The 57,671-nt window shown below is 41.9% G+C and carries 57 protein-coding genes (2 of these 57 only partly in view); 33 read left to right on the top strand and 24 right to left on the bottom strand.

Annotation, left to right across the window (positions count from 1 at the left end):
• The 10 genes from EZ444_RS06055 to dinB form a co-directional block, all read right to left on the bottom strand.
• Nucleotides 1-902, bottom strand: partial view of a MutS-related protein gene (locus EZ444_RS06055; protein ID WP_131607817.1) — the 5' portion only. It extends 412 nt beyond the left edge of the window; the window shows 902 of its 1,314 coding nt (coding positions 1-902); the start codon lies at nucleotides 900-902; its stop codon lies off the left edge, out of view.
• Nucleotides 899-2,215: a MutS-related protein gene (locus EZ444_RS06050; protein ID WP_131607816.1), complete on the bottom strand. Its 1,317-nt coding sequence runs from the start codon at nucleotides 2,213-2,215 to the stop codon at nucleotides 899-901. The genes EZ444_RS06055 and EZ444_RS06050 overlap by 4 nt, the downstream gene beginning before the upstream one ends.
• Nucleotides 2,216-2,219: 4 nt before the next feature.
• Entirely contained in the window at nucleotides 2,220-4,463 is a 2,244-nt protein-coding gene (locus tag EZ444_RS06045; protein ID WP_131607815.1) for a Gldg family protein, read from the bottom strand.
• The gene (locus tag EZ444_RS06040; RefSeq protein WP_131607814.1) at nucleotides 4,460-5,389 is read right to left on the bottom strand and encodes an ABC transporter ATP-binding protein; all 930 of its coding nucleotides are present in this window, start codon (nucleotides 5,387-5,389) and stop codon (nucleotides 4,460-4,462) included. Before EZ444_RS06040 ends, EZ444_RS06045 begins: the two co-directional genes overlap by 4 nt.
• A gap of 77 nt (nucleotides 5,390-5,466) precedes the next feature.
• Nucleotides 5,467-6,876, bottom strand: coding sequence for a RagB/SusD family nutrient uptake outer membrane protein (locus tag EZ444_RS06035; RefSeq protein ID WP_131607813.1), 1,410 nt, complete (start codon nucleotides 6,874-6,876; stop codon nucleotides 5,467-5,469).
• A 20-nt stretch (nucleotides 6,877-6,896) separates the two neighbouring features.
• Nucleotides 6,897-10,325 (bottom strand): SusC/RagA family TonB-linked outer membrane protein, encoded by a 3,429-nt coding sequence (locus EZ444_RS06030; protein WP_131607812.1) that lies wholly within the window; start codon nucleotides 10,323-10,325, stop codon nucleotides 6,897-6,899.
• Nucleotides 10,326-10,566: 241 nt separating this feature from the next.
• Nucleotides 10,567-11,697 carry a FecR family protein gene (locus EZ444_RS06025; RefSeq protein WP_131607811.1) on the bottom strand — a complete coding sequence of 377 codons (1,131 nt, stop codon included), beginning with the start codon at nucleotides 11,695-11,697 and terminating at the stop codon, nucleotides 10,567-10,569.
• Between the two features lie 160 nt (nucleotides 11,698-11,857).
• Nucleotides 11,858-12,436, bottom strand: coding sequence for an RNA polymerase sigma factor (locus EZ444_RS06020; RefSeq protein WP_131607810.1), 579 nt, complete (start codon nucleotides 12,434-12,436; stop codon nucleotides 11,858-11,860).
• Between the two features lie 302 nt (nucleotides 12,437-12,738).
• The gene (locus EZ444_RS06015; protein ID WP_131607809.1) at nucleotides 12,739-15,690 is read right to left on the bottom strand and encodes a DNA polymerase III subunit alpha; all 2,952 of its coding nucleotides are present in this window, start codon (nucleotides 15,688-15,690) and stop codon (nucleotides 12,739-12,741) included.
• 4 nt (nucleotides 15,691-15,694) lie between these two features.
• Nucleotides 15,695-16,870: a DNA polymerase IV gene (dinB, locus tag EZ444_RS06010; protein WP_317130113.1), complete on the bottom strand. Its 1,176-nt coding sequence runs from the start codon at nucleotides 16,868-16,870 to the stop codon at nucleotides 15,695-15,697.
• A 231-nt stretch (nucleotides 16,871-17,101) separates the two neighbouring features.
• On the opposite strand from dinB, the gene EZ444_RS06005 reads away from it, so the two are divergent.
• Nucleotides 17,102-18,106 (top strand): AlbA family DNA-binding domain-containing protein, encoded by a 1,005-nt coding sequence (locus tag EZ444_RS06005; RefSeq protein ID WP_131607808.1) that lies wholly within the window; start codon nucleotides 17,102-17,104, stop codon nucleotides 18,104-18,106.
• Between the two features lie 12 nt (nucleotides 18,107-18,118).
• Here EZ444_RS06005 and EZ444_RS06000 read toward each other — a convergent pair whose 3' ends face one another.
• Together EZ444_RS06000 and EZ444_RS05995 are read right to left on the bottom strand one after the other, a co-directional pair.
• Complete coding sequence (locus EZ444_RS06000) at nucleotides 18,119-19,867, bottom strand: hypothetical protein (RefSeq protein WP_131607807.1); 1,749 nt, start codon at nucleotides 19,865-19,867, stop codon at nucleotides 18,119-18,121.
• A gap of 22 nt (nucleotides 19,868-19,889) precedes the next feature.
• Nucleotides 19,890-22,154 (bottom strand): nSTAND3 domain-containing NTPase, encoded by a 2,265-nt coding sequence (locus EZ444_RS05995; RefSeq protein ID WP_131607806.1) that lies wholly within the window; start codon nucleotides 22,152-22,154, stop codon nucleotides 19,890-19,892.
• A gap of 235 nt (nucleotides 22,155-22,389) precedes the next feature.
• Between EZ444_RS05995 and EZ444_RS05990 the strand changes: the two genes are divergently transcribed.
• From EZ444_RS05990 to EZ444_RS05975, 4 genes are all read left to right on the top strand, one after another.
• The gene (locus EZ444_RS05990) at nucleotides 22,390-23,583 is read left to right on the top strand and encodes a hypothetical protein (RefSeq protein ID WP_131607805.1); all 1,194 of its coding nucleotides are present in this window, start codon (nucleotides 22,390-22,392) and stop codon (nucleotides 23,581-23,583) included.
• A 25-nt stretch (nucleotides 23,584-23,608) separates the two neighbouring features.
• Nucleotides 23,609-24,193 (top strand): cyclic nucleotide-binding domain-containing protein, encoded by a 585-nt coding sequence (locus tag EZ444_RS05985; RefSeq protein ID WP_131607804.1) that lies wholly within the window; start codon nucleotides 23,609-23,611, stop codon nucleotides 24,191-24,193.
• A gap of 104 nt (nucleotides 24,194-24,297) precedes the next feature.
• Nucleotides 24,298-24,765 (top strand): MauE/DoxX family redox-associated membrane protein, encoded by a 468-nt coding sequence (locus tag EZ444_RS05980; RefSeq protein WP_131607803.1) that lies wholly within the window; start codon nucleotides 24,298-24,300, stop codon nucleotides 24,763-24,765.
• A gap of 86 nt (nucleotides 24,766-24,851) precedes the next feature.
• A complete protein-coding gene (locus EZ444_RS05975) occupies nucleotides 24,852-25,166 on the top strand; it encodes a hypothetical protein (protein WP_131607802.1) in 315 nt (104 codons plus the stop codon).
• A gap of 70 nt (nucleotides 25,167-25,236) precedes the next feature.
• On the opposite strand, the gene EZ444_RS05970 is transcribed toward EZ444_RS05975, so the two are convergent.
• Genes EZ444_RS05970 through EZ444_RS05960 form a run of 3 tightly spaced genes read right to left on the bottom strand, consistent with a single transcriptional unit; the run spans nucleotide 25,237 to nucleotide 31,076 of the window.
• Nucleotides 25,237-26,649 carry a RagB/SusD family nutrient uptake outer membrane protein gene (locus EZ444_RS05970; protein ID WP_131607801.1) on the bottom strand — a complete coding sequence of 471 codons (1,413 nt, stop codon included), beginning with the start codon at nucleotides 26,647-26,649 and terminating at the stop codon, nucleotides 25,237-25,239.
• A gap of 7 nt (nucleotides 26,650-26,656) precedes the next feature.
• Nucleotides 26,657-29,818 (bottom strand): SusC/RagA family TonB-linked outer membrane protein, encoded by a 3,162-nt coding sequence (locus EZ444_RS05965; protein ID WP_131607800.1) that lies wholly within the window; start codon nucleotides 29,816-29,818, stop codon nucleotides 26,657-26,659.
• Nucleotides 29,819-29,834: 16 nt separating this feature from the next.
• Nucleotides 29,835-31,076 (bottom strand): TlpA family protein disulfide reductase, encoded by a 1,242-nt coding sequence (locus tag EZ444_RS05960; RefSeq protein WP_131607799.1) that lies wholly within the window; start codon nucleotides 31,074-31,076, stop codon nucleotides 29,835-29,837.
• A gap of 591 nt (nucleotides 31,077-31,667) precedes the next feature.
• Here EZ444_RS05960 and EZ444_RS05955 point away from each other — a divergent pair.
• Nucleotides 31,668-31,997: a hypothetical protein gene (locus EZ444_RS05955; RefSeq protein WP_131607798.1), complete on the top strand. Its 330-nt coding sequence runs from the start codon at nucleotides 31,668-31,670 to the stop codon at nucleotides 31,995-31,997.
• Nucleotides 31,998-32,097: 100 nt separating this feature from the next.
• Here EZ444_RS05955 and EZ444_RS05950 read toward each other — a convergent pair whose 3' ends face one another.
• From EZ444_RS05950 to EZ444_RS05940, 3 genes are all read right to left on the bottom strand, one after another.
• Nucleotides 32,098-32,589, bottom strand: coding sequence for a hypothetical protein (locus EZ444_RS05950; RefSeq protein ID WP_131607797.1), 492 nt, complete (start codon nucleotides 32,587-32,589; stop codon nucleotides 32,098-32,100).
• A gap of 506 nt (nucleotides 32,590-33,095) precedes the next feature.
• Complete coding sequence (locus EZ444_RS05945) at nucleotides 33,096-33,878, bottom strand: hypothetical protein (RefSeq protein ID WP_131607796.1); 783 nt, start codon at nucleotides 33,876-33,878, stop codon at nucleotides 33,096-33,098.
• 447 nt (nucleotides 33,879-34,325) lie between these two features.
• Nucleotides 34,326-35,360 (bottom strand): hypothetical protein, encoded by a 1,035-nt coding sequence (locus EZ444_RS05940; RefSeq protein ID WP_131607795.1) that lies wholly within the window; start codon nucleotides 35,358-35,360, stop codon nucleotides 34,326-34,328.
• A gap of 168 nt (nucleotides 35,361-35,528) precedes the next feature.
• Here EZ444_RS05940 and EZ444_RS05935 point away from each other — a divergent pair, with 168 nt between their 5' ends.
• The 10 genes from EZ444_RS05935 (at nucleotide 35,529) to EZ444_RS05890 (ending at nucleotide 44,654) form a co-directional block, all read left to right on the top strand.
• Nucleotides 35,529-36,095, top strand: coding sequence for an Ntn hydrolase family protein (locus EZ444_RS05935; RefSeq protein WP_131607794.1), 567 nt, complete (start codon nucleotides 35,529-35,531; stop codon nucleotides 36,093-36,095).
• A 145-nt stretch (nucleotides 36,096-36,240) separates the two neighbouring features.
• Nucleotides 36,241-36,501: a hypothetical protein gene (locus tag EZ444_RS05930; RefSeq protein WP_131607793.1), complete on the top strand. Its 261-nt coding sequence runs from the start codon at nucleotides 36,241-36,243 to the stop codon at nucleotides 36,499-36,501.
• Nucleotides 36,494-36,754, top strand: a complete 261-nt coding sequence (locus tag EZ444_RS05925; RefSeq protein WP_131607792.1) for a hypothetical protein — start codon at nucleotides 36,494-36,496, stop codon at nucleotides 36,752-36,754. Before EZ444_RS05930 ends, EZ444_RS05925 begins: the two co-directional genes overlap by 8 nt.
• Before the next feature lie 315 nt (nucleotides 36,755-37,069).
• Nucleotides 37,070-40,327 carry an AAA family ATPase gene (locus EZ444_RS05920; RefSeq protein ID WP_131607791.1) on the top strand — a complete coding sequence of 1,086 codons (3,258 nt, stop codon included), beginning with the start codon at nucleotides 37,070-37,072 and terminating at the stop codon, nucleotides 40,325-40,327.
• Nucleotides 40,328-40,737: 410 nt separating this feature from the next.
• Nucleotides 40,738-41,160 (top strand): single-stranded DNA-binding protein, encoded by a 423-nt coding sequence (locus tag EZ444_RS05915; protein WP_131607790.1) that lies wholly within the window; start codon nucleotides 40,738-40,740, stop codon nucleotides 41,158-41,160.
• Nucleotides 41,161-41,222: 62 nt separating this feature from the next.
• Entirely contained in the window at nucleotides 41,223-41,747 is a 525-nt protein-coding gene (locus tag EZ444_RS05910; RefSeq protein WP_131607789.1) for a hypothetical protein, read from the top strand.
• Between the two features lie 17 nt (nucleotides 41,748-41,764).
• Nucleotides 41,765-41,983 carry a PRTRC system protein C gene (locus tag EZ444_RS05905; protein ID WP_131607788.1) on the top strand — a complete coding sequence of 73 codons (219 nt, stop codon included), beginning with the start codon at nucleotides 41,765-41,767 and terminating at the stop codon, nucleotides 41,981-41,983.
• Nucleotides 41,984-42,038: 55 nt separating this feature from the next.
• Nucleotides 42,039-43,145, top strand: a complete 1,107-nt coding sequence (locus EZ444_RS05900; protein WP_131607787.1) for a hypothetical protein — start codon at nucleotides 42,039-42,041, stop codon at nucleotides 43,143-43,145.
• Entirely contained in the window at nucleotides 43,138-43,845 is a 708-nt protein-coding gene (locus EZ444_RS05895; protein ID WP_131607786.1) for a PRTRC system protein B, read from the top strand. Before EZ444_RS05900 ends, EZ444_RS05895 begins: the two co-directional genes overlap by 8 nt.
• Nucleotides 43,842-44,654 (top strand): PRTRC system ThiF family protein, encoded by an 813-nt coding sequence (locus EZ444_RS05890; protein WP_131607785.1) that lies wholly within the window; start codon nucleotides 43,842-43,844, stop codon nucleotides 44,652-44,654. Before EZ444_RS05895 ends, EZ444_RS05890 begins: the two co-directional genes overlap by 4 nt.
• Nucleotides 44,655-44,753: 99 nt before the next feature.
• Here the strand turns inward: EZ444_RS05890 and EZ444_RS05885 are convergent, their stop codons facing one another.
• From EZ444_RS05885 to EZ444_RS05875, 3 genes are all read right to left on the bottom strand, one after another.
• Nucleotides 44,754-45,245, bottom strand: a complete 492-nt coding sequence (locus EZ444_RS05885; protein ID WP_131607784.1) for a hypothetical protein — start codon at nucleotides 45,243-45,245, stop codon at nucleotides 44,754-44,756.
• An 82-nt stretch (nucleotides 45,246-45,327) separates the two neighbouring features.
• A complete protein-coding gene (locus tag EZ444_RS05880; protein ID WP_131607783.1) occupies nucleotides 45,328-45,912 on the bottom strand; it encodes a hypothetical protein in 585 nt (194 codons plus the stop codon).
• A gap of 8 nt (nucleotides 45,913-45,920) precedes the next feature.
• Nucleotides 45,921-46,520: a hypothetical protein gene (locus tag EZ444_RS05875; protein WP_131607782.1), complete on the bottom strand. Its 600-nt coding sequence runs from the start codon at nucleotides 46,518-46,520 to the stop codon at nucleotides 45,921-45,923.
• 192 nt (nucleotides 46,521-46,712) lie between these two features.
• On the opposite strand from EZ444_RS05875, the gene EZ444_RS05870 reads away from it, so the two are divergent.
• The 4 genes from EZ444_RS05870 to EZ444_RS05855 all read left to right on the top strand — a co-directional run bounded on the left by EZ444_RS05870 (nucleotide 46,713) and on the right by EZ444_RS05855 (nucleotide 49,808).
• Nucleotides 46,713-47,447 (top strand): hypothetical protein, encoded by a 735-nt coding sequence (locus EZ444_RS05870; RefSeq protein ID WP_131607781.1) that lies wholly within the window; start codon nucleotides 46,713-46,715, stop codon nucleotides 47,445-47,447.
• A 266-nt stretch (nucleotides 47,448-47,713) separates the two neighbouring features.
• Nucleotides 47,714-48,211, top strand: coding sequence for a DUF1281 family ferredoxin-like fold protein (locus EZ444_RS05865; protein ID WP_131607780.1), 498 nt, complete (start codon nucleotides 47,714-47,716; stop codon nucleotides 48,209-48,211).
• A gap of 363 nt (nucleotides 48,212-48,574) precedes the next feature.
• Nucleotides 48,575-49,498: a hypothetical protein gene (locus EZ444_RS05860; RefSeq protein WP_131607779.1), complete on the top strand. Its 924-nt coding sequence runs from the start codon at nucleotides 48,575-48,577 to the stop codon at nucleotides 49,496-49,498.
• Between the two features lie 130 nt (nucleotides 49,499-49,628).
• The gene (locus EZ444_RS05855; RefSeq protein ID WP_131607778.1) at nucleotides 49,629-49,808 is read left to right on the top strand and encodes a histone H1; all 180 of its coding nucleotides are present in this window, start codon (nucleotides 49,629-49,631) and stop codon (nucleotides 49,806-49,808) included.
• A gap of 112 nt (nucleotides 49,809-49,920) precedes the next feature.
• Here EZ444_RS05855 and EZ444_RS27150 read toward each other — a convergent pair whose 3' ends face one another.
• Nucleotides 49,921-50,088 carry a hypothetical protein gene (locus tag EZ444_RS27150; protein WP_165503538.1) on the bottom strand — a complete coding sequence of 56 codons (168 nt, stop codon included), beginning with the start codon at nucleotides 50,086-50,088 and terminating at the stop codon, nucleotides 49,921-49,923.
• Nucleotides 50,089-50,203: 115 nt separating this feature from the next.
• On the opposite strand from EZ444_RS27150, the gene EZ444_RS05850 reads away from it, so the two are divergent.
• Complete coding sequence (locus EZ444_RS05850; RefSeq protein WP_131607777.1) at nucleotides 50,204-50,554, top strand: single-stranded DNA-binding protein; 351 nt, start codon at nucleotides 50,204-50,206, stop codon at nucleotides 50,552-50,554.
• Between the two features lie 119 nt (nucleotides 50,555-50,673).
• Here the strand turns inward: EZ444_RS05850 and EZ444_RS05845 are convergent, their stop codons facing one another.
• Nucleotides 50,674-50,898 (bottom strand): hypothetical protein, encoded by a 225-nt coding sequence (locus EZ444_RS05845; RefSeq protein WP_131607776.1) that lies wholly within the window; start codon nucleotides 50,896-50,898, stop codon nucleotides 50,674-50,676.
• Between the two features lie 123 nt (nucleotides 50,899-51,021).
• On the opposite strand from EZ444_RS05845, the gene EZ444_RS05840 reads away from it, so the two are divergent.
• The 4 genes from EZ444_RS05840 (at nucleotide 51,022) to EZ444_RS05830 (ending at nucleotide 53,612) form a co-directional block, all read left to right on the top strand.
• A complete protein-coding gene (locus EZ444_RS05840) occupies nucleotides 51,022-51,258 on the top strand; it encodes a helix-turn-helix domain-containing protein (protein WP_131607775.1) in 237 nt (78 codons plus the stop codon).
• 298 nt (nucleotides 51,259-51,556) lie between these two features.
• Nucleotides 51,557-51,712 carry a hypothetical protein gene (locus EZ444_RS27145; protein ID WP_165503537.1) on the top strand — a complete coding sequence of 52 codons (156 nt, stop codon included), beginning with the start codon at nucleotides 51,557-51,559 and terminating at the stop codon, nucleotides 51,710-51,712.
• A 299-nt stretch (nucleotides 51,713-52,011) separates the two neighbouring features.
• Nucleotides 52,012-52,980 carry a toprim domain-containing protein gene (locus EZ444_RS05835; protein ID WP_131607774.1) on the top strand — a complete coding sequence of 323 codons (969 nt, stop codon included), beginning with the start codon at nucleotides 52,012-52,014 and terminating at the stop codon, nucleotides 52,978-52,980.
• 221 nt (nucleotides 52,981-53,201) lie between these two features.
• Nucleotides 53,202-53,612: a plasmid mobilization protein gene (locus EZ444_RS05830; protein ID WP_131607773.1), complete on the top strand. Its 411-nt coding sequence runs from the start codon at nucleotides 53,202-53,204 to the stop codon at nucleotides 53,610-53,612.
• Between the two features lie 60 nt (nucleotides 53,613-53,672).
• Here EZ444_RS05830 and EZ444_RS05825 read toward each other — a convergent pair whose 3' ends face one another.
• Complete coding sequence (locus EZ444_RS05825; RefSeq protein ID WP_131607772.1) at nucleotides 53,673-53,969, bottom strand: hypothetical protein; 297 nt, start codon at nucleotides 53,967-53,969, stop codon at nucleotides 53,673-53,675.
• 194 nt (nucleotides 53,970-54,163) lie between these two features.
• On the opposite strand from EZ444_RS05825, the gene EZ444_RS05820 reads away from it, so the two are divergent.
• The 8 genes from EZ444_RS05820 to EZ444_RS05785 form a co-directional block, all read left to right on the top strand.
• The gene (locus EZ444_RS05820) at nucleotides 54,164-55,363 is read left to right on the top strand and encodes a relaxase/mobilization nuclease domain-containing protein (protein ID WP_131607771.1); all 1,200 of its coding nucleotides are present in this window, start codon (nucleotides 54,164-54,166) and stop codon (nucleotides 55,361-55,363) included.
• Between the two features lie 16 nt (nucleotides 55,364-55,379).
• Nucleotides 55,380-56,048 (top strand): ParA family protein, encoded by a 669-nt coding sequence (locus tag EZ444_RS05815; protein WP_131607770.1) that lies wholly within the window; start codon nucleotides 55,380-55,382, stop codon nucleotides 56,046-56,048.
• On the top strand, nucleotides 56,041-56,385 hold the full coding sequence (locus tag EZ444_RS05810) for a hypothetical protein (protein ID WP_131607769.1): 345 nt from the start codon (nucleotides 56,041-56,043) through the stop codon (nucleotides 56,383-56,385). The genes EZ444_RS05815 and EZ444_RS05810 overlap by 8 nt, the downstream gene beginning before the upstream one ends.
• Nucleotides 56,382-56,669 carry a hypothetical protein gene (locus tag EZ444_RS05805; RefSeq protein ID WP_131607768.1) on the top strand — a complete coding sequence of 96 codons (288 nt, stop codon included), beginning with the start codon at nucleotides 56,382-56,384 and terminating at the stop codon, nucleotides 56,667-56,669. The genes EZ444_RS05810 and EZ444_RS05805 overlap by 4 nt, the downstream gene beginning before the upstream one ends.
• 1 nt (nucleotide 56,670) lies before the next feature.
• Nucleotides 56,671-56,973 carry a DUF4134 family protein gene (locus EZ444_RS05800; RefSeq protein ID WP_131607767.1) on the top strand — a complete coding sequence of 101 codons (303 nt, stop codon included), beginning with the start codon at nucleotides 56,671-56,673 and terminating at the stop codon, nucleotides 56,971-56,973.
• 76 nt (nucleotides 56,974-57,049) lie between these two features.
• Nucleotides 57,050-57,352 carry a DUF4134 domain-containing protein gene (locus EZ444_RS05795; protein WP_131607766.1) on the top strand — a complete coding sequence of 101 codons (303 nt, stop codon included), beginning with the start codon at nucleotides 57,050-57,052 and terminating at the stop codon, nucleotides 57,350-57,352.
• A 2-nt stretch (nucleotides 57,353-57,354) separates the two neighbouring features.
• Nucleotides 57,355-57,657 (top strand): plasmid transfer protein, encoded by a 303-nt coding sequence (locus EZ444_RS05790; RefSeq protein ID WP_131607765.1) that lies wholly within the window; start codon nucleotides 57,355-57,357, stop codon nucleotides 57,655-57,657.
• Nucleotides 57,635-57,671: the 5' end (the start) of a TraG family conjugative transposon ATPase gene (locus tag EZ444_RS05785; protein WP_131607764.1), read on the top strand. It continues 2,444 nt past the right edge of the window; the window shows 37 of its 2,481 coding nt (coding positions 1-37); it begins with the start codon at nucleotides 57,635-57,637; its stop codon lies off the right edge, out of view. Before EZ444_RS05790 ends, EZ444_RS05785 begins: the two co-directional genes overlap by 23 nt.

The following is a 57,671-nucleotide window of genomic DNA, read 5'->3' as shown; positions in this document are numbered from 1 at the left end:
AATCCTTCCATCACAGAAAATGTCATTTGACCCACTGGTACGGGAAATCCCATGTGTGCCAGATAAAGAGCAATACCGACAGACTTCATGAACGTTGATTTACCGGCCATATTAGCTCCGGTTAAAAAGATTACATTCTTATTTTCTGTAATCTCAATAGTATTCCCCTTTGCGAACTTTACTAAGGGATTCCGGCAATCAGTCATGGATAAAACGTTGCTATTACCTGGGAGCGCTATTGCGTAAGAAAATTCGTTTTTACGCGATAGCGAGGAAACAGTAACATACAGATCCAAATGATGAATTAGATCAATAATGCCTAATAGTTGCTTATTGACCTGGATTCGAAATTTTCGATCATAGCTAGTCAGATTTGAGATCGAAAGTTCTTGTACATCACTTGGTATTTTTGTGTGTATTTCCTTATTGAGAAAATCCTGCGCGGCAAGCAATTCGCTAGCTAAGGGATTGTCGCCATCTACCGCCAAAATCTCTGAAATAAAGTTTTTAAATTGATAACAAATTTTAGAAACAGCGCAAATTTGCTTGATTCGTAGCTCATATTCTTCAGAAACGCCTAAAATCTTTAACGCAGCAATCCTTATGTTCCCGATAAAACTCATCATGGTACTAATTCCGCCACTTTCTAGATAGGATTCGACGACTAAAAACTCATCATTATCGATAGGGAATTCAATGTCAACGGTGGCGAAAAACTTAAAAATAGAACTCCTCAAGTTTATCCTTTCATGGTCGATGAGCGGGTTATTAAACATCTTTTCCAAAAGTCTCGCCCCCCCTGAGGTTCTAACATGGTTAAAGATCGCATAGACCGATTTATTACTATACCTATCAAGTAGATTGAGGTCTTGCCGTGTTTGAATATCGGTGAAAAAGGTCATATTTTACGGTGATTGTTGTTAAGTAATTCAAGTATTCCTTCGTTCTCAACGATTAACATTCCGTGGCGATCACTGGAAATCCCCTTTAGGAGGCGGTAAGTATAAACTGGCCTACCTTCTTTCATTATTGTTGGGAGGAACACAAAGGATATTGTTGGATGAGATTCGCCAAGCACCTTCCCAGCTTCGATGATGTGCGTTGAAATCATAAAAACTGAAGTGTCTTTTTTAGAAAATGCAGAGGCTATGGCAACCGTTGCATCAAATGCATCTTTAACATTTGTACCACGGAATAGCTCATCCACAATGATCACCATCTTTTTTCCTTTCTGTATAAATTCTGCCATTTTACGTACCCGGACAACTTCCGCATAAAAATGGCTGTGACCGACACTTAAATTGTCAGATAAATTAATCGTGGTGAGCAGCCCATCAAAAACGCTAAATGTCATTCTTGAAGCAGGAACAGGAAAGCCCAAATGAGCAAGGAATACCGCAATGCCAAAGGACTTCATAAAAGTAGATTTTCCCGCCATATTTACCCCAGTCAGAAAAATCAGGTTTTCATCACATCCGGCAATAATGTCGTTTGTTATAGCCCCTTTGAGATGAGGATGTCTTAACCCCTGGATTTCCAAAACCGAACCAGATTGATCTGATACTGTTGGAAAGACAAATTTTTGAATTTTAGCCACCCTTGGGACAGTCATATTTACATCAAGGGAATAGATCAAAGTCAATAGACGCAGTAAATGTTCTCTTTTTTCGAACCTAAAATACCGGTCAAATTCTGTTAGCTGCTTCCACTTAGGGTTTTCACAAACAGGGATGATGTCCCGAAGTGATTCCAATTCAAGAAAAGTTTCCCCAAAAACACTGGTTAAGGCCCTTTTTTCTATTTTTTTCAGAAAAACATCAAGTTCCTTTCCGATAATGAGAATAGCTTTGATTGCCAATATCAATAACTGATTTTGTGAATTGGGCTGTATTAAATCTTTAATACCTTGTAAAAATGAATCCTTTTCCCTGTTCAATAACGTCCTTTCATCTGTATTTAACAGATATTGTTCAGCCAAATCCAGATTTACTACATTTATTGGAAACTGTTCATCCAGTTCACTAAAGAACTTAAAGCTATCCAATCTTTTTTTAATTGCTATGGCTGAATCCAAGGGATATTGGAATAATTCGGTTATCTGTTCAGCCCCACCCTTTGTTTTGGTTTCGTTAAATAACGACTGAACCGATCGTTTACCTTTTTTTCCAGGTATTTCCAGATCATTTAATGTTTGCTTATCAATTATAAAACTCATACCTCTATCTACTCCTTCTACGTATATAAATGATCAATGCAATAACGATCAGGATCAAGGGATATACCCAGCGCATTACCAAAGAGGAAATGTCCCAAAACTTGTCGTCAATTTTTATGCGGTTGTCGATTCCTTCAGGGCGATGGACGTCTACAGGTGATGTCCCATTAGAAAGCCAGGAGAAAGCCGCAGATATAAATCCGTAGTTACCAGGGCTATTATTTTGATAATTCTGATTTAAAACTGCAGTGCTTAGAAAATCTGCGTCACCTGTTACTATAATTTTCTGAGTTTTCCCATTAACCTGTTTTGAAAGCGCAACTACTGTAGGATATGGCTTACTTATCTTTTCACCTTCATTCCAACTGCTGGTACCTGACTCGAACAATACCTGAGTTTGATAACCACTATGACCTGAAATAGCTATACCAGCTGCAGACGGCATCACTAGTACCTGCTTTCGAAGCGAAATATCGCGGAAATAAGGAGAAAATTGTACGGCTCTCTCTGAAGGTTTCAGAGCCATCAAATCGGGCTCAGATTTCTGGGTGGTATCTAAAAGTTTACCTGGGAGCAATTGGAGTCCGAAATCATTTATCACAGGATTCAGATACTCCTGTCTCCCTGGTTCTCCCAAAATCATCATATTTCTACCAGAGGCGATATACTGTTGAATATTTTGTTTTTGTGGTACAGTTAAAGCACTTTTTGGATCTGCCAGTAACAATATACTGATGTCCGTATCAATAGGTTTATCCAATGAAACCTCTCTGAGATCAAAGCCTTGATTAATCAAAGAACTCCGATAACGTTTTGCTGTAGTAAATTGTTCGTAGTCACTGTTGTATTTACCCGAGATAGATCTTTCATCATGACCTATCACCATTCCCACCACTGGTAACTTCTGATTTAACCTTTTAAATGCTGCAGAAATCTCGCTTTCAAATGGTACAACAAGGGCATCGTCAAAAAACCGCAACCATGAAGATTTATTATTACTTCCTTGAATTAATGAAACCTGTTGAAAATCTTCTGAGGCAAGATCAACTTTTGGCTTTATATCAGCATAAGGAACGACATCAAATTTCCACCGGAATAAACTCATGACAGAATCAAGCATCTCCTTTTCTGATTTTTTACTTGTTCTTTCATAGACTGGATTTTCGTTTTGTACTTTATGGTAATAGTAAACATACTCCAGTTTCAGTCTGGGCTTGAAACGAATGAACTGCTCATATCTGCCTTGTTCGTTTTTGAACCTGTCCGGTGCCAGAAATACTGAGTTCCTTGCCAGAACGTTTACATAAGTTGTAATCGTAATATCCTTTGGAAGATTTGATACAATTTCCTGGCTGTTTTTAGTCAATGTATTTAACTTGTCCCTGGTTACATCTGAGTAGCCTTTTAAATCTGGCATTGAGCTCAAATATCCAATCAACATGGTAACCAAAACCGCTCCCCCATATACACTTAATCTTTTAATAAAAGTACTTGGTTGCCGTTTAAACTTCAGGTAAGAAATTGTCAAGAATAAGAACATCCCAGATATGATGATAAAATAAATTAAATCTTCGGAGGTAATCATCCCTCTGATAAAAGTACCAGCCCTGGAATTTATAGATAACCAATAGGTAATATCTCTCAAGTAGGCAACATCCTGCCAAAGTCCTCCTACAAAGGATAGTATTGACAAAATCCCGAACGTCCCTAATGCAGCGACAACAATGTGAGAGGATATAGAAGACATAAAAAGTCCAATGGCCTGGTAGGTAGCAACTAGCAAAAATAATCCAAACAACCCGCAAAGCACAAGCGGGATTTCCACATGTTCAATTGAAAATAAGCAATAGATGCTAAATACGGATAGCACTGCGAGCAAGCTAAGGTTAAAGAAAAGTAATGCAAGATATTTTCCGATTACAATTTGGGTATTTGTCACCGGGGATGAATAAAGGAGTTTAACTGAGCCCGTTATAAATTCCGAGGTCATGATACCCATTGTGATCAGTGGGATATATAGGTAAATGTAGCTTTGAGCATTGGCATATAAACCTCCACTTGCGCCAAAACTCTTAAATGTATAATAGTCTGTTTCAATATTTCCTCTCTTCCAGAATAAAAAACCATCGAAGAGATTTGTAAACACCATACTGCATTGTATACAAAAGATGATTAGTACCAGCCATGCCACTGGAGAATAGAAAAGCTTTCGAAGTTCGTTTTTAGCGATATTAAGTATCATGTTCATATTTTCTTTTTGTTGGACAATTCAGTAAAAATGGTTTCAAGGGAATTTCGCTCCTGTATGATCTCGGTAAGCCTCCATCCTCTTGCTACGCTCATTTCTACGATTCTCTCTGTAGCTTCTTGTGCGTTCTCAAATTTTATTTTATAGCGGTAATTACTCAGCTCTGTTGCTTCCACAACCCCAGGTATATTTATAAGTTCATCGGTTGAAGGTGCACCGATCATGGTCACCAGCAAAGATTCAGGAATGATATAATTATCGAAGTCTCGAATGCTACCGGAGAACACAAGATCTCCATGGTTGATCATCCAAATATGATCGCAAAGCGCCTGCACCTCTTGCAATATATGAGTAGATAAAATCACGGTGTGTTCCTGAGCAATTTCCCTGATCAGATTACGCACTTCCAGTATTTGGTTTGGATCAAGCCCGTTGGTTGGTTCATCCAACACAATAAAATCAGGTTTATGGATAATTGCCTGTGCGATTCCAACACGCTGCTGATAACCTCCGGAAAGACTCCCAATCAAACGTTTACGAAAATGTCCTATCCCAACTCTTTCCATTGCCTCAGTCACGGCCTTCCCTACATTTTTTTTGTCCATCAATCGCAAGTTAGCCGCATAGCCGAGAAACTCTTCCACTGTGAGTTCATTTGAAACTGGTGGTTTCTGAGGTAGGAAACCCAGGTGCTTTTTTGCTTCAATCGGATTATTCAGCATATTGATCCCCCTGATAAACACATCTCCACTTGTTTGCCTTAACACACCACACATGATATTCATAATGGTCGATTTCCCAGCTCCATTTGCACCTAGTAAACCATAGATGCCATTTTTTTTGATATCTAAATTAATATCCTTAACAGACCATTGAACCGAGTAACGGTGTGATAGATTTTTTATGCTAACAATAAATTCGTTCATTGTATTTTTAAAATTCAGAAATAGGTAACCCGGCCGGAAAGCAAAAAGTCCCCAGCCAGGTAGTGTAATTTTTCAATTTAATATCCAGGGTTTTGAGCCCAACCAGGATTTGAGGTTACTTGAACATAAGGTACAGGATACAGCGCCTGATGTCCGTCTGTCGGCCATATACCTGGTTTCTCAGCTGCCATTGTGCTATTCACAAGTCCATGACGCTTTAAATCAAGCCAGCGATGTGCCCATTCGCAAAAAAACTCAGTACGACGCTCCTTTAAAACAGCCGCCAGCAATTGATCCTTTGTAGCTGCAGTTGTTGGAAGAAGACCAGCGCGCTCACGTACCTTGTCAATATCAGCTTTGCCACCACCAAGATCACCCTGGTTAATTCTGGCTTCTGCCCTGATCAAGTATTGCTCTGAAAGTCTGAATACTACTTCGGCCTCTGTGGCGCCGTTTGGCCGCGAACTATAAGTATTTTTGTACTTAAAAGCGTAATAATAAGGAATACCCGAAACTGTACTAGTACCTATCCAGCGTGATCTCCTAAGATCTGTCGGCTCGAACGCGTCTACAAGTGATTTACGGAGTGGGTAGGTAGGTATACTTGTATTATTAAACGGTACAAACATAGGACCTTCCTGGGTAATCCAACTATAAAAAGCTGTTGACAGACCTTGCCATATCACCTCTTCATTACCAAGTAGGAAAACATTATCAATGTTTTCTAAACGATAGATACCCGCATTGATCACGGCAGTTGCAGCGCTATCGGCTTTAACCCATTGCTGTCGATACAACTGTACCCTACTCAACAGCGCAAGTGCGGTATATTTATTTGGTCTTGCCCTTCCTGCAGATGGGTATTTATCCTTTAACCTTCTTGAAGCATCAGAAAGATCACTAATTATAAGTTTATATACATCCTCAGTGGAACTCCTTGGTAATTTACTGTTAACTGTGTAGTCACTTGTCTGCGCTAGTGGTACAGCACCAAACAAATTAGTAAGATAAAAATAAGACAGTGATCTTACAACTTCACATTCCCCAATCAATTGACTCCTGAGTGTTTCAGTTATCCCCTTACTGGCATTCAGCCCCTCTATTGCAGCATTGGCATGGTATATCATCGTATTTCCATAAAACCCACTCCAGATTGGCGCTGTACCTTCATTTTGATTACCTTCATTTCCTGGAGTCAGCTTATTATTGAATATAGGGGAATATGCATCACTTGAGGAGATCATATCATCAGAGGACATTGAAGGAAAAATAGATAAATATCCCGCTAAAGGACCATAAGTTGAAAATGCCTTACTATAGATTCCGACAACACCATTCACAGAACCGATACTGTCTGTAAATACCTTTTCCGTTACTAGTTGTCCTGGCAGATTTGACGGAGTCTCTATAAGTTTTTCACATGAGGTAGCCGAGAGCCCAATGACTACTACAACCACTATATTTCTAATGTTAAATTTCTTTTTCATTTTACGCTAATTTTAAGTTATTACAAGCTGGCGTTAATACCCAATACAACTGTTTTTTGAGGAGGAATGGCAAACAAGCTCCTCGTCTCAGGATCGCCTAGTTCATAACCAGTAATAGTGAACAGATTTTGTGCATTTACATAGAATGAGCAATTTTTAAGAAATACTTTCTTTGCCCAATTTTGGGGCAGGATGTAAGAAAGGGACGCCGTTTTCAAACGGATATAGGAAGCATCTGAGTACGCACCGTTTGAATTGGCGAATGAGCTCGCCGGCCCTATTGCCATATAGCCATCACTTCCATTAAAACCGCTCACAAACCGTTGGAGAGTGGCTTCATCGCCAGGTTTTTGCCATTGCTTACCCAAAATAGCAGCTGGCATATTCACTAAAGGTCTTCCGGGCAAAAATGTCACGCCACTGGCATAGATATTATACAAATAGTTATTCCCCTTTTGTATACTCCCCTGGAAAAACAGATGAAGGCTCAGGTTTTTATAACTGAATGTATTTCCTATACCACCTTGTAATGTAGGATTAAGATCAAGAAGCACTGTTCTGTCACCTCCAACATTATTAAACCCACTTGAATTACTTGGGAAGCTGGTAATTGTTCCATCGGCTTTTCGGAATTCAAAGAAACCAGTTTGAGAGTTTACCCCTTCGAAAGGCATTAGCTGAAGGATATTTACCGGCTTTCCAACTATGTAGAAATTGGCATAAGCTGAAGAAGCTATGTCATCAAATTTAGCGAGCTTGTTGCTATTATGCGACATATTAATGTTGGTTGTCCAGCGAAAGTCCTTAGAATTAACATTTGTTGAAGCGATTGACAATTCCCAGCCCGAATTATTGACTGTATACGGGGCATTCGCAGTAATATTAGGAAACCCAGTCTGAATAGGCTGGAGATACCCAACCAATTGATTTTTAGAATTGTTCTGATACATTGCGAAATTAACAAGTAACCTATCCTTAAAAAAACCAAGATCTATCTGCTCATTAAATTTCCTGTTTGATGCCCATGCAAATACCGGATTCTGCGGGTTTTTTGGGGTATATCCTGGGAAAGTTTGGTATGGGCTAGATCCAGCTACCGCCCAGTTTGGCTGATACTGATAAGGTCCTACACCATCCGACCCGGACGTGCCAATGTTAGCTGAAAATTTCACAAAACTTAAGAACGATAGTTTGTCCTTCAGCCAATTTTCTTCAGAGACGATCCAGGCGGCACCAGCTGAAGCGAAGTTTGCAAAGCGTTTCCGGGGACCAAAATTACTAGAGCCGTCCCTGTTGGCAGTTATGTTCAAAATATACTTATCAGCCCATCTGTAATTAATCCGGCTAAACAGGTCTATGTATTTATAGTAAGAAGCATTGTTGGAGCTTGACGTGGATTGGGCAGCCCCAATATAATCCAGCATCGCATCAGAAGTGTAGCCAAATGCATTTGTAGAAAGACCTTTTGAATAATTTCTTTTATAGGTTCCTCCAACCAGTACAGTCAATAACCCGTTGCCAATCGCCTTGGTAAAGTTTAGCTGAGGGTTAACATTGATCATATCTGTGTTTCTGGAACTTAGGTTGGTATTTCCTTGTGCGAAAGTCGGATTCTGACTAGCGATGGGGTTAATACTGTTAAAATTTTCGTCTGTTCTTGCGTATCCTGCAGTAATGCCCAGCGTCAAACTAGGTAATATATCGTAGCTAAGGTTAACATGTGAATTAAGAGAATGCGTAGCATTGATAGCACTTTTGAAAAGGTAAGCCAAAGGATTCCCTTGGCCACTATTGCCTAAATTTATGCCGTTATAGATCCAAACAGGTTTTCCAGAAGCGTCTATCAAATCAGGGTAGTTAGGCGCGAGCGTAAATGCAAGCAAACCGTTAGGTTCACCGGAATTATTATTGACATTATAAGCATAATCAGTTCCGAATTGCAGTTTAAACCTTTGGTCAATGGATTTATGAGTGTACGAGGTATGCAAATTATACCTTTTGTCAGCCATATCACCCGGGTAATTATAAGTTGTCCTGTTATAGCCTCCGTTTACCAGGTAACTATCAGAACCCGAACCGCCACCAAGACTGAAATGAAGATCTGTACGATGTGCTGTGCCACCATAAAATTCCTTCATCCAATCGGTATTCTTATTTTGATCAAACAAAACAAGGTCCGGATCGTTGGTTGGATTTGCTGTTATTTTACTGTTTACCAAAGCCTCTCGCCGCATTGCTAAATACTGCTCAGTATTCATCATTGGTACTGTTCCAGAGGCATTTGTAAAGCCTTGGTTCAACGACACTGATAAAGCGTCTCTGCCGGCCTTCGCCTTTTTTGTAGTGATCAATATTACACCATTGCTCCCCTGAGAACCATAAATTGAAGTTGCATCAGCATCCTTAAGAATCGAAACGCTTTCAATATCTAAGGGATTGATGCCGTTCATCGAGCTTAATCCTGTTTGATTTTTCCAAAAATCATTTCCTCCGCCAGTCGCAAAACTACTCCCAATGAGTGCTTTGTTCTGCAACGGCATATGTATTCCATCAACGATTATCAATGGTTGATCATAATTACTTAGAATTGCATTGGCTTGGGGGTTACTCGACAAATTGTTCTGCCCGCGTATTTGAGAAAGTGTCCTTGAGCCAGGTACTCCACCTGTGGTAGTGATACTTAAGCCAGCAACCTGACCTTGAAGCGCGTCCAATAAATTACTAACCGGCTGCCTTTCAATATCTTTTGCCGTTACCGTTGATACAGAACCAACGCTCAAGCGCCTGGTCTGTTGTCCATAAGCAATTACCTGTACCTCATCTAGTTTTGAATCGCTAGGTTTCAGGATTATAGTGCCCATATTTTGCTGGGCCTTTACCTGTTTGGTCTCATAACCGATATAAGAAATTTCTAATATTGTATTCGGATCTACATTCTTCAGGATAAATTCACCCCTTAAGTCAGTACGGGTCATTTTGTCCTTATACTTTACAGTAGCTCCTGGAAGTAATGTTCCTTTTTCATCCGTGACCCTTCCCCAGATGGTAATTTCCTGAAATCGCTCTACGAGCGTCTGTACGAAAGATTTTTCCTTGGGTTTAAGTGTTACTGTTTTGCCATCAATAATATAAGTGATAGGTTGGTTTTCAAAAATTTGCCCCAACACCGTTAGAAACTCTGCGTCCTTTACATTAATTGTAACATTACTTGCAGTTTTCAACAAAGCATCCGTTGCAACAAAATCGTACCCGGTTTGTCTGCCCAGGTCCCTCACAATTTCTCTTAAAGAAGAGTTTACTTTGGTCAAGTTAATTTTCTGCGCCAAGCCAGTGGCACTAACTTGCATCATAGTAGCTATTAATATAACGGTGGTTAGTCGCATAATGAGCCAGATTTTATGGGCACACCCCTCGAGCACACCCAGATAAGTGGTATTTTTTTTATACATTTGGTTAGCTGGTTTGTTAGCAGGGAGCCTTTGGCCTCGAAAACTTCGGGCATCTGCAGTTAAAAGTCAGTTGTTAATAATTGACGAAGCGAGCTAAAACCATGTCCCGACTCTAATCGGGATGTGGTTGTTATTAAGCCAACTTCATAGTTGTTGTGGTTAGATTCTCGGTCGTAATGTTTTTCCCATCTAGTTTTGTTTGGTTAAATAATCTGTTAATTACTCATAGGAATGAATATATTTAGCGAGAAACGTAAACCTTTCTACCTTCAATTTTAAAATGAACATTGCCTGTAGATTCCAATGCGCCTAGTACCTTTGAAATGTTATCATAACGTGATACTGAACCCCAAAAAGTATCGGATGGCATCTCGCCTGTATAAATCACTTCTACATTGTACCAGCGTTCAATCATCGGCATAATATCTTCTATTTGTTGGCTGTCAAAAATGAATTTGTTATTTTTCCATGCTACTGCCCATTCTGTATCGGCTTTCCCAACCCGAATTTCACCAGATGTGTTAATGGCTTCAAATCCTGGCGAAAGTACTTTCGTTTTTCCATCCCCTGTTACTTTTACGCTACCTTCCAGTAGGGTTGTTCTAAAGACCTTTTCGCCTTTGTATGCACGTACATTAAAGTGTGTTCCCAAAACTTCCACCTGCTGATCCCCACTTTCCACAATAAAAGGATGTGCTTTATCCTTTGCAATCTGAAAATAAGCTTCCCCTTCCAATTTTACCCTGCGAACCCCACGTTCCAAGAGGGCGACAGAATAGGTTAAACTGGAAGCCGCGTTCATCCATACTGTGGATTTATCAGGCAAGGTTAAAATATAGGTCTCGCCTTTTGCAGTTGTGAGCGTATTAATTTTATTAGAGGCACTATTATTAGCTTTAACTTCATACACTACCTGTCCTTCAGCAGTCTTGGAAATACTGATTCCTGATTCATTTGCCAATTCTCCTTTGCTGGCATCCGTCAGACTAATTTTTTTACCGTTAGCCAGGGTCAAGGTCGCTCCAACTTTACCTGGAGTAATGTCAGTTTTATTGGCTGTTTGGAAATTTTGATCGGTTAATTTGCTTTGGTTGTAGTAAAAGAGTCCTGCACCAATAGCAATAGTCGCTACTACTGCTGCAATGGCAGTAATACGCGGCCAAAGCTTAAGCTTTTTTACTTTAGGAAATCTTACCGCTTCAATCGCTTCCAACATACTTGTCTGAGCAGAAAAAAGGTCTTCATCGGATAAGCCGGTACTGCCTTCCATATTATACTGGTGCAGCCAACCTTTCAAGATCTGTTCTTCTTCCGCAGAGCATTCCCCTGCATTGAACTTATCTACCAGCTGGTCAATATTTACGGTTTTCATGGTTGGTCTCTATAGGTTGTTGATCCCTTCAGCAAGCTGAATTATACAACATAGACAATCCAGCAAAAGCAATTGGCTAGTCGGATCTTAAATAAATATCCAGCAATGCTCAAAAACCAAGACAACAACTTAAATATCAAGTAGATATATTTAATTATCTTTATTTATTAAGAATATAGAGGACAAAAATCAAAATACCTAGTTTGTCTTTTAGGTGTGCAGAGGCAGCTTTGAGATGGTTGGACACAGTGTTTTCAGAGATTCCCAATTGTGTTGCAATCACTTTGGTACTCAAGTATTGTTTGTATTTGAGCTCGTAGACTTCACGCATTCTTGGTGGCATAGCTGCTATTTCTCTTTCAATCATTGCGGTGATGTCTTTCTCGCGAATCAGGAAGTCAGTTTCTATTGTGTCCACGTCAATGTTTAGGTTGTGCAGCTGGGCATGTTCACGGACGATCTTATTGTGTTTCCATATGTTCAAGACTTTGTTGAGTATGGATTTATAGAGAAAGCCAGACAGGTATGTTTTCAGGATGAAGCTGTCACGCTTTTCCCAAAGGGTGATGAAGACCTCCTGGACGATATCCTGGGCTTCTTGTTTGTCCTGGAGTTTGCGGAAGGCGTAGTTGAGGAGCAGAATGTTATAACGGTCGTAGATTTCTAAAAATGCAGCATTATCACCTTTGCGTAATAGTGCGGCAAGTTCAGTATCGCTGTGTTTTTTATAATCATTCATTTCGCCGTTCCCCTATAAATTTACTAAAAGAAAGGCCAATAATAAAAAAATAATTTGGCAATATCCAAGGTGTAGAATCCGCACGATTGATCCCCATGTGTCAAGCACCTCCTCGTGAACCTAATAATAGTCCCTTGTTATCCGATAAAAGAAAACGGGAATAATCCGAAGACTACTCCCGTTTAAATTAACGCTCTCAACACAAATGTAACTATGTAGCCCATAATTACAAAACAAATAAATCATTTCTTTGCAAATCTCGTATTTGCTGATTATAATCTTTGCTAATACTCCACTATCATTTATGAATCCATCACAGGATTGCCCTGTATTTCCAGTTTGGCAAATTTAACCACCTCGATACTGGGAAAACCAAAATCCTCCACCACCTTACCCAAGATCAAATAACAGCCCGTACCCCTGAACGGGTAGACAGGCGTACTGTTTGGAAAGTGGGTAGTATCAAAGAAATTTCCGTCAGCATCTAAAAACGTCCCGAACCACATTTTCTTATTGTTCTTGGTATGCACCGTCTTCTCGCAGACATACAATCCTACCATACGCACCATCTGCCCCACATATCGGCCAAGTTCTTTGGTACGGATATCTCCGCGGTAAGCCGTCTTCAGTAAATCAAACATCGAGAGCGTTAAGGGAAAACCGAGCAATTCAAGCTCATGATAGGAATCCTCTAACCTGGTATTCACCAGGTCCGGCATTTCATAATGTTTAGCTTTTATATGGAACAACTCCGCATGGTTATTGGGCTTGGCTTTCTGCCCCAACATCGCGTGCACATCCCAAAGCAAAGTCTTTTTACTTTTACCAGTAAACCGCAGTGCACCGCAGCGGATCAAAATCACGACCTGCTCCAGACCTATTTCTGTTCGCCGGAGAAAATCCTCCAAATCCAGGTAATCACCATTCAACCGTCTTTCCTCAGGGATTAGCTCCATGAACTTCCCTTCAAGCCCTTGGATGCCTACAAAACCCAGGTAGGCATCCGTTCCTTTAATAGAAACTACCGAGCTACTATGATTTACGCAAGGCAAATGAACTGTTGCACCAGCCCGCCTAAGCTCATGCACATACAACCAGCGGGTATAAAATCCACCATAATTGTTCAGCACCCCAACCATAAATTCAATGGGATAATAGGTCTTTAAATACAAACTCTGGTAACTCTCCACTGCAAAACTTGCCGAATGCGCCTTAGAAAAACTATAACCTGCAAATGAAGAAACCTGCCTCCAGACCTCATTTGTAACCTGCTCAGGCCTACCCAAAACCTTCGATCCTTCGTGAAACTTCTCCACCAGACGGTCAAACTCCACCCGGGAACGGTATTTCCCGCTCATTCCCCTGCGCAGTATATCCGCATCTGTTCCATCCATCCCACCGTAATGAATACAAACCTTGATCACGTCCTCCTGGTAAACCATCACCCCGAAAGTTTCCTTCAACTGCTGCTCCATGACGGGATGCAGGTAAGTTACCTGATCCGGCGCATGAAAATTCTGGATATAGGTCTTCATCATCCCGGATTGCGCCACCCCCGGCCTGATAATCGAGCTGGCAGCCACTAATGTCAGGTAATTATCGCAAACCAGCTTGGTCAATAATTGCCGCATAGCGGGCGATTCAATATAAAAGCAGCCAATGGTATTCCCTGTTTTCAGGCGTTCATTCAAGTTCGGATCACGCATAAAATCCTTCACCTGGTGAATGTCAATGGTCTTACCCTGGTTCTGCTCCACCAGCTTTACTGCTTCTTTGATGTGCCCGATCCCCCTCTGGGATAGAATATCATATTTGTCATAACCAATATCCTCGGCCTCGTACATATCCCACTGAACTGTTGGCATTCCTTTAGGTGGCAGATCCAGTGCAGTATAATACGTGATCGGCTCTTCGGAGATCAATACGCCTCCGGCGTGGATACTCCGCTGGTTGGGCATTTTACCCATGAGCTCGAAAATGGTCATGATCTTTTTAAAGGTATCGTTGGCTCGGTTTTCTGTCGCTTTACTGAGATCAGTAAAACCATCGATCTCGGATTTAGGTAAGCCCATAACTTTACCGATCTCCCGGATCACCGAACGGTCTTTAAAGGTGGACATCGTGCCCAATAGCGCGGTATGTTCCCTACCGTAACGCTTAAAAATATAATCCTGCACATCCTCGCGTTCATCCCAGCTGTAATCAATATCAAAATCCGGTGGCGAAGTACGTTCCGCATTTAAGAACCTTTCGAAATATAGATCCAGTTCTATCGGATCCACATCGGTGATCCGCAGACAATAGGCTACAATGCTATTGGCACCAGATCCCCTGCCTACATGATAATAGCCTCTGCGCATGGAATACTGGATGATGTCGTTGGTGATCAGAAAGTAAGCGCAGAAATTCAGGTCCACAATCACCTTGAGTTCCTTTTTCAATCTTTTAATTGCCTCCCTGTTTTTAGGCCCATACCTATACAGCATTCCTTCCATCGCCAGCTTTTCCAGTAAAGCTTTATCGTCCTTCGTATTTCCGGTAAAAGTTTTACGGTTCAGTTTCATCTTACCTTCGGGATAATCCATCACGCAGCTATCCATCAGCCTCCGCGTATTATCCAGAATAAAAGCATACTTTACAAACTTGGTTTCCAGCTCCCCTGGTTTTAAGAACAAATCGGTTTCCCTGCATTTATCTTCCGCCTCCACCATCGTAATTAACGTATTCAGGTCAATTCCCCTGAGGTATTCATGCAAACGGTAGCCGACTTTGCTGGACATAAACACTGGCTGGAGCACTACAAGTTTATTGGGATGCTTAGACTCCCTGTTATAAAACTGGTGTAGCTCATCAAACCTTACACCCATATATTCATTGGCCACGAACGAAGTCATATCCGTTTTTTGATCAAAAGGATAGATCACATAAGCATTCTCAAACGCCCAGGGCTTATCCGGCAACTCCTTTTGCTCCAGATTATGGTAACTCAGAAAATCGTTCAACTCCTTCATCCCTTCCCGGTTCCTAGCGATTCCGATATACAGCAGTTTTTTGTCCCTTCGGAATTCCATCCCGCCAATGGGCTTGATATTTTCCTTACGGCATTCCCGCATGAATTCCATCACCCCGGTAGAATTGTTGATGTCAGTGATCACCATTTGAGTGATCCCTCGCGCTTTGGCTTCTTCCACCAATGTTTTTACAGACATGGTGCCATAACGCAGGCTATAATGAGAATGGACATTCAGGTACATGGTGCTACAGTTTAATATCCATCACCGCAGCTCTGGTCACTGCATCCGTCCCAAACCTTCTTCTGATCTTATCCAGGGCCTGCACCAAGCTGTACTGCTCATGAGATTCACTGTACAGATCAATCTGCTCAAAACCCGAAACAAGGTTACTCAGGCGAACTCCAACCAGCCTAAGCAGCATCCTGCGATTATACATTTTTTTAAACAGCTCTTTTGCCGTATCGATCAGCACACTATCCAGGGAGGTATAGCCTATGGCCATTTGCTTAGTCTCTGTTTCAAAATTGGCGTAGCGGATCGTTACTGTTACACAGGCCGTCAGTTTCTTTTTCTCCCTGAGTTGAAAAGCCACGTCCATTACCTGGGCCACCAATAAATTGTTGATCATTTCAATATCAATAGAATCGGCATGAAAGGTACACTGGGTGCCGATGGACTTCTGCTCTGAATATGGGATAACAGGGCTGTTATCTATCCCCTGTGCTTTTTGTAAAAGTGAAAGCCCTGATTTACCCAGCAAAAAATTCATTTGCTCGGGATGGATTTTGGAAAGCGTATAGATCTTTTTGATGCCCATATCGCTGAGCTTAATAAAAGTTTTTTCTCCAAGTCCGGGGATCTTGCGAATGGACAATGGATTTAAAAAAGGTTGTACTTCTTTTTGCAATACATTCAGTTCCCCATCAGGTTTGCATTCATTGGTCGCCATTTTAGAAACGGTCTTATTAACCGAAAGACCAAAGGATATAGGCAATCCCATTTCCCGGATCACAGTCTGCTTCAGCTCGTGGGCGTACTGCAGGGTGCTGTAAAAGCGGTCCATACCGGTCATGTCAATGTAGTGTTCGTCTATGCTGGCCTTTTCAATCAACGGCACGCGTTCCTTAAGAATCTCTGTGATCTCATTGGAGGCCTTGGAATATTCATCCATATTACCTTTTAAAAAAACGGCATGCGGGCAAAGCATCTTGGCCATCCGCGAGGACATGGCCGAATGCACGCCAAATTTTCTGGCTTCGTAGCTGCAGGAAGCGACTACGCCACGATCTGAACTTCCGCCAATAATGACAGGCTTACCGATCAGTGATGAATTTTTCTTGACTTCCACGGACACAAAAAAGGAATCCTGATCCATGTGTATGATCTGCTTTTCTGTTGACATGACTTTGAATTTAGGCAAGACAAAGCTATGCTAATATTTTTGGTAAAAAAGAATAAAAACTAATTATATTAGTTTTTAACTTTAGCCAGCATAACATTTCCAAAAATATTAGCAATTACACTACTGGCTATTAAAATAATTAAACAGTAGTTCAACTTATTATCCAAGCCATTTCCCGCAAAACTTTTTCCTCAATTATTACTATTTTAGCAGTGGACAGAAATTTGCCCTTTATACTAAACGTTACTCATGCTAGACAAGATTACACAATTAATAGAATACAATTCAGAGGGCGTCAATCTTGACTATAAACAGACACAGTACCCTTTGGGAAGTGCACCTAAAAAGGCTGAAATACTTAAAGATATCTCTGCGATGGCCAACCATCCATCAAACGAAGATAAGTTTATCATTATCGGAGTGATTGAGAAAGATGGTGTAGCAGACAGTTTCAAAAACGTGACAGATCTTGAGGATGAAGCAAATTACCAGCAATATTTAAGGGCCAATATTGAACCATCAATTCAGTTTGAATATAAGGCAATAACGTATAACGGAAAAACTCTTGCTTATTTCAGGATATTCGGAAATATGGACAGGCCATATCTGTTTAAAACACAAATTAAAGACACTTTAAATCAAAAGGCAGTGGATTACCGGATTGGTGACGGCTATATAAAAACCGGCAGCAGTACTAAAAAGATTGATCGTAAAGATCTGGATCTAATATATAAGCAAAAGTACGAAAGTAAGGACCGCAAACTGGAAGTATCGGTAATTCCCTCTATAGGAACCTTTACCAAAGGAGAATTAAGAGGACTGAATTATATCGATGTTAAGGTGGTCAATTCCTCCAATGAAGCGATACATTTTGAAATCGAACTTAAAATTGATGCAGCAACAGCCAGCATGGGTTTATCAGAAGATGTCCGACAACAACTGTATACTGAAGAATCCAAAAGACTGAAGAAAAAGGATCCCTATGGAATGGCACTTCGGGCGCCAAATATATACATCCCCAACCGGGACTTCACCCTCTCAGCAGACAACCAGAGTTTTACAGCAAAAAGATTAAACAAAGGGCTTTCCTCATCCTCGGTTACAATTGCCCAGCAGGATGAAGAAGCGGAAATATTCAACCATGATCTGATCATTATCCCATACAACGGAAATAAAATAAAAGGAGTAGTTACCCTAAGGAGCAATGATTTCTCCACTGGACCGCTAATCATAGATTTTGAGCTCGATGTCTGAGATTTCTTTTTGCTAAATCAACTTATGCTTAAATTTCCGGCTCTTCAATAGATACATATCCAGTGGCTCAACAGTAAGGTTAGCATCCAGCAACTCAGCTATTTTGAATTCTTTTTTAAACTTGTTTTTCAATGCCGTAATTTCCGCAATAGCCTTCGCCGGAAGTTTCGGAAAGAGTTTATCAAAATTCTGAAGGAAATGATAACAATCAGTGATCACTTTGAGGTCTTCGGATAACATGATTCCGAAGTCTTCCAGTACTGAATTTATCTCTTTCAAGTTATCCATAATTTCTACCGGCGTCAGGCTAAAAAAGTCGTCTTTTGTCGTTTTTAGTTTAAAATATTGTACAATAAACCGTTCTTGAAAGACTGTAACAGATTCTGCTATATCCTGTTCAAGGTTCGTTAAAAACTTAGTCAGGTCTATGTGGGAAACCAGTTTCCCATATACAAAATCATCCAGTTCAGTTTCTAAGGGGCTTAGTTTCTTCTTCTTTTTAAGGTCCCGGATCAGTTTAACGAAATCTGCAAGGTCACCGATATCATGAAACCTTGTCGCTCCTTCGAGGATTATTTTAGATATTTTCGCCAGTGGGGTATCCAGTTCCAGGGCCACATCAAACAGATATTGCAGATCCAGCAGCAAATGGTAACTTTTATCTTTGGGGTTTTCAACCATTCCGGTATGCGAAAAATGGTTCCGCTCCGTTGGCAGTGCATATTCAAAATAATCAAAGCTGAAATCACTTCTTGAGTAGTGCGGCCTCATCAGTTTAACCTTATCAGGAAGCGCACCTTTTGTTTTCTTCAGGTCTGTTATCTGCATCATTTCTGTAAATATCCCTTCTACCTGCGGCAGGGCAAGGGCATAAAACCCGTACCATTTTTTTGCCAGAAACAACGCCCGCAGCTCTAGAAATATATCCATCCTCCCCTTGATGATCGGTAATGATTTAAGTGAATCAAGAAGATGTTCAAAAAAAGGCCTGGGCTTTACTTTGCGCTGTATCTCCTTGTTAAAAGCTTTATCATAAGTATAACGCCCGTTGAAAGCAGCATTTGACCACTGAATTTTTGTCCACAGCAGGTTGATCATTCTGTAATCCAGCCGGTTCATGTTGATAGCATAGCGGATTGACTTAACCTGGAACATCATTTCCATGTAAGGGTAATCTGCATGATACTCCAGCTGCAACTCAAGCTCCTTGGTCGATTCAGAACGGAACGGTTCATAGGAGCTGCCCGATTTTACAATCGCGCGCTTTCCCATACCACTGGTCAGGTAGTCAACAATTTCATCCCGTTTCCCCAATGTCCGCTGATAGAATACCAGTTGCGCCTTCTCTTCCTGGCTGCGTGGTTTGATTGCTTCAGCGTTGAATTCCTTTATGAAATCCAGCCCTTCATAAAACTTAAGCAGATCGTTAACCTGCTTAAGATCCGACTTTACATTTCTTTCGAGTTTATTTTTTTCAATCGCAGGAAGCTTTGTGACGTCCAGATAGACCTGAAGAAATGACTTTACCGGATTACGGGCCCCTTTCAAAGAAGGTTCGGTATTCAAAACCTTCGCAGCATGTTTCGCAATTGACTGAGGTGTATTTTTTAAATTCCTGAAATTGATCTGTCGAAGCCCAAGGTAAGCCAGTTCCTCCAGTGTATTTGTAAAATAATCATCTTCAGGGATATTGTGCAGAATCAGACTGACGAATTCCTTTATCGTTATCTTTCCTGATGAGTAGTCGTTAAAATCTATCATAATTGCGATGGCAGTTTACCTGTTAGTCTATCCGAAAGCTGTCAGCTGAGAACATATTATCAATCTCCCCTTCTGACTGAAGATTCTCATAACGTTCTTCGTTTCGGTGATGCTTCAATTCATCATAATCACGGTCATCACGTTTAGTTTCTTCTCCCTGTAAAAAGCGCATCTTTGAATTAAATTCTTCCTCATAAGGAACAGGAACATCCCAAAATTCGGCTACTTCTTTTACTAAATAAAAATACGATTCAAGTTCCCTGGAAATATTCATTTTACTAAATTCAGTCTTGTAATCATCATAGGCCACAAACTCAAATCTAAGCTGCTCCAGTTCCTCCGGGGCAAATGCCGTTTGAAAAGTCTGAACCATATCCTTCACATCAGTAAATGCGCGAATGCTGGGTGTGTTGTGGCTTTCTTCAACAATAGCAACTTTAATATTATTCCAGATTACATTGTATTGTTCGGCATCGAATATCTTATTTTCAGAAATATGTGCAAGAAAAATAATCAGTTCTCTGAAGTCTGTGACATGCTCATGCAGTTTAGAACTTACCGCAAGAATAAGACTCTTAACCCTTTCTTGTTTTGTAGCAAGATACACCGAGGCCAAATGCAGTAGCCGCTGATCAAAACTTGACCAGAATGTGATGTTACCCTCTCTTTTTACAAATAATGCCAGCCGCTCCAGTGCATCAATAAAATTAGCCGGATTGAATAAAATAGCTTTACGGATGTATCCGGCCTCCATAAAATGATTTCCCCATAACCGTATCAATTGCTGAAAAGACTGTGCGCCCATTAAAAGGTCATCCAGAAATTCGTGCGTTTCATGAATATGACCGTTCAAAAAATCAACGATTGAGGGGTTGTGAAATCTGATGATAAGCTCATCAGGCAACCTGTGATCCCTGATTGTTTTAATAAACCCTCCATCAAGTTCTTTAATGGCGTTTCTGAAATCACGGACATTGAACTTACTTGAAGATAAAAATAATTCCTGTAATTCATTCAATAGTATATTTTCCCTTGCAGTAAGCAATAGCGCCAACAAATATCTTGAAGGCGTCAGAATTTGATTATTGAAAGCATAATGCCAGATTTCATAAGGATGATCAAGATTTTTTATAAATGCCGCTGGATAATTTTGAGCACTGAGATCAGATAGATTAACCGAGTTAACCATTGATTCAATGATCCTGGGATTAAAATTAGCATGCTCAATAATCGTTTTATAGGTTTTCCCTTTGATCAATTCAAGCTTGAATGACTCGGGTATATCAGAGAAATACAAATGATTATATAAAATTTTCGCTTTGATCACCTTTGTATAATGACCTAGTTCAACTATACAGGTGGCAATGTTCAGTGATTTGTCCGCAAGTCTTTGATATTGCATACGGGCCTGCTGCAATAAATGCTCCCTGGTCGTTAAAATAAAGCGTTTATTCTTTAACTGCGAAATCTCATTGATAAAAGTAAGGATCGATTTGTCTTCATTTTTTCCAAGTTTATCTGCTATACTTGTCTTTCCGAGAAAGTCATCGTAATAAAACACTTGGCTGACATCAGGTTTGAATAAAGTCCAGGCCTCTTCGATATTTTCTGATATTTCAACGAATTCAAATCCTGCCTGCAAATGCTGATAAACAAGGATTTCGGCGAGTGTACTTTTGCCGATCCCCGCAATCCCGGACAGGATCAGATAGTGGTTCTTGTCCAGAATTTCCGAAGCTTTATAATAGTTCTCGTTGGTTACATAATATTTGATCTTTTCGTTAATTGCCCTGATCCTAGCGTTTGACCTGTTATGGATTGCACTATGAAGGATTGTTTCAAGGATATTGATACTGGAAAGCCACAGCTTAAAATGCCTTCTCTCAATATCTGGGTACTTGTTCAATAGATTATTGACACCGTTGCTGTCAATAATCCTTTCAGTGGTAGAAAATTCCGCAGGTGCCAACTTAAAGATTTTTTCTTTATCCAGCGGATTTAAAGGCAAAGAAGTCACTAGGTAATACTGTGACGGTTTGAGTTGCGCAATATTGCCGACTTCATCATCTTTCATCACCTTGTAGAGACTGGAAAATTTGGAATTCACATAGTGCTTGCATTGAACTATAATGGATTTCTTATGGTCGGTATAACCTTTAATATCCACCCCTCCGTCCCGGCCGGGCTTGAATGTCTGCAAAGAAATATTAAGTTCAGCCTGAAGCAGATCTCTTACCAGTAACTCAAAATCGTAAGAGGATAAACTTCTGAAATCGTAACCGGACATATTTGGTGGTTTGGTTTAAAAGGCTAATATAATCAGAATTGATCTATTAAACACCTTCCCACCATACCAGTGCCACTTAAATTGTTGTTTAATCGTACCAATATAAAAAACTCAAAATGGCGAATAAATATTCGCCCGTGTTAAGAAATTGTTAAACACTTTAGTGGGATTTAAAATGAAGAAGATATGACGGATTAAACTAACCCAATATAAATAAACTGAAATCTATCCCACTATGAACTCAACATTATTAAATCTCCATGCATTCATCTCACAACTGACTCCCCGGACACTAACGCTCAAAGAACTTCAAAAAACAGACTTTGACAAATGGAAATCCTTCCTTGAGCAGGAATCCGGCCAGTTAAAATCCGAAATGATCTTTAACCTCCTAGGCGCTGCATCATTGCAGGAAAAACAGGCATGGCTTGCCGCCCTACAGGATCAGCTAGTGCTGTTCAGCAACCAGTTCAACCAATACCTTTTCAGGGATCGGCGAAAATGGGAATCTCATCCTGACTCAGTATTAATCCGCATAAATTACCTGAATTCACTTTCCTGCATGGAAAACCTGCTGGACTTTATTAATTCTGAATTTGCACGGTATCAGAACAGCCAGTCAAGGGTATCTGATTTCCGACTGCACAAGGTAATTCCTGAACTGAGACAGCAAGTCAGGGAGTTAAAAACCGACCTTTCGGTCTCAGCCGTCTCACAAACTCTTGCCAGAATGGTCATTACAGGTCTCTCAAATCTCCTGAAAAAGGATCTTTCGTCTTATGGCATCAGTTACATCTCTGGCTTTTGCTCACAATGCCACAAAATAACCAGTATGAACGACGACCAGTTATGTACTCTGATGATCAGTATGGATTTCAATCAGCCGGATTTCTACCTGGCTAAGATCGAACAGACTGATCGGCACTTGTACGAGATCAACGGTCTGCATGAACAGGTAGAGTTCATTCTTAACCAAAAAGAAAAGCTGCTGCGCAAACAGATCATTTCCAAATATCGGCTCCACCCCAATCTGCCATCCATATGGGATGACCTCCGCCAGTATTACAACGAGAAAGAACAGGCACTCGAAGCAATGCTTGCTCTGCGCCGGGCGGCACTGAAAGATCAGCGCTCTTCAGAAGAATCTTTCAGGGTGCTGTCACTGCTGACCGTACCCCAGCTTGCACTGTTTTTTCGCATACAACTCGAAAAAGGCATCCTAATCAAGGAGCATATTCATGATGTCTTTAATTTTGTAGCCATGCATTTTTATACAGAAAAAACATTGTTTATCTCTTCAGGGAGCCTCCAGCGTAAATCCACAGATGTAGATTTCCCCACTGCACTCAAACTCTGGGATACACTTTCAGGTATGATGGAATGGCTCGATGAGCATTTCAGCGTACGGAATTATCAACGTTCTCTTTAGTTAGTCCTTCCATATTTACTATCCCATGGACATTAACCAACTACTGGATGCTTTAGGCTCCATGTTTCCGCTTTCAACCGGATTTTCAATTACCTTACCGCCACTGATGCATCCGCAAAGCGGCAGCCACAAACAGGAACTATTGATCCCCCCCAACCGTGCAACCCTCGCCTGGTCCATACTTGAGGGAATAGTCATCGCTGTGGAACCAGATCAGAATGGCATCGAACAGGTCATCCGCATATATCTGCCCGGCAGTATATTTACGGACTTCAGAAGTTTTCTCAATGACAAACGCTCCACCATACGACTAATGGTGATCGGGAATACCAACCTGATGTTTATCAGCCGCGAGGATTTCAAAAACCATATGGAACCTTTTCCTGAGACCCACAAACTCGTGGAGCACATCTTATTCTTGGAACAGGAGCTCGAAGCGGTCAGGACACGACTGATGGCACTTACTGAACGGGAAAGAATCAAGGAATTTGCCCGGATTTACCCGATGAACAAAATTCCAAATGTATCAGCGGCTTCTTTTCTGCAGATGTCGGAGGCGAATTACTGCAGGGAAAAAGCACGCTACAACAGTACAAATCGAGATTATTAGAAATCCAGCGAAAAATGTAAAGAAAATTTTCATAAATAATATTGTTAGTCAACAATTTTTCAGGAAAAATTTTCAGTCAAATTTGAATCAACAAACTTATTCTCATGAAAGATTATATTTTGAAAGAATTCCCTGAAGGAAAAGCAGCTGGTCAGAAAACATCGATCTCGGAGTTTATTGTTTTTCTATGCATCCTGCTGTTTTCCTATGCGGCCTTTAGCAAGCTGATGGACTTCGCAAATTTTCGCCTGCAGCTCGGAAGTTCACCATACATCTCAAACTTTGCTGCTGTGCTGGTTTGGCTGATCCCTGGAACAGAAATTCTTTCTGCAGGTATGATGGTATTCAGCCGCAGCAGAAAAGCTGGGCTCTACATCTTCACTACTTTAATGGCTGCGTTTACCATCTACATTGCTTTCATGTTATCGTTCAGTGAACATACACCTTGCATCTGCGGCGGGATTATCTCCAGTCTCGGTTGGTTTTACCACATGATCTTTAATTTGGGATTCTTACTGCTGGGCATCGAGGCTATAAGAAACTACCGCATAAACAATCATCATCTCAATTGATTTTAAAATATTCATTTGCGCGAATCGGATCAGGAAATTGCTGAACACCTGTAAAAAAGTAGGCACTAACTCTAAAAATAATAAATATGAAAACCCAATTGTTTGGCATAGCTGCCATTGTTCTGGCTTTTGCTGGAAGCGCATTTACTTCTGCTAAACCTGCAGAAAACAATGCAAAACGTGTAGATCCCTATTACTGGTACTACAATAATCCAACGACAGATACTTATGAGCTGTTAAGTTCAACCCCCTCTGAAAATCCCCCAGGAGGTGTTTCATGCCCTGCTGTGATTACACTACCTGAAAACTGCCTTAAAGGATTTTTCGTTGATCCAGGAGCGACCAATGCAGCGACCAATCCAGGTGACGAGAACATCCCTCGTCAGATTACGACCCCATAAGGGCTAAATCTCTGGAGTAATGAGGGCAGGCATTTATCATACCTGCCCTTTTTTATTATTTTTTTAGATCCTATTGCCCTGCTCTTGGATTCTGCGGCATGTCCGGATTGAATCCGGTGACTTGCAGCGGGATTGGATAGGTATAATTCATATCATTTGGCTTCAGCTCATAGGTCGTGCCACTGATGGTACGCCGGATGCTGATATTACGCCCTTCCAGGTTTAATCTTCGGATATCTGTCCACCTCAATCCCCTGAAGACCAACTCCTTTCTTCTCTCTTTTAAAACGAAGTTTAAAGTTTCCTCAGCGTCCAGGGAGGAAAATACCGGGTAAACCTTGCCTTTTTTCCACCGTTTGACCAGTAACCTGTTGATGTCATCTTTTGCGATCTGAACCCGGTTTGTTCTTGCGGCGGCCTCTGCGCGGATCAGCAGTACCTCATCGGTCGTAATCCCTGCGAAAAGATTATCCATTCCAAGATAGCTGCCTTTAAAGCGGTTACCGGAGGGAAACCCTGGTGCAAAAAAGATCACTTTGCGCAGGTCATCGTCTGCATAACTGGCGTAAAGATCGGGGTCAGCTTTCGCTTGAAAGATATTAACAGGAATCTGCAGATCAGGCCCAATCATAATGCTTGAAAAAATGACTTCCTGCGCCTTTACATCGCTGCCTGCAAAAGAGTAAAAAGCATCCGGATTTAAATTGTTATAATCTGACAGGCTGCTTTTCAGTTGCAGGCAGGAATCAGCATACAGGTATGCCTTTTCATACTGCATCATCGCGAGACAGGTTCTGGACAACAAGCCAAAAGCCGCCTGCTTTGAGGGACGCTCTTTGATTATATTATCTATGGTCAGGAGCCCTTTTGCGGTCTGCAGATCAGCCAATATACGAGTATAGGTTTCAAGGAGTGTTGCCCGGCTGAGCTTCTCCCCTACATCTGCAGTGGAACGGAGCGGAATGCCCCACATGGCTGAAGCTGTACTTTCATTGTATGGCGGAGCAAATACCTGTGCCAGCTGATAAAAGGCATGCGCCCGGTAGAACAGGGCGCTTCCTTTTACTTTTCTGAAAGCTTCGGTATCTTGTTCTCCGGCTGTCAGGGTTTTCAGTCCGTCCAGTACCACATTGGTATAAAAAATAGACAAATAGGGCCTGTTCCAGTCCGGCACTGGGTTACTGGTGTTCACATCCTTTGCCCAGAGGTAATAGTTGCGGTAAAGCGGGTTACTGATGGCGTTAAAGGTTGCATCAAGCAGGAAATAGTTATCTGCACCAGTTTCGCCAAGATGAGGAACAAGCCCTTGTCCGCCAGGGATTCCGTTGATTTCCCTGTCATTGTCAAGAATGGCCTGGAAGTCCTTCAGCGTTTTAGGTACTACCAGTTTAATATCCGGTTTTTCATCCAGAAAATCTGATTTTTTGCAGGCAGCAGTGGCCATCACCAATGCGGCTAAAACGATAAGTATCTTATTCATCATTGTTGATTTAAAAGGTTAGGTTGGTACCTATGGCAAACTTCATGCGCTCGGCAGGTACATTATTATAATATGGGTCTATCTCGATGTGATTGGCTTTCCACAGCATTCCAAAGTTAGAAGCATACACAAACAGGCTAACCGATTTAAAGGGAAGTTTTCGGGTCATATTTTTATTCAAAGCATAGGAAAGGTTCAGGTCTTCCAGCCGGATCACGTCTGATTTTTGAACAAGCACATCGGAATTCCTGTAAAACATATCCCGGTTATCATTATTAACAGCCACATAGGACGGAACATGGGTCCTGTTTTCATCACCCGGCTGCTGCCAGCGCAGGGCATAATCTCCATGCCCGCCCTTTCCATAATTGACTCCCAAATAGGTCACTGAAGTTGTCCTGAAATAACCACCGAACTTATAGCTGATGTTGAACGAAAGTGTAAAATTGCGGTAACTCAGCGTGTTTCTCAGCGCCCCGAAAACCACCGGTTGTACCGGGCCATTATGGATCAGGCTGTCCAGCGGTGAGGTGTTGTAGATCTTGTTATAGTCCTTGCTCTGCTTGCCCTCAAAAAAGCCGAGCGGATCGCCGTTGAGCGGATCAAGCCCACCCCAGCGGTAGCTAAAAACGTTGTAAAGCGGTTTGCCAACAATGGGGCTGATTCCACCGCCCAGGTAAGGTACCGGGGATTTGCTGACAGGCATCAGGTAAGTGGTCACTCTTTGTTTTGCACTGCTGAATATCAGGTTGCTGTTCCATTTCAGCGCTCCGTTCAGGTTCCTGCTGTTCAGCTGAATATCCCATCCGTTTCCTTTCATATCGGCCACATTTCCGTAAAAATTACTGAAGCCATAAGTCGGATCGGTTGGCGCCTGAGCGAGCAGATCGGTTCCGTTCTTTACGTAATATTCTACAGACCCGGAGATTACTTCGTTTTTCAGCGCGAAATCAATCCCGGTGTTAAAGGACTTTACCCTTTCCCATCTGAGGTTTTCATTCGGAGGGGACATCAGTGTCGCCGATACCAGGTTCGTGGTGGCAGAACCGCCATACCTTGCTATGGTATATGCACTGGCCAGCCTTGAAACGTTTCCGTTTATCCCATAGGTTACCCTGAGTTTCAGCAGGCTGAAAGGTAGGTTCTCCAGGAACACTTCGTTATGCAACAGCCATGCTGCACCCGCAGACCATAAAGGAGTTCCTTTCTGGTTTGCTTTTACACCGAAAAGGTTTGCTTCGTCTTTTCGGATGCTACCGGATAATGTATATTTATTGTTGTAGGTATAGGCGACATTACCGAACCAGGAGAGGAAATTATCGGTCAGTTTACCGATATCCTGACGGGGCTCAATATTTACTGTTCCCTCGGTGGAATACAGCTTGTACTTTGTAGTGTAATTAACAGTAGCAGCAACGGTTCCTAGGTCGGGCTGATAACCGTAGAAGCGGCTACTCCGCCTGTCGGTGACCTGATTCCTGATTTCGTAACCCCCGATGGCGTTTACGCTATGTCTGCTGCTCCAGTTCTTTGCAAAACTTAGCTGCGCCCTTCCCTGGTGGGAAATGAGTTCGGAGTTCACTGCGTCAAACATTCCCCCTTCCGGTATGGGGAAGTCAAATTGTTTTCCGGCTTTGGGCTGGGCAAAACGGTTAGACAGGTCACGGACATAATAGGATTCTGCCCTGAACAGATCAGATTGATCGGTCAGCTGGTTCATGTACTGGTATTTCAGATCAAAGGAGAAACCAAAGGGCAGTTTCAGGCTGGCCCCGGTATTGACCACAAGGTTACCGGTTATAACTTTATGCTCCTCCCTGCCGATCTCATCGAGCGGCCGGTAAGTCCAGTCCTTCAAAAGGCCGTGTCCTGCGGTGTCAATATAAGGTTTTCGGTAGTCAAAGTACAACGGAAGCGAATTTCCGTTATCATCGGCCAGTCTTGCATATGGATAATAGCCTCTGCCGGAACTGTAACCCGAATTACTGCCTTTGCTGTCCCTATCCCTGCTATAGGTGATTGCTGCCGAAAGCTGGAGGATTGAATTTACTTTAAAGGTACTGGCTGATCTCAGCGTCACGCGCTTATTGTCCTGACCACTGAGGTTTCCGGTATTTTGGTCATATCCGCCGGAAAAATAATAACTTATCTTTTCTTGGGATCCGCTGATGTTGATGCTATGCTGCTGGTTGACAGTTGTCTGGTAAAGATATTTACTTACATCATCACGCACATCATATTGCTTCAATTCCTCGATCTGCTGATCCATATCAGCGGGTTTTGCCACCAGTAATTCTACGACCGGGGTGAGGGGCTGATTGTAATAGAGACCTTTTAGGGCGCCAGCGAATTTTCCTAGTCCATATAGTTTTCTTTCCAAGTCAATGGCGTCTGATGCACTCATCTGGCTCACATTAAAGAGGTCTGGTCTGCCCTGGAAGCTGACGTTGCTGCTGATGTTGATTTCAGGCATGCCTGTTCTCCCTCTTTTGGTGGTGATGACAATTACGCCGTTTCCTGCCCTTGCGCCCCAGATTGATGCTGCCGCAGCATCTTTAAGAATGGTGACATTCTCAATATCGTTGGGATTGATGTTGCCGATATCTCCTTCATAAGGAAAGTCATCCAATACGATCAGCGGCTTTGCATCAGCACTAATAGTACTTCGTCCCCTGATCAGAAAGGCATCTGTCGACTGTGCATCTCCCCTGTTGAACAGCAGTCCGGGTGTGACGTTTTCCAGCCTGTCCAGGATGTTCGTGGAGACCGTCCGGTTTAGCACTTCTTTACTGACGAACCCGAAGGATCCGGTCGCCCTTTCCAGCGGAATTTTCTGGTACCCGGTATTGACGACCTCTAACTCTTTGAGTTCATTGATCATTGGTGACATTTTGATTTGGATCAGCCCGGCTGATTTTCCGTAAACGGTTTGGGTCTGATAGCCAACAGCAGTGATTACAATTGAGTCTGCAGCTGTTCGAGAGATGCTGAAACTGCCGTCATCGGCCGTAGAAGTAATAATCTTTGTTCCTTTCCATTGAACCGTTGCATGGGAAACCGGGTTACTGTTTTCCATGCTGGTTACTTTACCCCGTACATGGTCCTGTTGGGCGGTTGCCTTGCAGAAACTGAATACCAGAAGGCATATGAAGAATATTAAATGTTTTTTCATCTTATTTGCTTAATGATTATTCGGCATCTGTTAATACATACATTTCCAGTTCTCTTGTTACTTTTTCAAGTTTCAGACCCACTGCCGATAGGGTCTTTTCCAGAACCGGAATGTTTTTTTTCAGATTATTAAGAGGCTTGTCAAACGTGATGTCACCATTAAATCCGGATTCATTCAGAAATATGGGCTGATCAGCTGACCAGATTTGGCTCATGTTAAGCAGTTTCAAAAAAACGGGCATTTTTATAACCTGTTTATTTCCGCTTATTGTTGTTACTGCCTGGGTTTTGTGCTCCCCTTTTTTAATGACATAGCAGTCTACTTTTCTTTTACAAAGTAATCCTTTGAGATGAAAGCTCCAGTCCAGAGTCTTCAAAATTTGATTTGTCATGTTCTGTTTACTATCCTGTTGGATAAGCAGCTGGAAGTTAAATTGCCTATTTTCCGGTTCAATGTTCAGATCGGTGTATTGCTGTGCGTTTTTCATGGCGAGGATGATCCTGTTAAAATTCATATCCAGCGCATCAGCGTACATAGAAATCACAGGGTGGTTGTAATAATACACTGTGTGGGTAGAGTCCAGGGAGTATCTGCCGCTGTTTGATCCAAGACCTTCGATGTAAGGACTGACCGTAAGCTGGGTATTCACTTTAACACCTTTCTGATGGGCATACACGGTAAGTGGAGTGATACGGCTGTAATTGGCAATATCTTCCTTAGTTTTGATCTTAATCGGTTCACCTGCTATTGCTGCCCTGATATTTGCTTCATTGGTAGCATAATGCGCGGTTATACCTTTAACCCTGCCGTCCTTTATCCATACCTGATGGGGAACAAAACGGTGAGGGAAGTATTGTTTCATAAACTCATTACTTTTTCCCATTACCGAAGACATTGTTATCCCGTTCTTTAAAAGAGATTTGGAAGCTGTATCTGCTCCTTGGTAAGTGGAGGGCATAATGAGCAGTTCTTCTTTAAATTGTTTGTGTAACACCTCAAGTTTCTTTAGTGATTCCAGGCAGGGTCCACACCATGACGCCCAGAAATCCAGAATTATTAGTTTATCGTTTGCATCGGCAAGTTTTATTTCATTTCTTTTGCCCTTGTGGTCTACAAGATCTAATGTTTTATTCAGTAGTTCTGCAGGTATAAGCTCACCCACCTTGAGTGGATTGGGAGAAGTGCGTTTATCCTGACCGTAAGTGCCAAAACTCAGGCACAGCACGGCCATCACGATAGTAGGTATCGTTTTTTTCATTTGATTATGGTTTTAAGTTAGTTGATTGTTGGTCTAAGAGAATGCCACAGGAAGACAAAGCGAGGCGACAAAAGCACACTATCCCTAAGTGCCAGAGCCGCCCGCTTTGATGAAGGTTATCTAATCCGGTGGACAGATAATTAGAGTAAAGAGGAATACTTTGATTTTAATCATAACTCAAACGCTTCGGCGCTAAGAGTCTTGATCTATTTGAGTGAAACAGCTGAAGGCAAAAATGATGGGCCCCACTCAATGTACGCTTTGAGGCCTGTAGGAAGGCTTGACGCATACAAGAGCGAGCCCATCATTACCGGCAAAGATAATGAATGGGCATCTATCTCCTGCATCTTGCGTCTTTAAAAATTCCTACATTCTCAAAGCAAGATTCAAAATTCAAATGCCATTTAATTAACTAAACAATTATCGCATTAAGGTGTTTTCACACTGTCATCATAATTTTACACTCAAATATAACTAATTATAACACTAATATCAAATATTATAACACTAATTCAATGTTATTTAATTGGGTTAAATTGTTATTTATTGCATGTGTAGGGGTACATGCGGATTTTAGTTAGAAAATATCCCATGACAGACAAAAAGAGAGTTAATCCCAAAACACTTAAAAATGCTTTAAAAAACATCAAGTCTCGTTTTGAAACAGGTACAGTTACAAAAATGGATGATGTCGGTAGTATGTATAAAACTGGTTTAATTTCAGCTATGGGTATAGGACATGATGGATATGTTACGAAGTTTAGCGCACCGGAGAATTTTACGGTTAACGACCTACTGAAGCTTGCCGACATTACTGATACTGATGTAGAACTAATCTGGGAAGTTGTTAAGCGCCAAGCAAAAAAGAGTTATAAAAAGCGAGACATTAGCCACCTCCTAAAAGAAGAAGATTCTGAATAAAATAATCTCCTCAATAAAAAAAAGTCGCTGTAGCAAACACTATAATAATAAGAGAATAGAAGGCAGCTATAGCCGCCTTTTATTCAAGGATCCATTATTTTCATCCTTTTGCTTTATCATTATTTTTCAAACTTTCAATAGTCGCATTTACCAAATCAATAGGGATGTCGAGAAATGAGCTTTCTTGCTGCAATTCAACAATATCAAGATTGAACACAGCATTTAGCTTATGTCTCTGATTGTGCTTAAGTGTCAGTTTAACCTGCTGACTGCGTTCCAGGAATTCTTCAATTACATTCATAGCAAGATGGTGGATGTTGACATTAAAGAGTGTAAAGCTGTCATTAATTTCTCCCTGGCTTGTAACGATAATTTCCCAGTTATTAGTGACGTCTGTAGCCTGAAGCCTGACCTGTGCTGCGTTACCCTCCAGAAGACGGTCTAACTCTTCTGCTGTTTGCTTAAGGTGCTCATCCTTGTGAGTATTATACGCAATAATCAGTTCAACATCATCATTAGTGCCTTTATTTTCAGAAAGGTAAGCTTCATAAGGGTTGGCAAGTGCCGTAAAAAATGGTAAAAGTTCTTTCATGCTATTATAATTTATGTTTCTATAAATTTCGACACTTAAAAGAGGACTAAAAAATTTATTATTTTATTTATTGGAGATACCTTTCCAACTTAAATCACCTTTTTTCTTTTGGAAAGCAAGACCAATGCTACCTATTACAACAGACCTGCTTTCTGTTCAAGCCATGCTGGCTTTCCCTACCAATCACGTTTAGGAACTTGTTCTTTTGCTAGCTTACGAAGATCTATTTTTGTATTTCGGCAAATTGGTCACTCCGTTTGGGCAAACTGGCCACCCCAACTTTTCAATTGACTTGTAGGATGTTTTACGAATCTTCAAATATGGATAACCCCAAATACTGAAGCCTTCCCAATCTCCACCATATATTTTTCAAGTATGAGATCCGAACATCACTCTAATAGCGCGTACAGCATGAACCCCAGTTCAAACTGTACGCGTAATCCGATGACAAATTTCTGAATAATCCCCCATTCCTAATAAATAGCCATTTATTTAAGTTGGATAACCTAATTGTCCGTTTCAACGGCAAGTTCCATAACATGATGAACCAAGAATGCATCAATCAAAGAAAGCGCATAATCTCTATCGATTGGCAACATATCTGGTCTCAACAGACTTTCATCGATATATTTCTCTGCATCCCATAATTTACGAACCGAGTCAGGGTTTTCTGGCTCAAGTCTTTCTAAGACGTCCTCAAATACTTCATTGGCCGTATTAACAAATTCTATTCTATCTTCTCCCACCAATGGTAGGGCAGTAATTTTAACGGTAATTTTATTTTCCATTTCGTTTTTTTTTGGTTTAACATTTTGACTTTCATTCATTGGCATTTCTGTTTCTCGCTGTAAGCGGTAGTCTGTGCCGTCACTTTGATGGCCATCTACTTCGTCAAAGACCGCTTTGAAAATATCCAGTTTAAATTCGTCATCAAAACGAAAACCTTTGTCACGTTCTTCACTAGAAATATAAATGTCCCATTCAATAACACTCACTTTGTGCATGTTGTCAAAGAGTAGTTTTGATAATTCTAATGTTGAGGTGGATGCTTTCAGCATATCAGTCCATTTTCGAAATCCCGCCAAACGTGCAATATAGTGCTGAGCGTTCATTAAGGTAAAATTGTGCTCATCGATATCGAAATCGAGAGCCAGTGCATCTACATCGAAAAACTTTGGTGCATACTCGTAAACGTCGTGCCCATAAGTGGGATCGAAATAAGAATTTTGGGTTTTAAAATCTTTGTGCAGATTTTTTGCTTGGAGTTTGAAGTACTCAACTGTTTTCATAATAAAACATTCCTTTAATACCGACTAATCATCCAGGTTTATTGCGTTCGTAATCTTGTTTGGATAATAAGCAGGTAGGTTTGCTTTATTAAACAATATAATTGGCTGATGAAATCTTTGCACGAACGGGCAAGCTTGCCAACAAGCATTCACAATTATATAAATAAAAATTCTTATTTCCAATACCTAAACACAGTTACAAAAGTGTTTAACTATTTTTTACCTACGAGATCCGCACCTCATCCCAATTTGTGCAACCAGAGTATTCCATCCTAAAACGCTACGCACACATCAGAGTTAAACTTTAAATGCTGCATTAGCCCGGGACTGAGAGGAAATTAACGAGGACCTTTTGTCACGGCCCCAACTCAAGCTTAATCGTAAAATCGCTGTTCGGCTTGGAGCGCTAATCGTGGCCGTGATGAGCGTATTACCCACTTTATTTCCTTAACTGCCGGAAGCAGGCTTGGATTCAAGATCATTTCCTTCCAAAAAGGTCAGAATGCCTCTTTTTTTCAGCTCTTCTTTTGCAAGGATTGGATCATGGTTTTCGAATATATTTTTATTAAGATCGGTGACATCGATGTTCTTATCTGCTGAAATAAGCTTTTCCCTTACCATCAGGTCTGAAAGATAATTGATCACCTCCTGATAAGAATCATAAGCTTCATACGCTTCGTTGCCAAAGAATACCATCCTGCCTGTATGTATGATCTCATTTCTCAATTTATACAAACAAAGATTCCATTTTGAAATATGCGTATTTGTTTTGAAATCCAGATTTTCCTTAAGTGCTTTTGCTAAATGTTGTTCAATTGTATTTTTTAAAGGAAAAAGCAGGTGTTTCTCTATTTCAGCCTCAGGCAGATTCTGCTTTTGAAGAATAAGGTGCTGGCACATCCGGATATATGCTTCAAATGATGTCTGTAATTCTATAATGGCAAACATAAATTCTTCCGTGTAAAGGTGATAAATCGCCTTACTTCTGAATTTATCTATTACTCCAAAGCGTCTATATGCATCCCATACAATTATTTTTTCGGTAGCCAGTTTTGTCATGTCCTTGCTCGGAGTACTGATCCCGGCTACTTTTGTCAAATGAGGTAATGTATATCCAATTGTATCATCACCAATAATCATTATGATATACGGGGGCAGATCGGGGATTGTAAAATTACTTATAAACTCGATATTGTTTGCAAGTCTGTAAGCATCCAGGTATTGGTTAATAAATAGCAGACATGCAATGAACGCCTCCTTGGCATGCTTTTCCATGTCCCAGCTACTAACCTCTATTTCCGGAATGAATTCAATAATAATCGTGGTTGTTGAAAATTCAGCTATTACCGGGTCGTCAGAAATATGGGCTATCCTAACAAACCTATATTTAAAAGTGGCAAAATCAGCATAACTATGGACGAAAGTAATGTCATCAACAATTGGGATATAGTATTTAAGTTCAAAGGAAAGTTTGACAACCATTTCGCTTGGATTATTTCAATTCAAATTTCGATTAATGTAGTCAATTTTGAACAACAAGTTTCCACAAATGATCAGCCCTTTTGCCTGATGGTGATCTGAAAGCCTGCCATGCAATATTTTTAAATGTATCTTGGTGGATCAAGAGCTAATCTTTACATTATATAAATCATGAGTATAGTTTTCGCAATTCTAGAGTTACCAAAAGACATTGTACTGTTTGCAGACAGAAAAAGAACTTACCGCGATAAGAATGATATGATCGTTCGTTCCGATGAGATGAAAAAGATTTTTAAAATTAACGACCACCTCGCTTGCGGTATCACAGGCGACGCAGTTTGGGGGTCAACCCTTGCAGCTCACCTGCAGAAAGTCAGTGTTTTATATCCGTCGGAATTAATCAGCTTTATAAAGGCATACCCTGTTGCAGAAGGAAGCACGATTACACTCATTGGTCTGTATGATGATCATAAACCTTTTATTTTTGGATACGCGACAGAAGGGGTTGAAAAATTATATTTCCAGAATTGCCAGTCTGTTGCCACTTCACCGATTGAATATGTAAATCAATGCAATAAATATTTAAGTGGACGTTTGGATTCTCAGGATGGTTTTAAACTGATCATCCAGGACACAATCAGATTTGCTTCCGAATTAAATCCCTCAGAAATCTCAGATACCTTCAATTCCATCCATTTTCATTTGGAAGATGATGTATGGACAATAATTGAACATTGATGATTGCCTTGTTAAGTATTGACATCTACTGAGGCCTTTTCATTTCAACAAGCCCTTCGGGAGCCTGCATCCCGCCCCATTTAATTTTCTTTAATCATGTTGGTTGTAACTTTTGAGGTTGCTTTTGTTTGGTGTATATTTGAATATGATCAAAGAATTAACAGCAATCGTTCAGGACCTAAAACAAGTCCTGGAAAACAAAATAAAGGAATTGACCAGTGATGAAATGCCATTAACTACTACTGCTTCATCGCTATTAAAGCATCGTGAGAATGACCTTAAGACTTTTGAGCAATATGCACATGAAGTAACAAACGATCCATACCAGATCCCGGCGATTGTTTCTAAGTTTCAACTTGAAGCAGACAGGATCAAAAAAGACATAACAGCTATAAACAATGGGTAGTTATGCGCAGATCATTGTAGACAGAAGATCAAAGACAGCTGAAGTTATCTCGTCTACCTCTGATGATACAAAAATGACCAACAATACGGCAGAAATGATACGGGCAGGAATAGACGTCTCCTGTACCAGGGAAGATCGGGAATATACTAAATATGATACCTCATATGGCCCATATAAATTTGAGAAGGGACTATATGACAGGCTCTTTGAAGAATACCATACATTAACAGGAAAGTCCCTAAAGCGCTGGTAATTTGAAGTTTATTTGTCTATTGTTTCTAAATCGACCATAGCTCTATACTGCTAATCTATAAAAAAAATTTTCACAGATAAATCTTTCCCAAGGTAACCGAAACATAAGAACTACATCCATTCCCGGCATGCACGCCATTATTCTGTCCCTTGCTGCTTAAATAGCGGGTTTTCAAAAATCCCGGTAAAAGAAATTCAATTGTATTAGTGATATTAGCTGAACAAAACCTAACAAATAATGCCTCACAACCAAAGAAACCTCTTCGCAAAAGTTTATGTCTTTCGAATAGATCTTATATTGCTATAATTAAGAACTATGAGAAATGCGCTAATAGGATATACATACCAGCATCAGGTAGCAACAATGTTGCTCGCTTATATGGACGTGGAAAGGGATTTTGACAGTATTGAACTGGAAGCTGTCGTAGGACATAAATTTGATGATATAAAACTAACTTCAGGTGGTAATACCTATTTTTTCCAGATTAAAGATATCGACAATCTTTCATTCGATTCTTTAATCGTTAAAGATGGAAAAATTACCATTTCCGGAAAAGAGCACCTACTGTCATCCTCTACAAATGTGTTGTTTTTTAAAGACATTAATTTCGTCCCGGACTGCCACATTCTTGGCTTCCCTACTAAAAAAATAGCGGACGTTTACATAGTTTCTCTCAGCCGTACTGAAATTGAGACTATAGTGGACGAACTTTATAAAACTGATTACTTGCGTAAATCCTTAATCGATCAATTCCTGAGCAACTGCCTGGACAACCGCATTTTTAAGATGTCCAAAATAGACTTGCCACCTATTAATATTTTTCAAACACATCTTGTCGAACCCACAGTTGAAATTGCAGTTAAAATTTTGGAGGGTGAAAACATTTTGGTTCTGGAAGGAAAACCCGGAGTTGGGAAGAGCCATCTGGTCAGCTTTTTGGAAAAGAAGTTCAAATATAAAAGCATACTCTATCGTTTCTGGGTCTCCAACCAGGACAAGGATTATGAGGACAGGCTGAAATTCAGGAATTTTCTAAAAGATTTCTCTAAAAAATTATTTAGCGACTACCGTGAGCATACTATTGACGAGATCATTGAAAAAATATCAGAAAGAGATGTAACGGTTATAATAGACGGTCTTGACCACGTTGAAAATTACAATCCTGATGATCTGGAGGAGTATGTTCAATTTATTGACAAACTTCAGAAAAACACGAAGACAATTATTCTCAGCAGGCCCTTACTCAGAACTCTTACCTGGAACAAGCAGGTACTATCCAACTGGAACAGAGAGCAGACTAAAAAAGTTCTGAACGAACTTTACCACTTTGACGAATATGATCTGATCCAAAAAATCTATACACTCACAGACGGTTACCCGATACTGGTGAAGTATATAGCAGAACAATATAAGAAGGACGGCAATATTCCGGATTTTGAAAGATTTGAATCCCTTGACAAGTATTATGACAAGATTATAAAAAATGAGAAGGGAAAACAGGCCCTGGCACTATTTCTATGTTCACGGGGCTTTATCATGCAGTCTGAGATCAGTCTTTTTCTTGAAAGCGATAGTAGCCTGTACGTTAACGAGTTTGTGATTGAACATCCCTATTTATTTGAACGCCGCCTTAACCGGATCTCGCTTTTCCACGACAGTTTGATTACCTATTTAAGGAAAAGCAAGGTTAACTATTCAGGCACTCTAAATAAGGTGAATTCTGTTGTTTATCAATCCTTGTTATCTGGAAATAAAAGGTTCCAGTCACGTTATGTTCATTTCGACCTGGGTAAGGAGGAAAAAAAAGCCATTGTGAAATGGTACTCCTCAATAAATAATTTTAAGGAATTAATGCGGGAAGTTGTCGATTTTGAGGCTATTCAGGATTTCTATAAACAACTAAGGGAAACGCTCCCGGAATTATCAGCTGATGATCTTGATATTACAGCTTATTATGATTTATCATTGATCATCAACATTGTGAGTCGTGACCATATGTCAACGCTCAATGAATTTTATTATACTTATATATTAGCCCTGCAGGAGCATGGTTTTACTGAGGAAGATGTTACAAGCAGTCGTTATTTGTTTGGTATGTGGTATTATCTGCGTACTAATGATGGATCATTACTGCTAAATACAACAAGTGACGAGCATTATGACACCAAACATTTTTATAGGGAGCTGAGAAATGATCTTGAACAAGAGGCCACATTCTTCGAGGAACATGAAGAACCACTGTCTGAGGAAAGAATAAATCAGTTGCTAAATGACACTAAAAGTTTTCATCACCGTGAAGCTGTTGCCTACATTTTAGAAGATCTGTATATTTTTAAAGACCAGAGACCAAATTTCAAAGGATTAACACTTGCCGTTCAGCAATATATAGATGGGGACGAACAGAAAGCAATTTATATTTTGTCTGATATTCTTGAAAAGCTAAAAATTGAGGGGTTCCGGTCAAACTGGGTCTTAAATGATGTTAAAAAGAAACTATTGGCACTTGGCAAGTTGCCTAACCAAAATGATTATCTCAATTTATCACTAAAGGATTTCTTAGCCAAATATAAGGAAAAGGGTAGTTTTGATATGTGGGTTGATATTTTGACTTACTTGCGGCTTGCGTTACATCAGGATCGAAAGATCGACCTGCTATCTATTTCGGTTTTCTGGACTAAGTATTATCAGCGGAAGGACTATTCCTTTTTTAGCTTCGATAAGGCGCTCTCCATTTTCGAAGACAAAGGTATAATTAAATGGCAGCAGTCAGTTACATTGATAGACCAAATACAGGAAATATCAGAGAAAGGTTACCGCACCCTATTGGCCGATTATATCCGGCAGCATGAGCCTGGATTTGTTCTGACTATGTTAAAGCATTATTCTTTCAAGGATCTTGTCATTTCCTGGTTTGATTTGCCTCCAGATTACATCAATGTATTACCTGAAAATATTTATCATTTTGCAATTTCCAAAATACTGCAATACCATAGAAGCAACGGGGAAATTAGGTTTGAAGAAGTAAAGAACGTGCTCAGATCAAATAAAGCAAACCTGCTCAAAGACGATTTGAAGTTCTCCAGGTTCAAAATCGGTATTAGTAAAGATGACCCCGCTATCAAAGAATTACAAAATGAGAAAATCACCTATATTGAAATCCCCCATGATAAACGCTACACAGGATCCAGTCAGGAAGAAAGGTTTGATCAGGGTATTCTCGATCAAAAAAATGATAATTTAATTATTAAAAAAGAACTTGAGCCCTGGGAAGTTGCTACATTCTCTGATGGGTATTATTCTGCATTGGCAGAACCTGAACTATTTCGCCAGTTTGAGAAAGAAAAGATCCGGTTGAATATAAATCTGATTCTTTATTATGCCTTGATTGGCAAAACAAAAAGTATCAATACCCTTAATAGTGTATGGTATTTCCCTGGCAATATCTTAAAAATTCTTAACGATAACGAGGTGCCGGTGGATTATAATGTATTATTCCAAAGTTTCATCACGTTTTTAGATCTATCGATGTTTGACCTCCCTGCCTCACCTAAAGTTAACCCCGATACTAATTAACCGGAATCGAAATTAGCCTTAGTTTCGATTAATCATAAAATTGCTTATTCTTCTCGCCAGAAAAGACCAACAGCGCTGTGCGCTGCCCTTCGGGTGCCTGCGTCCCGACCCATTCGTCGGGAATGGCATTTGTCATTTCTGCCTTCACAATATTTCTGTACTGTTTTTCTTTAGCGGTATCTGCGATGTAGTATGCCGATGGTTACTTTTGGTCTTTGCTGAGGCAAATTTACCCCTCATCGTCAGCCAAGGCCGGTGCCCTTCGGGTTTGGACAAATAATCTCCAGCCCTTCGGGTAGTATTTTTTGCCTCAAAGCCTTGTCTTCCTGCCCCCCGCGCAAGTGTGTTGCCTCTATCAAAGACCAAAATGGTTTTTGACCAGATTTTTTAACACTTAAAAACTATTAATTATGGAAATCACAGGAAGATTGACAGCAGATGCAGTGGTTCGTACCACTAAAACAGACAAAAAGGTTGTAGGGTTTAACCTTGCCCACAACGAGACCTACAAAAGTAAAGGGGAGAAAAAACAGGTGACCACTTTCTTTGAGTGTTCCTACTGGCTGAACGAAGGTATTGCCATGTACCTTAAAAAAGGGGTGATCGTGGAACTGGCAGGTATGGCCGGGGTAAGAGCCTATGTTGTTGAGGGCGAACCAAGAGCGAGCCTGACGTTCCGTGTAGACAAGATCACTTTGTACAGCAATGGTGCTGCTGTCCCTCAGCAGGTTTTACCTGCAGAGGTAACTGCTCCGGTAAGTTCAGGCGCAGGGCTTCAGCCTTTAGAGCAATTTGATACTGTTCCCATTCCGGAGGGCGATCTGCCATTCTAACAAACTGATGCGGACAGCGTCAGGACTGTCCGCTTTTTCTTCAATTTTTAGCGACAAGCATTATGAAAACCAACTTTTTCCGCATCATAGAACACCTTCAGTGCAAGGGTTCATGGACTATACATATCGCACCACAGGCAGATCAGGGAATGATCGTTTCTGTATTGATGAGTGACCCTAAATCTGAAAAGGACGGGATCACTTTTACCCCGATGATCTTCAACGAACTTCCGCAGGTCTTGGACGATACTTTCTTTACCCGCATTACTGCCCCACTTAAGGAGATCAGTGAAGTGTTCAGCAATTACTCCGAAGTGCAGAAAAGCATCGAACAGGCTAAAAAACTGCTTAAGGAAAAAAGCAAGCCCACCACAACAAGCCCAAGTCCCAAAGCTGATGACAGCGCAGTATTGAAACAGCAGTATGAGGAAGCCATTAAAAAGATTGAGGAACTCAACGGCCTATGTAAATATACTGAAGCCCTTGCCTTGCTCCCGGATGAAAAAACCTACCCCGAAAAACGGGTTGAACTGGCCAGACTCCGCAAGGAACTGGATGACAAAAGCAAACAATTGTCCTTACTATAAACCTTAATCCCAACATTATGATCGTTACAGCAAAACTTGAAAGGGTGTTTCTATTAAAACACAATCAGCAGGAACGCACACTCTCTGATCCCTCGTCAAACTTCAGCCCTCAGGAGGTAATGAATTTCTATGCAGGAACCTACCCTATTCTTACAACCTCCAAGATCGAAGGCCCCGAGATCAAAGATGATAGGTTAGAGTACCGGTTCACCACAACACTAGGCACAAAAGGATAACCATGAAAAACACGAAAAAAAATTACAAAGAACAAGAAAAACAAGAACTACAGGTATGGAAACTTTATCAGCAAATAGGAGAATTCGCAACAGGTCTAAGCAAAGTGCAGGACTTGGGACAGATCAGAAAAGACAGGCGCAACGTCGCACCACTCAGTTTTGTGGAAGTGATTTTCTGAGGGCACATTTTCCAAGGCTAAACTCGGCAGTATATCCGGGTCTGCAGAACACCAGTTTGGTAGAGCGTGAGTTTTTTAACTCACTCTCTAACCTTGAAAAACTATATGGATTCCTCGCAGACAGGGATGAGGGACTTTCCTATCCTCAAAATATGACCAGCACTTTTCAATCAGCAACCGGGCAAATGGCAAAGATCAGCAATCTTAAACTGGCCATTATGCGTGGTGAAGGCCATACCGCAACCGTAGCTACAGTTAAAGATTTTGATACCCGAACTACCCTGTACTATATCCCTGTGGAACCGCTTTTTGACATGCTGAATGACAACAGCAAGGTCGAACCTGCAGAATTACTACTTTCCATTTTTGCCTACCTCTATCAGGTACATCATGTGGCCTACTATGCTGAAAAAGGAAATTACATGCATTACATATATAAAACACTTGAAGATTGGATTCTCGCTGATTTTGAAGAGGACAGCGAACAGGCTGATGCCCACCTTGAACATTTCGCCTACCTGAATCACTCAGGAAATGAATTACTGGAGAAGATCAGCGATCCCGCCCAACTGAAACTGTTTTCCTCAAGACTCTCCGCATTTAAACCGCAAACAAAAGCGGAAAACGAACTATTGGAAACAGCTAAACAGGCTTTCGATCTCTTTAGCAAATACCCTTCCCGGTCTGTTTTGGAAGCTGTGCGTTACGACATCCTGCCCCGGGAAGCTTATGAGGATAACCAGTGCATCTCCCCCGATCAATACATTTCCTTTTACTGGAGCAATGAAGATTCTCTATACGATGAACTGTGGCAGACCATAAATGAACAACTGGCCGAATACTGTATGATTGCCGAACCTTCAGCCTTGCAATATTTTGATAAGCCCCAAAAGAAAGAACATCACAACCATGATTTCGAGATCCGTTTTTTTGACCTCCTGAACAGATTAGCCGACACCTTAACTGATTTAAACCATGAATAACATCGCACACCTGCTTGACAATACCTTTCGTCCTGTGAAAGCTATTGTCGTTTTTAATGCTCCACGAACCGAGCAGTATTATATTGAAAGCTATGATATGGATGCAAACGGTCAGCCGATCAATGCACATCCCCTTTCTGTAAACGAAGGAAATGCTTTATCCGCTGTTCTGTGTTCAGAACATGTCCAACATTTTCTCAGCAGTAAGGGTTTAATACCTGAAAATGTACTTTTTATTGACCCCGGTGCCTCGGGCTGTGCCATTTGGCATACCCCGGAAATGGAACATGAGGTCTTATTTGGTGCCGATCTGCCTATCGAAGATGGGAAAGCATACCTCCCTCAGATGATATGGAAAGCATCCAAGAATAAACTGGAAGTCCATGCCATTTCGGCTAAAGGCAGACCTGCCCTTGACACCACCCTTTACTATGCCCCCTTTTTTAATATGGAACCCGATGGCAAAGTATGTATGGGAAATGTGAGCATCGAAATTGAACCCGGATGCTCACTGGAAGAATTTATTGGCAAATGGCAGAATTACTTCTTCCACAGCACCTTCAGCCACCTACTAACAGGAATTTCTCCGGTAAAGATCAATGTCGTTGAACTTTGGCAAAACCTTGTTGGCAAAAACAAACGCTTTCCGGTAGGCACCCTTAAAAAGAATGGTAAAACCCTTAAAGACCTGATATCATGAGCAAATCAATTCAAAAAACTAAAGTTCATTTCATTCAGCAGAACCTGCTGAACCCGACAAACCCGATCTCCATGATCGTAGTAGGCTGTGGAGGTACAGGCAGTCATTTCCTGCATGCCATAGCAAGGGCTGACCTTGCCCTGACCGCAATGGATCACCCCGGATTCAGCGTAACAGTATTTGATCCTGACAAAGTTGAATTGCCTAACATGGGCAGGTCAGAATTCAACCGCAATTATGTAGAGGTCAACAAGGCCGTCGCATTGGTTTCTCACATCAACCGATCCTATGGCACCAACTGGAAAGCAGTTCCCCATGCCTATGAGCCTCTAAAAGGATCACGTCTTTCTGAGGACAAGCTCGCCAATCTGATCGTTTCCTGCGTAGACACCGTCAGCACAAGATTCAGTATTGCCAAAATGCTTTCCGGCATCAAAGGCTCCTACCAGTTCCACAGGGACAGACCCGCATACTGGCTTGATTTCGGAAACTCAAAATACACAGGTCAGGCCATACTGTCAACTACTGGAACAGTAGCTCAACCGAAATCAAAGAAGTTCATACCTGTTGGAAATTTACCTTCAGTAACAGAAGAATTCGGGGAACTTCTGAAAAGTTCAGAAAAGGCTGATCCATCCCCAAGTTGTTCTATGTTACAATCATTAAACGAGCAGAGCCTTTACATTAATTCTGCGCTGGCAAATTACGGGGCTTCCCTGCTGCAACAACTTTTAGAAAAGGGCTACACGCCTTACCGGGGCTTTTTTATGAACTTGGAGAATTTCAGAACAGAGCCAATCCCCGTTTAGGCGGGGATTTCCTCAACACTTATATCTGGAATTTTTGCCGGCGGTCAGGCACAGCCTGACCGGGAAGCCTTGCATTTGTGCCAAATACGCGGCTGTTTTTTAAATCACCTTCAGAAATTTAGTTAATGAAGGAATAAATGGTGAAATTTCATACATATAATCTCTACAAAGATCTATGAAGTCCTTGTATTTCTGATTATAATCATTACTGTCTTTCAGTTCTTCCAATTCACTGATATGCTTCAGAATTACTGACTCATTATTTCTGCCTGAAAAAATTGCTTTAAGCTCTTCGAATTTAATATCCCCCGATAGTTTGACAGTGTTATTTGAAAAATCTAAAGAGTTATTATATACCCGTGAATTATCGCCGTTTATGTGGTAAATTGTTTCAGATTTTTTAATCGGCAGCTCCGCAGTTAACTTTCTTACCCGACATTCAAAATGATCCTGATCACATCCGGTACCCGATTTAAATCCAGTGTCAAGAATGATGTGCCGCTCAACATTACCATTGGGAAGTACCCTATCAATAAAATCTCCATCCGAAATATCCACTTTGGCATCATTGATATAAACGATATTTTTCATAAAACAGACCGATAGAATCTGATCATTACTATCACCTGATTGCTTCACTATCTTAATTCGATCCTTGAAACCAAACATATTTTTATATCACTTTAATAAGAGAACTCAGGCCAGGAATAAATGGATGAAGTTCTGTAAGATGTGTTGCTGATTCCTCTATAAACTTCACATAGCTTTTTAGATACTTATCAGTACCACTTTCCTTTTCCATTGCCTCAGCTAACACCAGAAGGATGTAATTATCAGGCACCTTGGTGCTGATCACATTTTTAAGTTCCTTGAACAGATCGGTTGGACTAACATTCACAACATTTGAAGAATTATCGCTGGAATTATTATATACCCTGGCATTATTTCCATTAAGTATATATACGATATTCCCCGCTACAGGACGCGGTATTGCTGTTGTTTTAGCTACTTTTAACTCATAGGTCGGAGGTTTAATCCTCCCCTGTTCGGTATAGTGAACGCCAAAAATGTCGTAAAGTTCCGTATTACCATTAGAAAGCTGCCGTTCAACCTGATCGCCCTCCTTTACGACTATGTCTGTTTCATAGGTCACTACCGTTTCAGGGGTAACTTTTGCTTTGATATTCCTGGAGGGAGCGCTTCCATCCTTACTCAGTATACGTACCGTATCATTGTGAGATATTCCAAAATTATTCATATTATGATCTATAAAGCTTGTCCGGGAATTAACAATGCGGTAAGAGGTGGGATAAACGGAGCAAGAAGGGTCATGTGATTTGCTGCAGACTGAATAAATGCATTGTATTTTGCAGCAAAACCGCTGGTACCTCTCGCCTGTTCCATTTCGTTTACCAATGGGATCAATCCCGTATCCGGCAACTGCGCTTCAATGAGGGCGCGAAGTTCCTCAAACATTTTATCATTACTGATATTCACCACATTGCTGGAATGATCCACAGAATTATTTAATACCCTGGCATTATTACCACTTACATGATAAACATTGGTTGAAGCAACAGAACTGGCAGTAGGGATGGATTTGATGTTACTGACCTTAAACTTATAGAACGGTGGAATTGCCGGCGGCATACCTTCACTATACTGACTCTCTGATACCAGATACTTTTCAGCTTTACCGTTAGACAATAAACGTTCGATGAAGTCGCCTTCCTCTACATCTATACTTACGTCAAAAGTTTGAATATCATTTCTATTGACCACAGCTTTATACTCTTTTGGAAGCTGCTGTCCATCTGCTTTAATGACCCGGATCGTATCGTTCTCTAAATCGGAAAATATATGCATAATTCTATATGATTAACGCCAGCTTTAATCGCTGACTACCTGAAATCAAATATAATGAATTTGGCCGCTTCACTCATTGCTTTTTATATGCTAAAATAGAAAGACCGGATCATCCGATAAAGGCTATATGAATGGCTGCGCCAGCCTTGACCTGCTGCTGCTCTTTCCCTGGCTTGCATAAAAAAGCAAATCATGGAAAATCCTCCTAATTCTGAAGTCCGCTCAGCAATCCAAACTGAAAATCAGCATGAATCTCTCCTATCCTATCCGGCTGAAACGCTGATCCAGCTGTTTACAGCAACACTGGAGAAATTCAGTTACCCCGAACTTTTTGCAGTTCTTGTCAGCCCAGAAACTCCGCTGATATCCACCATTATTCGAACTGCAATTAAATCTAAGCAGAATGCGGAACCATTCCGGCTTAGCCTGGAACAGGCAGAACGAAGGACAGTGATCTTACTGAATAACCGCAGGAAAAAGTTTGCCCGCAGAACTTGGAAAACCCAGCCTTTGTTTGCACTGGAAGTTATCCGGCAAAAATATCCCCACTATACCGAAGAAATACTGACCGCTGACCTCATCCTGGTAAAACCTAGAAAAAGGCGTGAAAAGTTTGTCAAGCGCACATCTGAATTTGGGCTGAGGATCTGCCAGATCCGTAAACTGAGCGGCATCATGAAACTATCTGATCCGGAAAGTCCGAAATATTATAAATGCTGTAACCAGATCGCAGGTTATATGCAAGGCCTGAAAAACAGGTCTCCCATCTCACTGCAGGTAAATTATAGCGGAGAATCCTTTCAATATGATTTTCCCTGGAATTCCCGTGAGAGCGATATTAAAGCTTTCATTGCCATAACCAAAAAGGTAGGCTCCTTTAAAGAACTCGACGAGCAGTGGAGCAGCTATCATTCCAGCGGGAAATAATTTTCAGAAAATCTCCTGACCCTTCAATGGGTGATTTCCGGGGGAGGGATGACATCAATTTATGTCACTAAGGTAGCTGTAAAAACTGAAACGGCACCCATTTTCCTGTCCAACGCACAAGGTAGTATACACAAATTAGGTATCCCTCCCAGCCATAAAAAAGCTTCCGGGAGCCTCCGCAATTTCTGTATCTCCACCTTGCCTGATTCATTTTTTACAGCTGGAACTGCTCAATAAATTGATTTATTCACTTAACTATTGAGAAGATGGCAAACAAATGCTACAATCTGGTAAGCTTTTTCGGTTCAGAAGCCGCCATGAAAGAAATCCATCAGCTGTTTGAGCAGCTGAAACAGGCGGATATTGCCAAAGATGCATCCCTTGTGCCGAACATGTCTCTGGATCCACTTGAGTACTGGATGTTCGATATCAATGTATGTTCCAGGGAGTTTTACACCCTTATTACCTATGACACCAACTGGCACCCCAACATGCGGGATATTACCCGGCTGGCAGTAAGGCTGGACATTACTGTAATGCACGACTATGAAGACCCTGAAGTAAGCCTGTACGGTAAATATATTTTTACCCCAGGGAGATTTGTCCAGTCTGTAAGGTTGGATTATCCTGATCTGGGACTGATCTCCTATGATGAGGATACCGATGAATACTGCTATAAAGACTACAGCAGCCAATGTCTGGGAGATATGGCAGATATCATCCTGATGGAAAAGATCAGCAGGATCCCCTTAAGCAGTCCCTAAGATTGCTGTATATAATTGCCCAGGTTCTAACTTGAGTTGGTTTGTACTGATGACCCATTTTTACGGATTCGAAAAATACGGGTAATGATACCAGCTGCACAAACCGGATTAGCTCCGGTTTTTTTATGCCCAGTCAGATCAATTCCAAACACCTAATTATCCCGCAAGTTAGGACTTGCTGATGATACGGGAGCCATTCACCATTGGCCGCACACCAAGGAATTCCTCGCAAATTGGGTATCCCGCAGGCCTGCAGCCTTTCTGCGGGAGCCTCCGCAATTTCCTGCGGTGCTCCTTGCCCTTATTCATCACCAAGTCCTGGTCACCCGAAATAATTAAATGTTTCACCTAACCTTTTAAATCATGAGAAACCAGGATCAGAAAACCAGAAACTACAGCGATCAGGCCAGCTGCGCCCATGCATGGGCACACCAGTTAACACCCTGTGGAAAAGCCAGTAACTTTTTCTTTGATGGTGCCAGCATCTACAGCTACGGCAGGCACTTCCCGATTGCTACCCTTGACGGAAACCGTGCATTTTTCACGACCCGGAACTACAGCGTTTCGACCTCTGCCCATAAGAGCCTAGTGCGTTCAGCAATTTCAGACAAAGAGATCATCTATGTGCAGTTCCTACCTGTAAGCGACGAGAAAATCACGTCCGAAAGTCCGTTTATCAAAAAGAACGTCGACTTCTGGATCGAAAGTATTACTTCAGAAGTCAGGAATTTCCTGGAAAAACCGAAAAAGACCCTGCTGCTAAAAAGTATCGATGAGCAGATTTACCTCCTTCAATCCTTGGTCAGGGCTTTTTCCGGAGATGCATCACAGGACCTCATTACCTTACTGGAAAGTCCTGTCCTGAAACAGGCAGCGGAACTGATCACATCCCGGCATGCACTTAAAGAGATCCGCGACAGGAAACGTAATGCGTCCAGACTGGTAACCTTTGAAAAGTCAGTTCTGGAATGGGAAAACGGGATCATTGGCACATTGAAAACCACTCATCCAATAGACCCTAACCTGTCTTACCTGAGGCTGGGAAGCGCTAAAGATCATATAGAAACTTCCAAAGGCATTAAAGTCCCGCTACAGGAAGCCAGGTATTTCTGGATGTACATCTGCCAGATGATGGGGATTACCGGCATGAAGCATACTTTCCGTATCCTTAACTTCCAGGTACAGGAGATCAACCCGGAATTCATCAGGGTCGGGTGCCATACCATTCCGGTACTGCAGATCAACAAAATTGCCCGTCAGTTGGAATGGATCTCAACGCAGGTCTGATCCTGCATTTATTTACTGTTAACGCTCTTTTACCGGAAATTTAATATGTTTGCCCCTGCCTTTCTATCTGGCAAGGCATTAACTAACATTTGGTACGAGTCCTGTAGGCAGTACGGCTAAATTTTAAAACATGGAAAAATTCACAAAAGTTAAAGAAGTTCTGGCTTCGGTAGAGGCTGATGCAGAGAAATTTTATAATGCAGGTAATGCTGCTGCAGGTACGCGTGTACGCAAGGCGATGCAGGATCTGAAGAACCTGGCACAGGAAATCCGTGCTGAGGTGACAGAAAAAAAGAATTCAGCAAAGTAAACAGCAAGCTGTTTTGGGAAACGAGGCCTGCATTTTTGCAGGTCTTTTTTTGTTTACAACCCTTTTTGTTTTCCTTTAAACACTATTATTTCATCCGGTCTCCAGGCTGTATTTATGCAGCTCCCCAACCGGGCTCAATTACCCGTTCTCCTTTTCTTTCGTTCGTTCCTTCAAGATCAATCCTGCCTTTTATTCCCGGGAACTGGTCATACCTGAACCTGCTCACCTTCAGATACCGACTTTTCAATTCCAGATCGTTTTTCCTGTTTTTAGTATGCAAAGCTATAAGGCTGAATCCTGTGCTGTCAAGGTTATATGAATGGCTGCGCCAACCTTGACAGCACAGGATTCAGCCTTTTAAAAATACCTGCATTAAAAACTTAAAAAAAACAATCATGGAAAATTCAAAAAACGAAGTAACCTTAGAAGGCTACGCAGGCTCAGATCCGGTAATTACCAAATTCTCAGAAACAAAATCTATGGCACGTTTGAGTATCGCCAGGAACGAATTTTACAAAAATGCAAATGGCGATCCGGTAAACGAGACCCACTGGTTCAACCTGGTTTTCTGGAACAAGAAAGTCAGCCTGATTGATGGCCTGATTAAAAAAGGAACCAAATTCTGCATTACCGGCAAACTGTCCACAAATACCTATACGGACAAAAAGAATGAAAAAAGAACCTCCACTGAGATCATCGTCAATACCGTTGAGATCAGGTCTGATGAGCCTGAGCCAACTACCTGAAATTCTTTACTCCCCGGCAAATGCCGGGTTTTTTTTTAAAATTTACTTCTATTGCCCGAAATAACCTGATGTATAGCTTTAGCTTTTCAGGCATTTTATTTCAAACAGGATGATCTTAGTTATAACCTGGCCTGAAATTCGTCCAGCAGGTTTTCTGCCTTTAATACCTTCAGCAGCTCTGTGTACCACAACATGGTAAACTCCGGGTGCTTACGGAGCTGGGGGATATCGGCGTATAAAAAATCTCTTAAACTGGTGATTCCCATCCGCTCAGACTGATCCTTATATTCAGGGGTTAAGTCGGTTTCCTGAATGCTTTTTATAGTATTCCGTTGTGGCTGCATTAATGTGCACAATTGGTTAAAGCGGAAATTTAGGAATAATAAATGGCGCAGCAAACAATATTATGACATTAATTATGAAGTATACTTCATACCAATTTCTATCCATTTATCGCATTTTTAGACGTGATCAAAGTACGTAACCAGCAGTTAATTAATACACTAGGAATCAGGGTAAAAGCCTTGAGAATACAACGCGGACTTTCCATGGAAAAACTGGCCGAGCTCTCCGAGATCGACTATCGCCAGATCTTCAACATCGAACACGGCAGAACCAATGCCACCATTTCCACGCTCGGTGCACTATGCAAAGGCCTGGACATTTCCCTTTCTGAATTATTTGACAGCAGCATCTTAAAATAAAATTTCTTTTTTTTCGCCCTTAAATCGCCTCTGGAACAATTCCCAGGCTAGGGTGTGCCGTTTTCAAAATTTCCATACACTGTTTTCACCCTCCGGTTTCAGATTGCTTTGTCCCCATGAAACTGAAGGATATGAACCCTGAATTTCCCGGATGCCGTTACCTGCAGGGCTGTAAAGCCCCGCCGATCCTCTGCGCCGGAAAGACAGAATCTCCAGTCCAATGCCATCCGGTTTTTAGCCGGATAAACGCAGACAGGCGGCTAAGTCCTACCTGCCCGCCCGAGGCAAAGTTTCAAAAATGTATCGACAGGGTAATACCGAAGGCAATAGACGCTTCCGGTTACCGCAGTACTTGCCTGCCAATGGCAGACCAAGTCTTGCAGAATCCCTGAACGCCTCTGGCGTTTACGGCGCAGTGATGCGACCTGAAATGATCTTTGACATTAGGGGATGAAGCATTATCCTGTGAAAGCAGGAAATTCTGCATAATGGCGATAGCATCAAAATGAGTGCATTGGCAGGCGCAAGCTCTTTCTGTACAGAAAGACGTGGGTAGTCCCGAAAATTATAACTGAAAGGATATTTTTATCCGTTCAACAGGGGCACTAGCCCCTTTTTTGTTTGGCAGCTTTTTAAGCTTCATACCGGATCAGCATACATTTCAATTCACCCAAAATGTATACAAGCATGCAAGTTGGCCGGAGAGGCCCACATTCTGCTTTGATTCCTCACTCCTTAAACATTTAAATTCTTATGGAAAATTTTATCGGTGCCAGCCAGCTCAAAGACCAGGTCTCACTGGTCAGCCTGCTATCCAGGCTTGGCCATGAACCTCTGCGCAAGTCAGGCGGAGAACTTTTTTACCTCAGCATGTTGCGCAGCAACGATACTGAACCTTCTTTTTGTGTCAATGAAACGCTGGGCGTCTGGTACGACCATGGCAACGGACAGGGCGGTGACCTCATTGATTTCGCCAGGGCATACTGGAAAGAACTGGATTTCCCGCAGCTGCTGCAAAAGATATCCGAGGTCTGCAACATCACCATCGACTATCAACACCCCCAGCAATCTGAAAGAAAATCCCGCCCAAGGTTAAAGGCAATCAAACTCCCCAATTATAAAATTGAAGAGATCAAGCCCCTGGGCAACAACCAGGTGCTGACAAATTACCTGATGTCAAGAGGTGTCTGGGGTGTAGCCAATGACCAGCTCAAAGAGATCTACTATTACGTTGAGGATGAGAAACAGCTGCGCAAGCATTATTTTGCTATCGGCTGGCTCAACCAGTTCAAAGGCTGGGAACTCCGTAATAAGTATTTTAAGGGCTGCCTGGGAAAAAAAACACTGACCATCATCCTAGGCGATCCGCTGAAGCTGGCCGTATTTGAGGGATATATGAATTACCTGAGCTGGAAACGTTACCATCAGGAAGCAGCACATACCGTTATATGCCTGAATTCACTGGTCAACCTGCCTCAGGCCATCTCAGCTTCCGGAACATACCCGGAAATTTCACTTTATCTGGATCATGACCAGGCTGGTCGGGAAGCAACGGCTGCATTTCTGAATAGACTCCCTTATGCCACAGATGCCTCTTCGATATACGAAGGCTTTAACGATTACAACGACAAGCTGAAATGCGACCTGAAATCAACCGGGAAACTCCGGCATGAAACATCCCCTGCCGCTTCCACCGGAATGCACAAAGGCAGCAATAGCTGATGGCTTTTGCTGCCTTTGTACCCCCAAATCCATATCAAACCACGGAACCCTTGTTTGTTAAGTTTGGGGCAAGATGTCTTTTCGTCAGACAAAAACCCCTTTGCAGGGCTTTTCATCTTTCCGAAAAGTCTCTTGCCTTAAGCTTTCCATCTTCGTGCCTCAGCGGAAGCATAAGGGGAAAAGGTCAGCTCGCAACTCGCTGCCCTAACAAAGCTTCGCTTATGAAATCAAGGACAAAACAAAACGGAAGACCACTGCTCCTTAAAAACAGGCGCAGTAAAAAGATCGATGTCCGGTTTACCGAAGAAGAATACGCGCTCATTACCCGTCTGGAACAGCAGCTCGGCATGAGCAAGACAGACCTGGTCCGGATCCGTGTACTGGAGAACTCTGCCAACCTTTTGATCAATGCTTCAGAAATGATCCGGCAGCTTGACTCGATCGGATCGGAAATGAACCGCACGGGCAACAACATCAACCAGCTTGCCCGCCATGCCAACACCCTGAAAAAGCAGCACCGCCTCTCCCCGGAGATCATCGAAGAAAACAACTCCCTTTTGCGGCAATGGACAGATATCCAGCTGCTGCTGGAGGTCACCCTGAGAAAGCTTATCCGGATGATGGGCAGGTAAATCCATTAAATACACTTATTAACCAAAACCAATATTATGGACAATCCATTTGCATACTTTTCAAAATTCTAGGCCATTGCGGCATTTATCCTGATCACTTTTGCCGCTTCCGTTCTTGTGGCCACTAGGAAAAAGAACAAACCTCATAAGTTCAGGCCAGACCAGGTCTGTATCCTTAGGTTTACCGGGCAAAAAGTACTCATTCTTGGTACGGTATATCATGCCATGCGAAATAAATGGGCCTATGCCGTGATGTACCGGGATCAGCTGGGCCAATTCCATCAGGCTGAAATTCCAGAGGCCCAGCTTTCTTACCCAGAAAAATGAACCCGGTGTAAAGGGATATAAGTTATCCAATATCCCGTAGCCACATACCGGGATATGGGATAACCAGATACGAGTTATAAAATAACAGGTTACATCCTGTCCGGTTACAGTTTAACAGCTATCGGGATATCATATATCCCGTTACAAAATAAATGTGAACCGGATATCCTGTAACCGGATCACAACTATCCGGATATACCACATCCAGCTATTCCCTATCCTGTATGGTCATAAAAATCCTGAAAGCTGCAGGTGTCTACGAAGGCATCCGCTACAACACACGCAAAATTGAGAATGATAAGGCAGAACTCATGAAAACGGAGAACTTCGGGGCGCTGAATGCTTTAGGGGCGCTGCGCCCTGAAGATTACATCCGGTACCTGGAACTGATCTCTGCACAAAATACCCGGATCAGGCTCCCCCAGTTCCATGCAGTGCTGTCAGCAAAAGGCAGATCGTTCAGTAAAACACAGCTTACCAAAGTTGCCGGAGAATGGATGAAATCAATGGGATATGGGGAACAGCCCTACCTGATCATATACCATAAGGACACGCAAAACAACCACGTACACATTGTCAGCACCAGGATCAATAAAGAAGGTAAAAAGATCTGCAGTGTCTATGAAAAGATCCGGGCGGTAAGGGAACTCAATAAGCTGATCGGGCTGAATGAAAAACTCAAAGCTAAAACAGACCTGGAGAAGGCGTTAGGTTATAATTTCTCCACGACCTCACAGTTCATGATGCTGCTTGAGGCGCAAGGATATGTTCTTCAGGAAACACCAGAAGTTCTGTACCTGGTCAAATATGGTAAACGGCTCTGCAGTTTAAAATCTGCCCAGATCCAGACAAGGATCAAAGAGCGGCAGGTTGACCAGAAAAGAATTGCACAGCTCCGTCTGGTCTTCGAAAAATACCGCCACCAGTACTCCAGTAAGCTTGTGCCGCTGACTGCTCCGCTTCCCGGCGGCAGGACTATTGAAGTCCCAGGAAAGTACACTTCCGATCTTGCCATATTCCTCAGGGAAAAATTCGGGGTCGAACTCTTTTTTCATTCTAGTGAGGGCAAACCGGTTTATGGCTACTCCATCATAGACCATAGTGAAAAACAGGTACTGAAGGGCAGTGAGGTCATGCGCCGGGACGTGCTGCTGGAACCTGTCCCACTCCTTTCTGAAAAACTGCAAACAGAGTACCTGAACAATTCAGAAACGCTGGCCTCCCCTGATGTTACAGATACACCGGAGGACTTCTACGAACATGAGGACAGCGGCAATGACTTTGAAGAAATCTCTGAGGAATTACGCGAATACATACCTCACACACCAGATGTCAACGTATCCATCTCAGATGACATCGACGATGAGGCCATCAATGGCCGTAACCGGCGCAAAAAGAAAAAAGCCCGCACCAATACCAGATAACCCTTAACAATCAACTATGGTCATAATTATCGGAAACCAGAAAGGCGGTGCCGGAAAGAGCACCTTAACCATGCTCCTGGCCAATTTCCTTACCGGGCAGAAGACCTGTAAGGTCATCGTGATCGACATGGATTACCAGCAGTCCATCGCGCAGAAATACCAGCGGGCAAAGATGCTGGATAACATCCCTCCTTATGAGGTCATAGCGGCCAGCCTGGAACATTTCCCTATGATGTATCCTGTACTAGCGCAGAACAAACAGCAGGTCATTATCATTGACCTTCCAGGAAAGCTTGATGATGACGGTCTGATCGCTGTATTTAAAGCAGCTGACCTGGTGCTTTGCCCCTTCTCCTATGATGAGCTCAGTTTTGATTCCACTGTTCTTTTTTCTTTTGTGCTCCAAAAGATCAACCCAAAGGTCAACATCACTTTCATTCCCAGCAGGATCAAAGCCAATGTCCGCTATGAAACCAAACAGCAGGTGGACAAGCAACTGCTCAGTCTCGGCCGGATGACAGAGGCAATTCCGGACAGGATAGATTTTCAGCGGAGCAATACCCTTCGCACGCCGGAAAGCGTACTGCCGGTTGTAAAACCTGTCTTTGAGCAGCTCTGGCAGCAATACATTGCCCCGCAGACCGGACAGAACGAAACCATTAGCAGCCCTGAAGCCTATGAATGACATTAAAAGCCTGGCTGACCAGCTCCGCAGCAGTATAATCTCCCCGCCTGCCGGTCCAGAATCTAAAACTTCTGCGGAAGGCAAACCAAAAAAACAAAGCAAAGCAGTTTCTGCTCCTGCTATTCTGGAGGAGATACGGGACTACGACAACGCCGATCATAAAAACATGGTGCATGTTCGTTTTGATAAAAAAACAGCACAGCTGCTGAGTCATTTTAAAATGGCTACCGGGATAGACCTGACCAAACTGATCGCCTTTTCAGTCAGACGGCTCCTGACTCAGCACCCCGAAATCAAATCAATTGTCCAACAATACATCCAAAACCTAGAATTATGAGTTATCTGCAATTCGCCCTCTGGCTCACCGGAGGTTATTCCGGTTACTATCTGCTGAACATTCTCTACGACAGCACAAGAAAAGACCGGCAAACCCGGGATGAGTCTGCACCTGTTCTGAGCTTTGCTCCAGACCTGTCGCCACAAAAAGTCCAACCAAAGCAGCTGCCCGAAGCCCCGGAACCCGAACCGGCATCTGTTGCTTCCGGTGCGGTATCGCTTCAGGGGCTCTTTGCCCTGGCCCGCAAAGAAACCATCGAGCTAACCAGACAGGTGAGCTTTTGATATGCCAGGCCGAAAATTTCTTTTACTCCTGACCCTGCTGGTCATGGGCTTCTATTCTGTCTCCGGACAACCCGGGATTGCCGAAATGCAGCAGGTACGGCAAGACCTTAAAAATTCATTTTTTTCCACCTGGGATGCCTGCCTGGTACTCGCCGCAATACTGGGGATCATCGGCGGCCTCAGGATCTATCACAATCTGCAAATGGGCAGAGACCGCTTTACTGCCGAGGTAACCGGATGGTTCTTCGCCGCAATCTTCATGGTCCTGATCGGACCCTTTCTTCAAAAACTGATGGGCATTTAGCCCTTTTTCCCCTCCCTCAAATCCAGCCGCTTCCAACCAGAACCGGCTTTTTTTCTACCAAAATTTCTTAAGACAAATGAACAAAAAACAATGCTTCCTCCTGGCAGTAATTCTGCTGATCACCCGTATTTCCGCTTTCGCTCAAAATGGTGTGACCGGGCTAAACACCGCAACAACAACGCTGAAGACCTATGTTGCCCCGGTAACCAACATCGCCTTGGTCATTGGCGGTATCGTCGGGCTGATCGGAGCGGTCCGGGTGTATTCCAAATGGAATGCCGGAGACAATGACATCAACAAAGAACTGATGGGCTGGGGAGGTTCCTGCGTCTTCCTCGTGGTCTCCTCACTGGTAATTAAAGCCTTTTTCAGTCTTTAAGGATGCGAATTTTTTCAGTTTACCGGGGCTTGCAAAAGCCCCTGGTATTTAAAGGCTTCAAAGGAAAATTCATTTTCTGGGGTGTTGGCTGGCTGCTCTGCGGCCTGGTACTGGGTGCCCTGTGCATGGTTTTAGTCAACATGTATTTCGGCGTGCTCGTCCTCGCTACTGCAATAGGTGGAGGACTCTGGTACACGGCCGAAACCCAGAAGAAAGGACTGCACAGTAAAAGACGCAGCAACGGCCTCTACCTCCATCAATCCACTTTTAATTTCCGGAAAAATGTCAAAAAAGAACGTTTTTAAAATACCCTATATCG

Origin of the sequence: Pedobacter hiemivivus (genome assembly GCF_004331685.1) — a bacterium.
In the GTDB taxonomy this organism is placed as follows: Bacteria; Bacteroidota; Bacteroidia; order Sphingobacteriales; family Sphingobacteriaceae; genus Pedobacter; species Pedobacter hiemivivus.
The sequence above is the reverse complement of the archived record's forward strand: the minus strand, read 5'-3'. Positions and strand labels throughout refer to the sequence as shown.

Coding starts and splice junctions, on each gene's coding strand:
- EZ444_RS06050 (WP_131607816.1), bottom strand. CDS start 2,215: ATGAGTTTTATAATTGATAAGCAAACATTAAATGATCTGGAAATACCT.
- EZ444_RS06045 (WP_131607815.1), bottom strand. CDS start 4,463: ATGAACATGATACTTAATATCGCTAAAAACGAACTTCGAAAGCTTTTC.
- EZ444_RS06040 (WP_131607814.1), bottom strand. CDS start 5,389: ATGAACGAATTTATTGTTAGCATAAAAAATCTATCACACCGTTACTCG.
- EZ444_RS06035 (WP_131607813.1), bottom strand. CDS start 6,876: ATGAAAAAGAAATTTAACATTAGAAATATAGTGGTTGTAGTAGTCATT.
- EZ444_RS06030 (WP_131607812.1), bottom strand. CDS start 10,325: ATGTATAAAAAAAATACCACTTATCTGGGTGTGCTCGAGGGGTGTGCC.
- EZ444_RS06025 (WP_131607811.1), bottom strand. CDS start 11,697: ATGAAAACCGTAAATATTGACCAGCTGGTAGATAAGTTCAATGCAGGG.
- EZ444_RS06020 (WP_131607810.1), bottom strand. CDS start 12,436: ATGAATGATTATAAAAAACACAGCGATACTGAACTTGCCGCACTATTA.
- EZ444_RS06015 (WP_131607809.1), bottom strand. CDS start 15,690: ATGTACCTGAATGTCCATTCTCATTATAGCCTGCGTTATGGCACCATG.
- EZ444_RS06005 (WP_131607808.1), top strand. CDS start 17,102: ATGCTAGACAAGATTACACAATTAATAGAATACAATTCAGAGGGCGTC.
- EZ444_RS06000 (WP_131607807.1), bottom strand. CDS start 19,867: ATGATAGATTTTAACGACTACTCATCAGGAAAGATAACGATAAAGGAA.
- EZ444_RS05995 (WP_131607806.1), bottom strand. CDS start 22,154: ATGTCCGGTTACGATTTCAGAAGTTTATCCTCTTACGATTTTGAGTTA.
- EZ444_RS05990 (WP_131607805.1), top strand. CDS start 22,390: ATGAACTCAACATTATTAAATCTCCATGCATTCATCTCACAACTGACT.
- EZ444_RS05985 (WP_131607804.1), top strand. CDS start 23,609: ATGGACATTAACCAACTACTGGATGCTTTAGGCTCCATGTTTCCGCTT.
- EZ444_RS05980 (WP_131607803.1), top strand. CDS start 24,298: ATGAAAGATTATATTTTGAAAGAATTCCCTGAAGGAAAAGCAGCTGGT.
- EZ444_RS05975 (WP_131607802.1), top strand. CDS start 24,852: ATGAAAACCCAATTGTTTGGCATAGCTGCCATTGTTCTGGCTTTTGCT.
- EZ444_RS05970 (WP_131607801.1), bottom strand. CDS start 26,649: ATGATGAATAAGATACTTATCGTTTTAGCCGCATTGGTGATGGCCACT.
- EZ444_RS05965 (WP_131607800.1), bottom strand. CDS start 29,818: ATGAAAAAACATTTAATATTCTTCATATGCCTTCTGGTATTCAGTTTC.
- EZ444_RS05960 (WP_131607799.1), bottom strand. CDS start 31,076: ATGAAAAAAACGATACCTACTATCGTGATGGCCGTGCTGTGCCTGAGT.
- EZ444_RS05955 (WP_131607798.1), top strand. CDS start 31,668: ATGACAGACAAAAAGAGAGTTAATCCCAAAACACTTAAAAATGCTTTA.
- EZ444_RS05950 (WP_131607797.1), bottom strand. CDS start 32,589: ATGAAAGAACTTTTACCATTTTTTACGGCACTTGCCAACCCTTATGAA.
- EZ444_RS05945 (WP_131607796.1), bottom strand. CDS start 33,878: ATGAAAACAGTTGAGTACTTCAAACTCCAAGCAAAAAATCTGCACAAA.
- EZ444_RS05940 (WP_131607795.1), bottom strand. CDS start 35,360: ATGGTTGTCAAACTTTCCTTTGAACTTAAATACTATATCCCAATTGTT.
- EZ444_RS05935 (WP_131607794.1), top strand. CDS start 35,529: ATGAGTATAGTTTTCGCAATTCTAGAGTTACCAAAAGACATTGTACTG.
- EZ444_RS05930 (WP_131607793.1), top strand. CDS start 36,241: ATGATCAAAGAATTAACAGCAATCGTTCAGGACCTAAAACAAGTCCTG.
- EZ444_RS05925 (WP_131607792.1), top strand. CDS start 36,494: ATGGGTAGTTATGCGCAGATCATTGTAGACAGAAGATCAAAGACAGCT.
- EZ444_RS05920 (WP_131607791.1), top strand. CDS start 37,070: ATGAGAAATGCGCTAATAGGATATACATACCAGCATCAGGTAGCAACA.
- EZ444_RS05915 (WP_131607790.1), top strand. CDS start 40,738: ATGGAAATCACAGGAAGATTGACAGCAGATGCAGTGGTTCGTACCACT.
- EZ444_RS05910 (WP_131607789.1), top strand. CDS start 41,223: ATGAAAACCAACTTTTTCCGCATCATAGAACACCTTCAGTGCAAGGGT.
- EZ444_RS05905 (WP_131607788.1), top strand. CDS start 41,765: ATGATCGTTACAGCAAAACTTGAAAGGGTGTTTCTATTAAAACACAAT.
- EZ444_RS05900 (WP_131607787.1), top strand. CDS start 42,039: ATGGAAACTTTATCAGCAAATAGGAGAATTCGCAACAGGTCTAAGCAA.
- EZ444_RS05895 (WP_131607786.1), top strand. CDS start 43,138: ATGAATAACATCGCACACCTGCTTGACAATACCTTTCGTCCTGTGAAA.
- EZ444_RS05890 (WP_131607785.1), top strand. CDS start 43,842: ATGAGCAAATCAATTCAAAAAACTAAAGTTCATTTCATTCAGCAGAAC.
- EZ444_RS05885 (WP_131607784.1), bottom strand. CDS start 45,245: ATGAAAAATATCGTTTATATCAATGATGCCAAAGTGGATATTTCGGAT.
- EZ444_RS05880 (WP_131607783.1), bottom strand. CDS start 45,912: ATGAATAATTTTGGAATATCTCACAATGATACGGTACGTATACTGAGT.
- EZ444_RS05875 (WP_131607782.1), bottom strand. CDS start 46,520: ATGCATATATTTTCCGATTTAGAGAACGATACGATCCGGGTCATTAAA.
- EZ444_RS05870 (WP_131607781.1), top strand. CDS start 46,713: ATGGAAAATCCTCCTAATTCTGAAGTCCGCTCAGCAATCCAAACTGAA.
- EZ444_RS05865 (WP_131607780.1), top strand. CDS start 47,714: ATGGCAAACAAATGCTACAATCTGGTAAGCTTTTTCGGTTCAGAAGCC.
- EZ444_RS05860 (WP_131607779.1), top strand. CDS start 48,575: ATGAGAAACCAGGATCAGAAAACCAGAAACTACAGCGATCAGGCCAGC.
- EZ444_RS05855 (WP_131607778.1), top strand. CDS start 49,629: ATGGAAAAATTCACAAAAGTTAAAGAAGTTCTGGCTTCGGTAGAGGCT.
- EZ444_RS05850 (WP_131607777.1), top strand. CDS start 50,204: ATGGAAAATTCAAAAAACGAAGTAACCTTAGAAGGCTACGCAGGCTCA.
- EZ444_RS05845 (WP_131607776.1), bottom strand. CDS start 50,898: ATGCAGCCACAACGGAATACTATAAAAAGCATTCAGGAAACCGACTTA.
- EZ444_RS27145 (WP_165503537.1), top strand. CDS start 51,557: ATGTATCGACAGGGTAATACCGAAGGCAATAGACGCTTCCGGTTACCG.
- EZ444_RS05835 (WP_131607774.1), top strand. CDS start 52,012: ATGGAAAATTTTATCGGTGCCAGCCAGCTCAAAGACCAGGTCTCACTG.
- EZ444_RS05830 (WP_131607773.1), top strand. CDS start 53,202: ATGAAATCAAGGACAAAACAAAACGGAAGACCACTGCTCCTTAAAAAC.
- EZ444_RS05820 (WP_131607771.1), top strand. CDS start 54,164: ATGGTCATAAAAATCCTGAAAGCTGCAGGTGTCTACGAAGGCATCCGC.
- EZ444_RS05815 (WP_131607770.1), top strand. CDS start 55,380: ATGGTCATAATTATCGGAAACCAGAAAGGCGGTGCCGGAAAGAGCACC.
- EZ444_RS05810 (WP_131607769.1), top strand. CDS start 56,041: ATGAATGACATTAAAAGCCTGGCTGACCAGCTCCGCAGCAGTATAATC.
- EZ444_RS05805 (WP_131607768.1), top strand. CDS start 56,382: ATGAGTTATCTGCAATTCGCCCTCTGGCTCACCGGAGGTTATTCCGGT.
- EZ444_RS05800 (WP_131607767.1), top strand. CDS start 56,671: ATGCCAGGCCGAAAATTTCTTTTACTCCTGACCCTGCTGGTCATGGGC.
- EZ444_RS05795 (WP_131607766.1), top strand. CDS start 57,050: ATGAACAAAAAACAATGCTTCCTCCTGGCAGTAATTCTGCTGATCACC.
- EZ444_RS05790 (WP_131607765.1), top strand. CDS start 57,355: ATGCGAATTTTTTCAGTTTACCGGGGCTTGCAAAAGCCCCTGGTATTT.